Origin of the sequence: Sphingomonas phyllosphaerae (assembly GCF_036946485.1) — a bacterium.
In the GTDB taxonomy this organism is placed as follows: domain Bacteria; phylum Pseudomonadota; class Alphaproteobacteria; order Sphingomonadales; family Sphingomonadaceae; genus Sphingomonas; species Sphingomonas phyllosphaerae_E.
On the sequence record NZ_JAQIJA010000004.1, the window covers coordinates 55,783 to 113,453 of the forward strand.

Consider the following 57,671-nt stretch of genomic DNA (forward strand, 5'->3'; position numbering starts at 1 on the left):
CATTCCGGGCAGCTTCCAGGCGGTCTACAACGGCACCAAGGCGTTCGTGGATTCCTTCACGGACGCCCTGCGCGACGAGTTGAAGGATCACGAGGGAATCACGCTGACGACGCTGATGCCCGGCCCGGTCGACACCGAATTCTTCGACCGCGCCGACATGATGGACACCGACGTCGGCACCTCCGACAGCAAGTCCGATCCCGCCAAGGTCGCGCAGGACGGCTGGGACGCGCTGATGGCGGGCAAGCATTCGATCGTCTCGGGTTGGAAGAACAAACTGCAGGTCGCCGCCGCGCACATCCTGCCGCCCGAGGTGACCGCGCACCAGCACCGCAACATGGCCGAACCGGGCACCGCGAAGAAGTAGACGTCATTGCGAGCGGAGCGAAGCAATCCAGGGCGGTGCGCGGAACACTGGATTGCTTCGCTCCGCTCGCAATGACGACCTGATTATCATCGGCGGATCAATCCCCCGCGAACGTCCACCCAGAGATCGCCCGCTCGCGCTCGTTGAGCACCATCGCGCGCCCGGCAGGCGGTGCGGAGCGCTGCGGACACGCCATCCGGTGACACCCCCGGCACCCCAGCCCGACCGGCGTCGCCGCGCCGGTCAGGTCGAGCCCGCGCGCCGCCGCGAGCGTCCCGGCCACCTCGGCCGGCACCCCGAGCGCGATCGCGAACGTGCTCTCGACCCGGTTCGCTCCCGCCCCCACCGAAGCGCCGGTCACCGCCACCGACAGCGTGAACCAGCGCGCGCCATCCTCCAGTTCCAGCAATTGCGGGACAATGCTCCCCTGCCGATCGAACGCATGGTGCACGCGCCACAGCGGGCAGCGCGTCTCGCCCGCGAGCAACGGCGTGTTGCTCGCCCCCGCGAAGCGCTTCGACACCAGCCCGGCGCGATCGACGCGCAACAGGAAGAATGGCAGTCCCCGCGCCCCGACGCGTTGCAAGGTCGTCAGCCGGTGCGCGACCTGCTCCAGCCCCGCCTCGAAGCGCCGCGACAACACGTCCAGATCACAGCCGCTCGCCTCGCAGGCACGCAGGAACCGGGCGTACGGCATCATCACCGCCGCCGCGAAATAGGCCGACAGGTGCCGCCGGAACAATCGTTCCGCCACGCGGTCGAGCCCCGCGCCGCGCACCAGCGCGTCGATCTCCGCGCGCGCCTCGATCATCCCGCATTGCGTTGCCAGCGCGAAAGTCCGCGACCAGGGCGCGAGCCGCTCCGCGAGTTGCACCTGCCGCGCGTGCAGGTCGACGCGGACGAGGTGATCGGGCAGCGCCTCGACGGGCAGGACGCGAATCGCGAGCCCGTGTCGGACGCGCAGCCGCTCGACCAACGCGCCATACAGGTCCGCGCCGACCAGCCGCAGCTCGTCGGCGAGTGTCTCGGCCGCGACGTCGAGATCGGGAAAGTGGTTGCGCCAGCGCTCGATCTCGCGCCGCACCGTGCTCGCCGGGTCGTCGAGCATCGGGGCTGCCGCGCCACCCTGCCCGCGGTCGAAAGCGCGCGCGAACGCCTCCGCCCCGCCCGGCGCAGCGGCGAGCCACTCCTCGACCTCGCTGCGATCGACTTCCAGATCGGCGAACAGCGGGTCGGCCAGCCGCCGCCGGATCGCTTCCGCGCCCCCGCCCGGCTCGCCCGCGGCCAGCACGCGCGGATCGAAGTCGAACCGGTCGGCGAGCGTCACCAGCAACCCCGCCGGTACCGCGCGCTGGTTGCGCTCGATTAAATTGAGATAGCTGGGCGAGATGGCGAGCATCTCCGCCATCGCCGCCTGCGTCAGGCCGTGGCGCCGCCGCAGCCGCCGTACCGCATGACCCGCCAGCAGCTTGTCTCGGCTCACCCGCCTCTCCTGTAAATTCCTTTACAACCCGACGGAACGTAGCTCGTCCAGGCGGACGAAGCGACACGAATTTCCCGTCAATTGCTGACGGGTCGCACGAACCTCACGGTACGATGCTCCCATTCACCACAAGGGAGACGTCATCATGCCGCACACCGAACCGCAGCGCAGTCGCGCGGTCTTCTCGACCGAGGATTTCGGACTGATGAAGGAAGCGGTCGCGCATTACGTCCGCCAGATCGCCGACGATCCGCGCTCGTCGAAATTCTCCAACCTGTACCACCGCCTCGGGCGGCTCGGCTGAGAGGATCGCCATGACCTATCAGGACAGCGTCGCCGCCGCACAGCGCACGATCACGCAGGCCGGCCCGGGCTGGCACGGCATCCAGCCCGAGGCGGTGGCGCGGATGCAAATGCAGAACCGCTTCCGCACCGGGCTGGACATCGCGCGGCATACCGCCTCGGTGATGCGGCGCGACATGGCGGCCTATGATGCCGACCCGGGCGCCTATACCCAGTCGCTCGGCTGCTGGCACGGTTTCATCGCGCAGCAGAAGATCATCAGCATCCGCAAGCATTTCGGCACCACCAAGGGGCGCTATCTCTATCTGTCGGGCTGGATGGTCGCGGCGCTGCGCAGCGCGTTCGGCCCGCTCCCCGACCAATCGATGCACGAGAAGACCGCAGTGCCGGCGCTGATCGAGGAGATCTACACCTTTCTCAAACAGGCTGACGCGCGCGAACTCGGGCTGATGTTCCGCGACATCGACGCGGCGCGGGCGGACGGCAACGAAGTGGAGGCGCAACGGCTGATCCACGCGGTCGACCATTACGACAGTCATGTCGTCCCGATCATCGCTGACATCGACGCCGGCTTCGGCAATGCCGAGGCGACCTATCTGCTCGCGCGCAAGATGATCGAGGCCGGCGCCTGCGCGCTTCAGATCGAGAACCAGGTCTCCGACGAGAAACAATGCGGGCATCAGGACGGCAAGGTGACCGTGCCGCACGAGGACTTCCTCGCGAAAATCCGCGCCTGCCGCTACGCGTTCATGGAACTGGGCGTCGAAGACGGTATCGTCGTCGCACGCACGGACTCGCTCGGGGCGGGATTGACCAAGCAGATCGCCTATTCACGCGCTCCCGGCGACCTCGGCGATCGGTATAATGCGTTTCTCGACGCCGAGCCGATCGACAAGCCGGAACGCGGCGACGTCTTGATCGAACGAGACGGCAAATTGCTGCGCCCGAAACGCCTCCCCTCGAACCTGTTCCAGTTCCGTGCCGGCACTGGAGAGGATCGCTGCGTACTCGATTGCGTCACCGCACTACGTCACGGCGCTGACCTGTTGTGGATCGAAACCGAGCGGCCCGACATCGCGCAGATCGCCGGGATGGTCGACCGCATCCGCGCCGAAGTCCCCGACGCCAAGCTGGTCTACAACAATTCGCCCAGCTTCAACTGGACGCTCAACTTTCGCCAGCAAGTCTACGATCGGTGGCACGAGGAAGGCCGTGCCCTCGACGGCTACCAGCGCGCGCGCCTGATGGACCCGGGTTATGACGAATCCGCGCTGGCGATGGAGGCCGATGAGCACATCCGCACCTTCCAGCGTGATGCCTCGCAGCGCGCCGGCATCTTTCATCACCTCATTACCCTGCCGACCTATCATACCGCTGCGCTCGGCACCGATCTGCTGGCGCGCGACTATTTCGGCGCGGCGGGAATGCTCGGCTACGTCAAGCACGTGCAGCGTCGCGAGATTCGGGAGGGAATCGCCTGCGTCCGACACCAGAACATGTCGGGCAGCGATATAGGCGACGACCACAAGGACTATTTCGCCGGCGAGGCGGCGTTGAAGGCTGGCGGGGCACAAAACACCATGAACCAGTTTGCCGCCTGATCTTCCTCCAAACTCACAATGGCGACTTTTCGTCGCATTGTAATATTACTGCCGTTGCATGACGCGTTGCGGCATGACAGTAGCCGTTGGCCTCGAGGGAGATGGTAAAATGAAGAAGTTTCTGATGGCGGCTGCGGTCGCTTCGCTCGCCACCGTTCCGGCGGTTGCGGCTCCGGTCAACTCGGCTGCCAGCCTGTCGGTCGCCAAGGCCGCTCGTGCGTCGGCTCCGACCGCGAAGAAGAACGAACTGGCCGGTGGCGGTCTGATCGTTGCGGCCGTTGCGGCGGCGGCGGTGATCGCCGGCATCATCATCATCGCCGACGATGGTGACGATTCGGACAGCAACTAAGCTGTTCTGAGGCATTGAAGGGGGGAGCGGCGCCGGCGTCGCTCCCCCCTTTTTTGTGCGTATCTTTATCCGCCCTTTGCGGACGGCGCGTCACCCGACCGCAACTGCCGGCACCTGAGGGTGCCCCTCCCGTCCCGCATCGGTCACGAACACCCCGGCCCGCGCCGCGCGCGCGCCCCAGCGTTCGCTTGCGGTCCACTGCACGATCAGCGGCGACAGCAGCAGCCCGGCGGTGACCGGCGACAGCCACAGCGCCGCCGCCGGCATCAACGGTGACAGGGCGAGCAGCACCACGCCCATGCCCAAATGCCAGCGATAGCGCGGCAGGATCGCCGACATCGGCAATCCGTCGACGCGGCGGTTCTGCGGATGCCATTCCGCCTTGCGCTGCGTGGCGATCCCGATCAGGTCGATCGTCTGGGTCAGCGCGATCCCCGGCGCCGCGAGCGTGGAAAGCGGTACGTCGATCAGCACCGAACGCAGGATTCCGCCGGCACCACCGAGCGCCTGCCGCCGACGCCCGTCGGTCAGCGCGTGAAGGATACCGAGCAGCTTCGGCCCGAACAGCAGCGCCAGCGTCAATTCCAGCACCATCCCCGACGGATCGCCGGACATCAGCCCGGGCTCGCCGCGCACCGCCTGCACCACGCTGACCGCGATCAGCAGCAGCCACAGCGGCGAGGCGAGATAGCCCGCCGCGCCCAGCAGCAATTGCAACCGGTTGATCCAATGGAAGCCCGAAGCGCCGAGCAGCGCCATGTGCTGAAGGTTGCCCTGCGCCCACCGCCGATCGCGCACGCCAGCGTCGATCAGCGTCGGGGGATATTCCTCGAACGTCTCCTCGGTCATCACCATGTGCACGCGCCAGCCGCGCCGCCGCAGCAGCGCCGCCTCGACGACGTCGTGGCTCATGATCGTGCCCCCGAACGGCGGCGCGCCCGGCAGCACCGGCAATCCGCAACTGTCCGCGAAGGCTTGCACGCGGATCAGCGCATTATGCCCCCAGAAGGTCGCCTCCGCGCCCGACCACCACACCAGACCGGCGGTGGCGGCGGGGCCGTAGATGCGGCTGGAGAATTGCATCCAGCGCTGGAACAGCGTCGATGCGTTTATCACTTGCGGCACGGTCTGGAGCAAGGCGACGCCGGGCCGGCGGTCCATGATCTGCGTCATCCCGACGATCGTCTCGCCGCCCATCAGGCTGTCGGCATCGAGCATCAGCATATAGTCATAGGCCGCGCCGTGCGCGCGCAGCCAGTCGGCGATATTGCCCGGCTTGCGTCCGATATTTTCGACGCGGCGATGATAATAGATCGCACACTCTGACCGCTCGGCCAGCGCCTGCCACGCCGCCACCTCCGCCGCCTCGTTTTCGGCGGCGGAGTCGCTCAGGATGAAGAAGTCGAACGCGCCGCACGTGCCGCTACGCGCCAGCGCCTCGGCCATCTGCGCCAGCCGCCCGCACACTTCGTCGATGTCCTCGTTGTGGACCGGCATCAGGATCGCGGTGCGGCCCTTCAGCGGCTCCGACCAGCGCGGCATCGGGGTGAAGCCGGGGTGGAGCCCGGTCGTCAGGACGATATAGCCGACCACGGTGTTGATGAACCCGAAGGCGAGCAAAGCGAACAGCGGGAAGAAGACTGTCAGCAACAGCATGTCGCTGACCGTCAGCCCGTCGGTCAGTACCGATTCCTTAAGCGTGGTGGAGGCGGCGAGCGCCAGCACCAGCGTCAGCAGCACCAGCAGTGCGCGCCGCGCGAAAATGTCCGCGCTCGATCCGATCGCGCCGTCGAACGGGTCCGGCGCGCGCTCGGGCGGCGGTGGTCCGTCGAACCGCTGCTCGGGCATCTCGAGCGGCGCAGGCGCGGGCAAGCGGGGGCGCGGTGCGTTCATGGGCGGTAGAGCGGTACCAACAGCGTTTCGCTCAGCGTCGCCGTGCCGCGCTTCAGGAACAGCCGCACGTCGGCGGGGCCGTTGCCTTCCGGCGCGACATCGGCGGTCACGCGCCAGCGGTTGCGCTGACCGACGACCGGATAGGCAGCGCTTTCCAGCAGCTTGCCGCGCGCGATGCCGATCTCGGCGCTGACCCCGCTCTGCCGCGTCAGTCCGGCCAGCCCATCGCCGACGAAATCGGCGACCAGCTTGACCGCCCCTGCGATCGGCTCGGCACCGGGCCGCCCGGCGCTGCCGGTCCAGCTGTCGACGACATGCGCGACGCGGTCGAGCGTCGGATCGTCGCCGCCCCAGGTCAGCCGGTAATCATAAGCGAGCCGCTGCCCCGCGCGCACCGGCGCGCCCGGCGTCCAGAAGCACACGACATTGTCGGTCGTCTCGCCCGCGGTCGGGAAAGCGTACAGGATCACGCGCCCGCTGCCCCATTGCCCCTGCGGCTCGATCCACAGGTTCGGGCGACGATCGTAGAACGCGCCATCGTCCTGATAATGGTCGAAATTGCGGTCGCGCTGCAGCAGCCCGAACCCGCGAATGTCATCGGCGGCGAAGCTGTCGGTGGTCGGTTGCGCGGGGTTGCGCAGCGGCCGCCACACGCGCTCGCCCCCCGCCGTGCGCATCGCCAGCCCGTCAGAATCGTGGATCTCGGGCCGCCAGTCGGCGGCGGTCTTGTGGCTGCGGTCGTCGTACCAGAACATGCTGGTCGCCGGGGCAATCCCGAGCCGCGCGACCGGCTTGCGCAGGAACAGCACCGACGACACGTCCTGGACCACCGCCTTGGGATGGCGCGACACAAAGCGATACGCGCCGGTCAGGCTCTCGCCATCCAGCAGCGCATAGATCGTATAGCCGCCGTCGCCGAGCGGCTCGATCCAGAATTCGGTGAAGACCGGGAACTCTTCCTTCTCCAGCCCGGTATCGATCGCGATGCCGCGCGCCGACAGGCCATATTGGTCGAGCGCGCCGGCCGAGCGGAAATAGGACGCGCCCATATAGGCGAGCCAATCGCTGTCCTTGCCCCGCTCCATGACGCGAAAGCCCGCGAAGCCCGGTGCCGGGGTGACGCCCGGCTTGGTTTCGAACAGCGACGGTTCATAGTCGACGCGCGTCGCGCGGCCATTGGCGACGACATTGAGCGTGACGGGCACGGGCGCATATTTGCCCAGCGGAAACGGTCGGATACCACCCGCCAGCGTCCTGTCGGCGCGGTAGCGGATGCCACCGACCGCGTCATAATCGAGCGCAGCGGCAGCCGCGATCGGCGGCACCGCGCGATACGGCTGCTTCGCGAGAGCCTGCGCGCGTTGCTGAAGCACCGCCCACGAAAAGGGCGTCGAGCTGCCCGCGCGCCCCTGCGCTCGGGCCAGCGCCGGCCAGAGCGCCGCAGCGCCCGTCGCCAGCATCGCATCGCGTCGGCTGATAATCGTCATGGCTGCGAAACAAGCTACGCGGCCGATTGTTGCAACGCAAAACGCCCGCGACACACTGCCGCGTGCGCGCGACGATCAGACCGAAACCGCCGCCTTGATATGCGGTTGCGCCTCGTAACCGTTCAGCACGAAGTCCTCGGGCTCATAGGCATCGATCGACGCCGGTCGCCGCGCGAGGGTTAACGTCGGCAACGCGGTCGGGGTGCGTGCGAGCTGCGTTTCGGCCTGCTCGAGATGGTTGAGGTACAGATGGCAATCGCCTCCGGTCCAGATGAACTCGCCGACCTCCAGATCGCATTGCTGCGCGAGCATGTGCGTGAGCAGCGCGTAGCTGGCGATGTTGAACGGCACGCCGAGGAAGATGTCCGCCGACCGCTGGTATAATTGCAACGACAGCCGCCCGTTGGCGACATGCGTCTGGAACAGGCAATGGCACGGGCTGAGCGCCATGGCGTGCAGCTCACCCGGGTTCCACGCGGTAACGATCTGTCGCCGCGACGCTGGGCGCGTGCGGATCTCGTCGATCAGCGCGGCGATCTGGTCGATGTGCCGCCCGTCCGCCGCCGCCCAGTCGCGCCATTGCTTGCCATAGACCGGGCCGAGGTCGCCGTTCGCGTCGGCCCATTCGTCCCAGATGCTGACCTTGCGCTCCTGCAGCCAGCGGACGTTGGTGTCGCCGCGCAGGAACCACAGCAGCTCGATGATGATCGAGCGCAGATGGAGCTTCTTGGTGGTGAGGACCGGGAAGCCCTGCGCCAGATCGAAACGCATCTGATGCCCGAAGACGCTGAGCGTGCCGGTGCCGGTCCGGTCGTCCTGCCGCACGCCCGAATCGAGCACGCGGCGCATGAGGTCGAGATATTGCTGCACGGTGCGGGTGGTAGCGCGCGCGGGCGGGTCGCGCCACTGTGCGACCGGTGATAAGGATGAGGCCGAATTGACGAAGAGGAGGTTCGGATGCCGGTCAAGGATCTGAAAGGCCCACCGCCGCGCGATCCGCGTGAAGAAGCGCTGATGTTCGAGAGATTCGTTCGCCTGAACCCGGAGCTGAATTGGTGGCCCCGCTGGCGCAACGGTGGTAGCGATGCTGGTGCGGTCGAGCCGACACCGGCCCGGCCGCCATCACTGGATGGTGGCGCGAATGCTGCGATGCGCGAGAGATAAGACGTCATTGCGAGCGTAGCGAAGCAATCCAGGGCGTCCTGATCCGGCCCTGGATTGCTTCGCTACGCTCGCAATGACGGACATGGGGAGCGCCTCGCTCCACCATTCCAATCGTGTACAACGAGAAGGAAGCGGGGTCCCGGATCAAGTCCGGGACGACGCAGCGGCCTTCACTTCATCCGGCACGCGACGATCTCCGCCGGATCGGGCCGCCGCCCCGCCGCGCGGAACGTCGCCAGATACCCGCCCGCCGAGCGCAACTCCCTGAATCCTACCTGCGCATAACCAACCGCCGCGAACTCGCAGCGCAGCAGCCGCGGCGGCGTCCCGTGCTGCTCGGTCGGGCGGTCGGCGTCGACCACCACCACCAGCCCGTCACGGCGCAGCGATGGCCGCATCCGCCACAGGAATTCATACGGTTGTTCGATTTCATGGTACATGTGCACCATGAAGATCCGGTCGAAGCTGTTGTCGGGCAGCCGCGGATCAGCGGACTGCCCCAGCCGCACGCTGACATTGTCCAGCCGCTCGCGCGCGACCCGCTCGGCCAACGCCTCGTGCACCGCCGGCACGACGTCCTCGGCCAGCACACGCCCGTTCTCGCCGACCCGCGCCGCCAGCCGGATCGTGTAATAGCCCTCGCCCGCACCGAGATCGGCGACGGTCATCCCCTTGCGGATATCGGCGAGGTCCATCACCCGCCCCGCCTCGCCGAGCCGGTCGCGCGTTTCCTCGTTCGACCAACGCGGCGACACGATATTCGCGATCGGGCGATCGGCGGCGGGGAACGGCCCCGGCTCCTTGGTCTTGTGCTTGATCAGCGGCTGCGACCCGTCGCACGCCGCCAGCAGCAGCAACGCCACTGCCGCGATGCGGAGCACAGGCGTGCGCCTCGCCACTTAGTCGACGTCTTCCACGACCACCGCCTCGCCGGTCACGCGCTGCGATAGCGCCGCGGCCATGAACTCGTCGAGATCGCCGTCCAGCACGTCGCCCGGCGAGGTGCTGGTCGCGCCGGTGCGCAGGTCCTTCACCAACTGATAGGGCTGGAGCACGTAGCTGCGGATCTGGTGGCCCCAGCCGATGTCGGTCTTGGTGGCGTTCTCGGCGTTGGCGACCGCCTCGCGCTCCGCTAGCTCGCGCTCGTACAGGCGCGCGCGCAGCTGGTTATAGGCCTCCGCCTTGTTCTTGTGCTGCGAGCGCTGGTTCTGGCACTGCACCACGATCCCGGTCGGCAAGTGCGTGATACGCACCGCGGAGTCGGTCGTGTTGATGTGCTGCCCGCCCGCGCCCGACGCGCGATAGGTGTCGATGCGCAGGTCGCTCTCGTTGATCTCGACCTCGATATTGTCGTCGATCACCGGATAGACCCAGACGCTCGAAAAGCTCGTGTGGCGGCGCGCGGCGCTGTCGTACGGGCTGATCCGCACCAGCCGGTGCACGCCGGACTCGACCTTCGCATAGCCATAGGCGTTCTCGCCCTTGACCAGCAGCGTCGCGCTCTTGATCCCCGCCTGCTCGCCGGCGTGATAGTCGATCAACTCGACCTTCATCCCGCGCCGCTCGGCCCAGCGCGTGTACATGCGCTGGAGCATCCCGGCCCAGTCCTGACTCTCGGTGCCGCCCGCGCCGGCGTTGATTTCGATATAGCTGTCGTTGGCGTCGGCCTCGCCCGCCAGCAACGCCTTGACCTTGTCGGCCTGCGCGCGATCGGCGAGCGTCTTGAGCGCGGCGACGCCCTCGTCGGCCATCTCGGCATCACCCTCGGCCTCGGCCATCTCGATCAGCTCGGCGGTGTCGGACAGCTCGCGCTCGATGTCGCGCGTCGCGGTGATCGCCTCGTCGAGCCGGCGACGCTCGCGCATCACCGCCTGCGCTTCCTTGGGATTGTTCCACAGCGCCTGATCCTCGACGCGCGCGTTGAGCTCGTCGAGGCGACGCAACGCGCGGTCCCAGTCGAGGAAGCGGCGCAGCAGCGCCAGCGCCTCGTTGATGCTGTCGACATGGGCCTGCGCTTCGGCGCGCATAACTTTACTCCAAGGTCACGCCGCGCCGACCAGAAGGGGAATCCCCAATCGGCACGAGCGACGCTGCGTGACCGGGGAATCCCGGCGACTGGCTGGGACGACGAAAGAACGTTCTGGCGACGACTTAGTAGATGCCCCCCTGCCTCTGCAAGAAGTCGCTGTCGCTGGCGGTGGTGCCGGTCGCGCTGGCGGTCGGCCGGGTCGAGGGGGCGGCGGACGGCGCGGCCCGGCGGGCACGGCGCGCCTCGCTCTGCGGCTTGAACGCTTCCCAGATCACTGCCGGCTTGGGATCATTGTCGGTCGGGAAGGTGCCGAACACCGGCCGCCCGCTCGCGCGGTCGATCCGCACCATGCGGATGCCCGGCGGCGCGCGGAACGGGATCGCGGGCAGCCCCGCATAAGCCTTCTGCGCCCATTCCTTGAACACCGGCACCGCCACCGTGCCGCCCTGCGCATAGCCGCCCAGGCTGCGCGGGCTGTCGAAACCCATGTAGAGTCCGGCGATCATCTGCGGCGTGCCGCCGATGAACCACACATCCGTGGGGCCATTGTTGGTGCCGGTCTTGCCGAACATCGGACGGTTCAGATCGCGCAAGCCCGTGGCGGTGCCGCGCTGGATCACGCCCTCGGTGATATGCACCATCTGATAGGCGCTCATCGCGTCGAGCACCTGTCGCCCACCGGTCGCCGGTCGCGGCATCGCGCGGCCGTTCCAGTCGCGCGCGTTACAGCCGTCGCACGCGCGCCAGTTCTCGGGCCAGATCACCTGCCCGTGCCGGTCCTGCGCGACGTCGATCAGCGACGGATCGTGCCAGCGCCCCCAGTTGGCGAGCACCCCATAGGCGTTGACCATCTTCGTCACCGTCGTCTCGCCAGCACCGAGCGCATAGGAGAGATAGGGCGAGTAATCGCCGATCCCCATCGCCTTGATGAGCTTGACGACGCGCCCCATGCCGGTCTGCGCGGCGGTGCGCACCGTCATCAGGTTGCGCGACTGTTCGATGCCCCAGCGCATCGTGTGCGGCCCCGCCCCGCGCGAATTGCCGAAGTTGCGGAAGCATTTCTGCCCCAGTCGCGCACCCTGGTCGACGCAGAACGGCCCGTCGACGATGATCGACGCCGGGGTCATGCCGTTTTCCAGCGCCGCCGAATAGACGATCGGCTTGATCGTCGAGCCCGGCTGGCGGAACGCCTGCGTCGCGCGGTTGAACGACTGGACGCTCGACTCGAAGCCGCCCTGCATCGCGAGGATGCGCCCGGTCGCGGGCTCCTGCACCACGAACCCGCCCGAGATGCGCGGGACCGAGCGGAGCGCGAACCGCCCTGCTCCCGAGGGCGCAACCGCGATGATGTCGCCGGGCTTGATCGCGGCGAAGGCGGCGCCGCCCTGATTGCGCACCGGCATCTGCGCCGCGTCGCGCGCCATCGTCCCCGTCGACCCGTCCGCGAAGCCGAGCCGCCACGCGTCGCCGTCCCGCGCGATCGCAATCGCCGCGCGCCAGTTGTCGTGGTCGAGCATGATGTTGGTGCCGATCAGCGGCCCCTGCCACCGATCGCCCTCGATCTCGACATGCCGCAACGGCCCCGACCAGCCGCGCCCCGCGTCGAACCGCAGCAGCCCGTTGCGCAGCGCCTCGGCCGCATATTGCTGGATGGTCTTGTCGAGCGAGGTGCGCACCCACAGTCCGCCGGCATAGACGCTGTGCGGTCCGTCCTCGGATTGCTCGCCGAACTTGCCGATCAGCTCGCGGCGCACTTCCTCGACGAAATAGCCACCGACACGCTCGAACTTGGGCGTGCGATGCGTGATCGCACCGATCGGCTCGGCGGCCGCCGCCTCCGCTTGGCCCGCGGTAACGAAGCCGTTCTTGACCATCTCGCGCAGCACGTAGTTACGCCGCTCCAGCGCGCGATCGGTGTCGCGGAACGGATCGTAATTCGACGGCCCCTTGGGCAGGATCGCCAGATAGGCGAGCTGCCCCAGCGACAGCTCGTTCAGTTCCTTGTCGAAATAGGCGTGGCTCGCCGCCTCGACGCCATACGCGTTACGCCCGAGGAAGATCTGGTTGAGGTACAGCTCGATGATCTGCTGCTTGGTCAGCGTCTCCTCGATCTTATACGCCAGCAACGCCTCGCGGATCTTGCGAGTCGGGGAATATTCGTTGCCTATCAGAAGGTTCTTCGCGACCTGTTGCGTGATCGTCGACCCGCCGCGCGCGCGCTGCCCGGTGCCGAACTTGCGCGCATAATCGAAGACCGCGCCCGCCAGCCCGGGAAAGTCGACGCCATGATGCTCGAAGAAGGTCTTGTCCTCGGCGGCGAGGAACGCCTTCACCAGCAGCGGCGGATATTCGTTGTACGACAGCTCGACGCGGCGTTCGCGCGCATAGGAATAGATCGGTGCGCCGTCCGCGCCACGCACGTTGGTCGGCAGCGGCGGCTCATAGGCCTTCAGCTTGTCGACCGACGGCAGGTCGCGCGCGAACACCAGCCAGAAGACGCCGAGCGCCACCACCAGCAGCGCCAGCAGATAGGTGCCCCAACGCACCCACCAGCGGCGCCACAGCGCGCGGGGAGAGATACGCCGAACAGGCACGGCAGCGGTCGGATCGGAAGCCATGTCGGTTTCGGCGTGTACGGTCTCGCCCGCCAAACGGCAACTCGCTCAGGCCGGCGCAAACAGTTTCGTGCCGACCACCCCGACGATGATCAGCGCGATGAACCCGATCTGCGCGGGCGCGAGCTTCTCGCCGAACAGGAACACGCCGAAGATCGTCACCCCGACCGCGCCCAGCCCGGTCCACACCGCATAGGCGGTGCCCGCCGGCAGCCCGCGCATCGCCATCGCCAGCAGCCCCATGTTGACGAAGCTGAGCGTGATCGGAACGGCCGAGGCCAGCCACGATCCTTGCGTGGCGGCCCATTTCAGGCTGAGCGCCCAGACGATTTCGGTGACCACGGCGACGCCGAGGATGAGCCACGCCATTGCGGGGATCTCCTTGATTGCGGGCTCGATTGAGGAAGCGCAGCGGCCGGAAACCCGTAAGAGGCGCGCGCGGCGGGTCGGTTAGGCGGTGTTTGCAGGCAAGTCCAGCCCGTACCCTCCCACCCCTTCGTGCTGAGGAGGCATCGAGCGAAGTCGAAATGCCGTCTCGAAGCACCGCGCCGCGCGCGCCCTTCGAGACGAGGCTTCGACAAGCTCAGCCTCTCCTCAGGACGAACGGAGGTGGGTGCCCAAAAGAACCTCCCCTACCGCTCCGCCATCCGCCGCGCGAAATACACGTCCACCGCGCGCCGCACGCTCTCGGCGATCTTCTCGCGCCCCTCCTTGCTGTCGAGGAACGCCGCGTCCGAGGCGGTCGAGATATAGCCGGTCTCGAACAGGATCGATGGCATGTCGGGCGCCTTGAGCACCATCAGCGAGGCGGTGCGATGAAAGTTGCTCTTGACCGGGATCAGCGGCCGCGCCTCGCGCCCCAGCAGCCGCGCGAACCCCGCGGAGGCGTTCATCGTCTCGCGCTGCGTCAGGTCGATCAGGATCGAGGAGACGTCGGGATCGCGGTCGAGCGTCACCCCCGCGATCACGTCGGCACGGTTCTCGCGCGCCGCCAGCCGCGCCGCCTCGCGATCCGACGCGACGTCGGACAAGGTATAGGCGGTCGCGCCGGTCGGCGTGCCCGTGCCGACGCTGTCGCAATGGACCGAGATGAACAGGTCCGCCTTCAGCCGCCGCGCGATCCCGAACCGTTCGCGCAGCATGATGAAGCGGTCGTCGTCCCGCGTCAGCGCCACCCGCACCCGCCCGCTATCGACCAGCGCATCGCGGATCGCGCGCGCGATCTTGAGCGTCACGTCCTTCTCGCGCAGCCCGGCGGCCGGGTTGACCGCGCCGGGATCGTTGCCGCCATGCCCGGCGTCGATCACCACCAGCGGACGCCCCGCCGCGCCGGCGATGCGCGGCAGCCGCACCCCGCGCGCCGGCGGCGGCACGCGAACCGTCACCTTGCGCGGAGTCGCGTCGCGGTGCGACTTCCACGGCAGGAAGTCGAGCTGCGGCAACGGATCGCCGCCCGCCACCGGCGCGGCAAGCGCCAGCAGCGCCGCCGCGATCGTCGCTCCCGTCCTGCCCGTCATCGCCCCCTTCCGCTACGCTGCACCCTCGTGATCGGGGCGTTAATCCGCCAATCTTCCCGCATGATTAACGCGTTTGAATCATAAAAACGACCCGGTTGAAGCGGCGACGAAGCGATGCTACGTGTCGCGATGACCGAAAATGTTGCGCGAAGGTCGCGCGACGCAGCTTTCGGTGCCACCCCCCGCCCGGCGACGTGCCGGCCCCGGGGTCATCAGGTTGACGTTCGCAATGCCGCATTCCGCCCGATCGCTGTTCCGCCCGGCCCGTGCCGGCGGCGGCACGATCGCGGACGGCCTTTCCCGCTCGATGGAGCGGGCGGCAACGCGAACCGCAGCAGACATCATCATCATCCGCGCCGCCGACCCCATCGGGCGGTCGGCCGCGCCTTATCGTCGCGCCCCTTTCCCTTTGGCGGAGGGCGGCGCGTGGAGAGTTCTCAATGACCACGCGTATGCTGATCGACGCACGCCACCGGGAAGAAACCCGCGTGGCGGTCGTCAAGGGTAACCGGATCGAGGAATTCGATTTCGAGAGTGCCGAGCGCAAGCAGCTCAAGGGTAACATCTATCTCGCCAAGGTGACGCGCGTCGAGCCGTCGTTGCAGGCGGCGTTCGTCGATTACGGCGGCAATCGCCACGGCTTCCTCGCGTTCAGCGAGATTCACCCGGATTATTACCAGATCCCCAAGGAGGATCGCGAGGCGCTGCTGCGCGAGGAGGCCGAGCACGCCGCCGAGGAAGCCGCGCTGCGCGCCGAGCAGGATGCGCTCGACGACGGCGAGTTCGGCGACGAGGAAGGCGACGACCACGACGACGCCGACCATGAGCACGCCGATCATGACGAGGACGAGGGCGACGCCCCCGCCCCGCGCCGTCGCGGCCGTTCGGGCGGCAACGACGATCAGGTCGAGGCGCTGCGCCAGCGCCGCATGAACCTGCGCCGCCGCTACAAGATCCAGGACGTCATCCACCGCCGCCAGGTGCTGCTGGTGCAGGTCGTCAAGGAAGAGCGCGGCAACAAGGGCGCGGCGCTGACCACGTACCTGTCGCTCGCCGGTCGCTATTGCGTGCTGATGCCCAACACGTCGCACGGCGGCGGGATCAGCCGCAAAATCAGCAACGCCGCCGATCGCAAGCGGCTCAAGACGATCATGGCGGACCTGCAACTGCCGTCGTCGATGGGCTGCATCGTCCGCACCGCCGGGCTCCAGCGCACCAAGAACGAGATCAAGCGCGACTTCGACTATCTCGCCCGCCTCTGGGACGAGATCCGCGAGAAGACGCTGACGTCGAGCGCGCCGGCGTTGGTCTACGGCGACAGCGACCTGATGAAGCGCGCGATCCGCGACATCTACAACAAGGACATCGACGAGGTCATCGTCGAGGGCGACGACGGCTATCGTCAGGCGCGTGAGTTCATGCGGCTGCTGATGCCGAGCCACGCCAAGAAGGTGAAGCATTACAGCGACCCGGTGCCGCTCTATCAGCGCGCCGGTGTCGAGGATCAGCTCGCCGCGATGTACCATCCGGTCGTCCAGCTCAAGTCGGGCGGCTATCTGGTCATCAACCCGACCGAGGCGCTGGTGTCGATTGACATCAACTCCGGTCGCTCGACCCGCGAGCACAATATCGAGCAGACCGCCACTGCGACCAACCTCGAAGCCGCGCAGGAAATCGCGCGGCAGCTGCGGCTGCGCGACATGGCCGGGCTGATCGTCATCGACTTCATCGACATGGATAACGGATCGAACGTCCGTAAGGTCGAGAAGGCGATGAAGGAGGCGCTCAAGAACGATCGCGCGCGCATCCAGGTCGGCCGCATCTCGGGCTTCGGCCTGATGGAGATGAGCCGCCAGCGGCTGCGCACCGGCGTGCTCGAAGCATCGACCCGCCCCTGCCCGCATTGCGAAGGCACCGGCTTCGTCCGCACTGCCTCGTCGTCGGGCCTGTCGGCACTGCGCTTGCTCGAGGACGAGGCGGCGCGCGGCCGTGGCTCAGTCCTGACGCTGCGCTGCAGCCAGGAAGCTGCCTTCTACGTGCTCAACCGCAAGCGCGCCGACATCGCCGAGATCGAGGACCGCTACGGCGTCACCGTCGAGATCATCCCCGATGGCGAGGAGGAAGGCGCACGCATGTCGGTTGAGGCCAGCGGCCCACCGCCCGCGCACCCGCCGAAGTTCGATCGTCCGATCGTCGAGGAGCCCGAGGACGATCTGGTCGAGGACGAGATCGACGAGGAGGAAGAGGCCGAGGACGAGGACACCGTCGAGCAGGTCGCCGCGCCCGAGAGCGAAGGCGGTCGCAGCGGGCGTCGTCGCCGTCGTCGCCGTGGCCGTCGCGGTCGCGACCGGGTCGAGGGTGACGAGCGGACCGACGAAACCGGCGAGGAAGAGGCTGATGAAGCCGAACCCGCCGACGCCGAGCCGGAAGCCGCGGTCGATGCCGATGCCAGCGAGGAAGCCGAGCGCGAAGGCGGTCGCCGCCGTCGTCGCGGGCGTCGCGGTCGACGCCGTGACGGCGAGCGCGGTGGCGAGCAGGCCGCCGAGCCGGCAACCGAGGCCGAGGTCGAGGTCGTCGATGACGCTGTGATCGAGCCCGAGCCGGTCGTCGTCGACGCGGTCGCGGAAGAAGCACCGGCGGTCGAAGAGCCCGCCGCGCCGAAGACGCGCCGTCGTCCCCGCGCGCGGGTCGCGGCCGAGCCGACGCCGGCCCCCGCGCCGCGCCGCGGTCGCAAGACGGCAGCCGCCGCGGCTGAAGAACCGGCTCCCGAGCCGGTCGCCGCAGCGGAACCGGTCGCCGAGGAGGCACCCGCGAAGCCGAAGCGCACCCGCCGCAAGAAGGTCGCCGAGCCGGTGGTCGAGGCGGGCGATGCCGGTCCGGTCAACGACGGCCTGCCCGCGCCCGAGCCGGTCGCCGAGGAAGCACCCGCCAAGCCGAAGCGCACGCGTCGCAAGAAGGTCGCCGAGGAAGCCGCCCCCGAGCCGGTCGCCGCGGACGAGCCGGCGGCGGAGGAGGCACCCGCGGCCGAGGAGCCGGCCGCCGACGCCGAACAGACCGCCGCCCCGCGCCGCGGCTGGTGGCAGCGCACGTTCGGCGCGTGACGCGATCGGCCGGGCTTCAGCGGCGGTTCAGTCGAACCGCCGCACAGCCCGGCCGATGAGCTTATTCCGTCTGCACCTTCATCGTCATTGCGAGCGTAGCGAAGCAATCCAGGGCGTCCTGATCCGGCGCTGGATTGCGTCGCTACGCTCGCAATGACGGGTGGAGGATGCCGGCCGATGTCTTTGCACTGCAAGACCCGCCCCTTGCGTCGCCCGATTGCCGCTCCAATAGCCGTCGCTGTGGCAACGCCGCTCTCACCCCCGTTCGTGCTGAGCCTGTCGAAGCACGTGCCCCCGGCCGCAGACCGCCTCGATAGCCTTGCCGTGCCTCCCGTCGTCATCGCGAGCGCAGCGAAGCAATCCAGAGCCGGACCAGGACGCCCTGGATTGCTTCGCTTCGCTCGCAATGACAGACCCAGGGGTTCCGGCTCCTGTCTTCATGCCCTAAGACGCCTCCCATGCGTCGCCTGATCGCTGCCGTCGCCACCACCGTCCTGCTCCTCGCGCAACCCGCGCAGGCGCAGTCGCTGCTACGTGATGCCGAAACCGAGGCGCTGCTCAAGGACATGTCCGCGCCGCTCGTCACCGCGGCGGGCCTGCGCCCCACCGACGTGTCGTTCGCGCTGGTCAACGACGATTCGATCAACGCCTTCGTCGCCGGTGGGCAGACCGTCTACATCCACACCGGGCTGCTCCAGCAAGCCGACAGCGCCAATCAGGTGCAGGGCGTCATCGCCCACGAACTCGGCCATATCGCCGACGGTCACGTCATCACCAGCGCACAGGGCCAGAAGCCCGCGATGGGCGTCTATCTGCTCTCGATGGTGCTCGGCCTCGCCGCAATGGCCGCGGGCGGCGGCGAGGCCGGCGCGGGCATCCTCGCCGCCGGGCAACAGGTAGCGATGGGCAAGTATCTCGCCTTCAGTCGCGTGCAGGAAGCAACCGCCGACGCCTCCGCGGTCCGCTACCTCGACACCGCCGGGATCACCGGCAAGGGGATGCTCGAGTTCTTCAAGAAGCTGCAACAGCAGGAATATCGCTACGGCACGAAGAACATCGATCCCTTCATGCAGTCGCACCCGCTGTCGGGCACGCGCGTCCAGACGCTGACCGCCGACGTGCAGGCGTCCAAGGCATGGAGCAAGCCGCCCAACAGCGCGCTTCAGGAGCGTTTCCTGCGCGTCCGCGCCAAGCTCGACGGCTATCTAATGCCGCCGCCGCAGGCGCTCCAGAAATATCCCGACAGCGACCAGACCGTCTACGCGCATTACGCGCGGGCCTATGCCTATCACCGCGCCGGCTATCCCGAAAAGGCCGATGCCGAGGCCGAGGCGCTGGTCGCGAAAGAGCCCAACGATCCCTATTTCCAGGAGATCATGGGGCAGATCCTTCTGGAGGCCGGCAAGCCGAAGCTGGCGCTCGCCCCGCTCAAGCGCGCGACCGAGGGCTCGCGCGCCAATCCCCTGATCGCCACCACCTATGGCCATGCGCTGATCGCGACCGAGGACCCGGCGAATTACGACGAGGCGAAGCGCGTGCTGCGCACCGCGGTGGCGCGCGACGACGAAAATCCGTTCGCATGGTTCCAGCTCGGCACCGTCTACGAACTGACCGGCGACGAGGCGCGCGCCGCGCTCGCCAGCGCCGAGCGCGCCAGCATGATGGGCGACGACCGCACCGCCGCCGACCGCGCCCGCTATGCGATGGCGGGCATTCCCAAGAACACCCCCGACTGGATCCGTGCGCAGGACATCGCGATGACCGCGCAGAATGCCGTCGACAAGAACGGAAAGAAGAAGCGCCGTTGAACCGGTTGATGGTGTTGGGTCTGGTGGCGATCGGACTGTTGTTCGGCGCCGGCGGCATGTGGCTCGCGGATCGCGCGGCGCCGGTCGGCGCGGCGGACGAGGCGCGGATCGGTCGCGTCGTGCGCGAATATGTCCTCGCGCATCCCGAATTGATCCCGGAAGCGATCGAACGACTGCAACAGCGCGACGCGACCCGCGCGATCGCCGCCAATCGCGGCGCGATCGAAGCACCTTATGGCAACGCATGGATCGGAAACCCGAACGCGGATGTCACCGTGGTCGAATATTACGACTATAACTGCGGCTTCTGCCGCGCCAGCCTGCCCACGATCGAGAAGCTGGTGGCGGCCGACAAGAACCTGCGCGTCGTCTTCAAGGAACTGCCGGTCCTCGCCGAAAGCAGCCGCACCGCCGCGCGCGCCTCGCTCGCCGCCGCATCGCAAGGCAAATTCAAGGCCTTCCACGACGCGCTCTACGCCGCCGGCCAGGTCAGCGACGCGACGATCGCGCAGGCCGCGCGCGCCAGCGGGGTCGACCTCGCAAATATGCCCGCCGACGCCGAAGAAGCACTCCGCACCAACCTCGAACTCGCGCAAAAGCTTGGCATTTCCGGCACCCCGGCGTGGGTCGTCGGCGACCAGTTGCTCAGCGGCGCGCTCCCGCTGGATCGCCTGCAGGACGCCGTGGCAAAGGCACGCGCGTCCTAAATCGCCCCCTGCCCCAACCGCCAGCGCAGCATCCGCACGAACGCCTCGGGTTCATCGAGCCGGAACGCCACGCGCACGACCGGCGTCCTGCGACGCCATGAGCGGCCCGGCAGCGGCGTGCGAAGCCGCAGCACGACGTTCGGCCACGCCAGCAACGCGGCGTTGAGCGTCGCATCCTCGCGCATTTCCTCGCCCCGCACCTCCCCGTCGACGCCCGCGATCGCCTCCAGCGGCACGAAGCGGTCGATCAGGAAACCAGCGCGTACCCGCACACCGTCGCGGGTCAGCAGCACCGGGCGGAACCGGAACGACTTGATGAGCCCCAATAGATAGACGAACCCCACGTCGCTGAGCACGAACATCACCACCGCCCCCGCCCTGCTCCAATGCGCCAGCAGCAGGTGATAGACCGCCATCTCGATCGCCGACAGGATCAGCAACGCCGCACACATCGGCGTGAGGTGACGGTGATAGGCGAACCCACGCGCGTCGGCGGGGACATCGCCGGCCCCGCCCCAGCGGAACAGCGCCATGTGCAGCACCGTCAGTTCGGCCGCCGCGAGGCGCACCAGCAACGGCGGCAACAATGCCGACGCCACCCGCTCGCACCGGTCGCGCATCCCGGCGGCCGGAGCGCGCCACGCCTGCCCCGCCGATCGTCCCGCGACCACGACATGCCCGACGACGATCGCCGCCATGATCGTCACCAGCCACGGCATCGCCCACAGCGTCGCGCGTAGCGTCGGCGGCGCGCCCGCCACGACGGTCAGACAGGCGCCCGCAACTGTCCCCAGCACCGCGCGCGCGGGTGGATTGCGCTGCGTCCGTGCGAGCAGCGCCAGCGTCATCGTGTCGGCCACGATCCACAGGAACAGCAGCAGCGCGGGCAGCGGATAGGCGGTGGCGAGCGACGTGCGTGCCGCCAGCCCTGCGCCCGCCACGACGAGGATCGGCAACACGATCGTTGCCGCACGCCTCGTTATGCTGTCGGGCGTCACCACCGTCATCCGCCACCCCCATCAGGTCACGAAACCATCATCTCCCCATAGACTTCCCGGTCGCCGCGCACCATCTGCACGCGACCGATCCGGGTCGGAACGATGCCGACCGCGCCGCGTATCGATCGGCAGCAGCAAGGGGGCGAAATGCCGGAACCGATCCTCACCGTCGCGGGTGTGTCAAAGACGTATCGCAACGGCCCGACCGCGCTCGGCACGGTCGATCTGACCGTCAATCGCGGCGAGATCTTCGCACTGCTCGGCCCCAATGGCGCGGGCAAGACGACGCTCATCAGCATCATCTGCGGCATCGTGACGCCCAGCGCCGGGACCGTCACCGTCGCCGGCCATGACGTGACGCGCGATTACAAGGCCGCACGCCGCGCGATCGGGCTGGTGCCGCAGGAACTGGCGACCGACCAGTTCGAAAGCGTGCTGGCGACCGTCACCTTCTCGCGCCGCCTGTTCGGCCGCTCGGGCCATTCCGCCTATATCGAACAGGTGTTACGTGACCTGTCGCTTTGGGAAAAGCGCCACGCCAAAATCAAGGACCTGTCGGGCGGGATGAAGCGTCGCGTGCTGATCGCCAAGGCGCTGGCGCACGAGCCGCAGATCCTGTTCCTCGACGAGCCGACCGCCGGCGTGGACGTCGCGCTGCGCCGCGACATGTGGAAGCTGGTCCACCGGCTGCGCGAACAGGGCGCGACGATCATCCTGACCACGCATTACATCGAGGAAGCCGAGGAAATGGCCGACCGCGTCGGCGTCATCACCGGCGGCAAGTTGTTGCTGGTGGAGGAAAAGAACGCGCTGATGGCCAAGCTGGGCAAGCGCCAGATGGACCTGACCCTCGTCGATCCGCTGACGACCGTCCCGGCGGCGCTGTCCGATTGGCAATTGTCGCTGGAGGATGAGGGACACAAATTGCGCTACGTCTTCGATGCCAAGGCCGAGGATACCGGCATCCCGCGCCTGCTCGAACGACTCGCGCAGGAACAGATCGCGTTTCGCGACCTGGAGACACGCAAGTCGAGTCTCGAGGACATTTTCGTCGACCTGGTGGGAGAGCGCGCATGAACCTGCACGGGATCTGGGCGATCTATCGTTTCGAGATGGCGCGGTTCGGGCGGACGATCTGGACCAGCCTCGCCACGCCGGTCATCACCACCACGCTCTATTTCATCGTCTTCGGCGCGGCGATCGGCTCGCAGATGCGCGGCGTCGACGGTGTCAGCTATGGCGCGTTCATCGTGCCGGGGCTGATGCTGCTGACGATCTTTTCGGAGAGCATCTTCAACGCCAGCCTCGGCATCTACATGCCGAAGTTCACCGGCACGATCTATGAATTGCTGTCCGCGCCGCTATCCCCGGTGGAAACCGTGCTCGGCTATGTCGGTGCCGCCGCCACCAAGTCGATGGTGATCGCGATGGTGATCTTCGCCACCGCGCATCTCTTCGTCGACCTGCACGTCGCGCATCCCTTGCTGATGCTGCTCTACCTGCTGCTGGTCACCGCCAGCTTCGCCTTGTTCGGCTTCTGCCTCGGCATCTGGGCGAACGGGTTCGAGCAATTGCAGATCATCCCGCTGCTCGTCGTCACGCCACTGACCTTCCTTGGCGGTGCCTTCTACTCGCTCGACGTGCTGCCCGAACCGTGGCGGACGGTGACGCTGTTCAACCCGGTCGCCTATCTCATCAACGGCTTCCGCTGGACCTTCTTCGGGCAGAGCGACGTATCGTTCGCGCTATGCGTCACGGTGACGCTGGGGTTCGCGGCGCTGTGCCTCGCCGCGGTGATCACGATCTTCCGCACCGGCTGGCGCTTGAAAAGCTGATCTTACCCGCGGCTCGTCATCGCGAGCGTAGCGGAGCAATGACGGGCGAGCTTCTCCGTGAACCTTGCTCCTACTTGCTTACTGCCGCTGCAGGCACCGGCCGCTGGCACGGCGGGTTCGGCCCCGCAAACGCCGCAAAGTCACCGAAGTCGCTGCCTTTCGCCGCGACGTCCACCGTCGGCTTGCCGCGGCTTTCGAACACATAGGCCTTGTTGTTGTCGAACGTCGCAATCGCGTCGTTCAGCGCGCGCGCCTGCGTGGCGCTGATCTCGCGAACGTCGGTCCGGCGGGTTCTGGTGACGTGCACGACGTCATTCTCGAACGTTGCGATCCGCCAATAGGTCACCCCGCCCAGCGTGCGATCGACCGGCTTCGACGAAAAGCTCCAGCGAAAGCCCTTGTCCGCCGCCGGCACCTTCACCGTGGCCGAATGACAGGTGAAGCTCGGATAGTCGGTCGCCCAGGGCGCATCCTGTGGCTGATCCTTCGGCCGCTTCAGCTCACTGGGCGGCGTATAACCGCCGTAGTAAACGTAATGCGTGCGCCCTTGCTTGGCATCGCCGTCCCATTCGACCTTTCCGGTTCCGGTCATCGCCAGCACGAGCAGGCGATGATCGTCGTCGAATTTCCATGTCGTCGTCGTCGGCTCGACATCGGGAAGCTGCTGACGCCAATAGGCCGCAACCGCACGCTGCGCATCGGCATCGGCCATCCCGGCCAGTTGCGCGCGGATCGTGAAGATCTCGTCGCCGCGCAGAACATGCTGCGCGCGATAGAGGCCCGGCTTGTCGAAACCGGCGCTGGCGTCGATGTCGATCGCCTCGATCCGCTGCGGCAGGCGCGGCGGGACCGCCGGCAGTGCCTCGAGCGGTGCCCCCGTGTCACGCACCGGCAACCCCCAGCGCGACGCCGGCGGCGGCAAGTCCGCGAGCCGGCGGTCGCCCAGCCGTGTCGCATCCAGCCAATAGGAAGCGTCGCCCGCCGTCGCGCGGACGATGACGTGATCGAAGGCGCCCGGCGCCGGCAGCCGTTCGTCGATCCCGTCGCCACCATTGCTCGCCACCAGCACCGGCTCGGCCGCAATCCCCAGTTCGCGCAGCAGCGCGATCAGCAACACCGTCTTCGCCTTGCAATCGCCGAACCGCCGCTGCCACGTGTCGTCCGCCGCGGCGGGGCGGTAATTGCCCCCGTCCAGCCCGACATAGACGTAGCGGACACGATCCTCGACGATGCGCAGCGCCGCCTCGATCCGGCGCGCCGGATCGCTCGTCTCCGCCGCGATCCGTGCCGCTTCCTGTTTCACCGGCGATGCTGCGGCCAGCGTCGCGGCGCGCGCGAACAGCGGCGCGAACAGTCGCGAGACACTGCGCCAGTCGTCATAACCGCTATATTGCACCAGCCGCGTCGTCGCATAGCGCAGCGGCGCCTGCTCCGGCAGCACCGCGCTCGCCGGATCCGACAACAGGTAACGCCGGTCGATCAGCGCTCCATGCTCCTCGATGCTGGGTGCGGGCAGATCGCCGATCGACTTGATGTTCACGGTCTGCTGCTTCGGATAAAGCAGGCGGTACCGCCACGATCCGCGCATCCCCATCAACGGGAATTGAATGCCGCCCTGCGGTCGTTCGCCCCAAGCCGCATCGCGCGATGTGCGCGTGAAGGCGAAGTCGAGTTCGTCGCCCACTTGCAGCCCGTTGGCCTGCAGCGCCGCCGTCAACTGCCCGTCGAGCATCGATTGTTCGAGATTGCTCTCGCGTTGCAGAATGGAGAATTTCTGCGTCGCCAGCACGTCGATCGGCTTGCCATCGCGGATGATCTGCAAGCGGTGAACCGTCACCACGTCGCTGTCCGGCGACCAGGCGACCGTGACATTGCCCAGCGCCAGCGCCTCGGGCGCCAGCACCTTGATGCGATAGGCTTCGAACGATTCGCTACCGCCCGGCACGAACCGCACCTGCTGATCGACATAGACGACGCGCATCGGCGCGCCCGGCGGCACCGGCGCGGTGCTCGCGGGTGGCGAGGCGATCAGCCATTCCGGCGCCGGCGCGTATCGCACATCGCGTACCGCCTCCTTCGCCTGCCCCGCCGCTGCCGACGACACCACCAACGCGGCGCATACAGCGCCCCCCGCCAAGAACCGATTCACCAACGCCCCCTGCCCCTTTCGCGTCAGTGTAGAAGCTGTCCCCCGCCGCGCAACTCGCTTGATCGCTTGCGGGTCAGTCGACGCGCAGCGTGTCGTAAACCGTCACCTTGCGCCACAGCGGCTCGCAGTCCGCGACGAACTGGCGGTGAATCGGATGGTCCTGATACGCCTTCTGGTCGGGCACGCTGTCGAAGAACATCAGCTCCGAGACTTGATAACTGCCGTCGACCACGTCGCGCGCCTCGGTGTCGGCGGGCACGCCGATGTGGAGCGCGCGGATCACCGGGATCGCCGCCAGCGTGCGCAACCCGGCGATCAACCGGTCACGATCGGCGGTCGAAGTGGGATTCTTCAGCCAGAAGAACACATGGTGCACCACCTTGGCCGGCACCGGCGCGGCCGCTGCCTGTGCCTCGCTGCCCGACAAGGCACCCGCCATCCCTGCGCCGCCGATCGCCATCATCGCCATCATCTCCCTGCGTCCTGCATCCACGACCTGTCTCCCTCGCGTCGCGGGCGGATGTGCCTTGCGCGGCAAGGACTTGCCAGCCCCAAATAGTCGTACGGCGCGGCAGGATCGCTCCTGCCGCGCCGTTCGTCAGCCCAGATGAGGCAAGCCCGCGCTCAGGCGGTGCGGGTCCCCGACAGCGGGAAGCTGCCGAACGCGCCAGCCCCGACGCTGCCGCTGATCGTGTCGCCGTCGACCGTCGCGGTGATGTCGAGCGTCATCGGCATCGGCACGGTCATCTGCTGCTTCCACGCCAGCGTGTTGCCGTCGACGGTGCCGTTGACGTCCGACGCCCCCATCGCGCCCGAAGCCTGGCCGGTGAACGCGTCGCCCGACTGCGTGACGGTCAGCGTCAGCTTCTGGTCGCCGAGCGGCGACTTCACCGTGCAATCGTAGGTACCATCCACTCCGGCCATCATCTTACTCCTTACTTGGCGGCGGGCGCCGGAGGCGTTCCGGCCACCGCGGCAGCCGGGATGACCTCGACCGGCAGGCCCAGCGAGTCAAGCTGCGGCTTCACCTTCGCCGCCTCGCCGACCACCACCCACACGAACTTCGCCGGATCGATCGCCGCCTTCGTCGCGGCATTCACCTGCGGCAGCGTCAGCGCACGATATTTCTGCGTGATCGTCGCATAATAATCGTCGGGCCGCTTGTAGAGATCGTTGGCCTGCATCGCGGTCAGCACGTCGTCCGACGTCTCGAAATTGCCCGAAAGCGAGCGGGTGCCGGCGTTGATCGCGCGCGCGAACTCCTCCTGCGTCATCGGCTTGCTGGTCAGATATTGCGTCACGTCGGTGCGCAGCGCCGCAACCGACGGACCGGTCTGGTCGGCCTGCACCGGCGCATACAGCACATAGGGCGCGGCCTCGGCGTTGCGGCTGAAATTGCCGCGCACGCCATACGACCAATGCTTGTCCTCGCGCAGGTCCATGTTGAGCCGGCCGAGGAAGCTGCCGCCCAGCGCGTCATTGCCGACCTGCACCGGCAGCAGATCGTCGGTGCCCTTCAAGCCGGTCTGCACGCCCGCGGCGATCATCGACTGCGGGCTCGCCGGACGGTCGACCAGCACGATCCGCGGCGACACCGAAGCCACCGCCGGCGGGAACGCCTTGCTGCCCGCCGCGCCGGCCGGCTTCCAGTCGCCGAACCGCGCTTCCATCACCTGCCGGATCTCGGCGAGCGGACGGTCGGAGACGACGAAGATCTTCGCCTTGTCGGGGCGCAGCCACGCCTGCTGGAACGCGATCAGCTCGGCGCGGCTCAGCCCCTGCACCGCCGCCGCATCGCCCGCGCCCTGCGCCTTGGCGTAGGGCGAGCCCGGCCCGACCAGCTTCGGCAACACGCGCTGCACCAGCCCCTGCGGGCTGGTCAGCTCCTGCGCGATCTCGGCGAGTTGCTGCGACTTGACGCGCGCCAGCTCGCTCTCCGGGAAGGCCGGGGTGCGCGCGATGTCCGCCCACAGGTCCGCCCCCGCCGCGAGGTTGGCGCTCGGGACGCGCAGCGACAGCGTCGTGCGATCCGGGCTGCTCCCGCTGGAGATCGACGCGCCCAGCCGCTCGCGCGCCTCGGCGATCTGGATCGAGTTGAGCCGCTTCGTGCCCTCATCCATCATCGCCAGCGTCAGTTGCTGGGTGCCCAGCTTGTCCGCGACATCGGCGGCGACGCCGGCATCGAAGCTCAGCACCGCCTGCGTGATCGGCACCACCGCGCGGTTGGCGTAGACCAGCTCGATCCCGTTCGACAGCCGGGTGCGCTCGACCGTCGGGAACGACAGGCCAGCGACCTCGCCGACCGCCGGGATCGGGCCGCGCGTGCCCTTGGCCGGCTGCTCGGGTGCCTCGACCACCTTGGCCGGCGGCACCGCCTTCGATTCGGCGTAGGCGTCACGATCGCCGTTGACGATGTCGAGCTGATAGGACGGGCGCGTCAGCCATTTGGCAGCCGCCGCCTTCACGGTCGCCGGCGTCTGCGCCGCCAGCGCGGCGAGCTGCTTCTTGTAGAAGCCCGGATCGTTGGAATAAAGCGCGCCCTCCGCCAGCGCGACCGCCTTGCCGCCGAACCCGCCGACCGCTTCCAGCCCGTCGATGCGGCCGGACACGGTGCTGGTAACGTAGCGGTTGACCTCGTCGGCGGTCGGGCCGTTCTTGATGAAGTCGACGACCAATTGGTCGATCCGCGCCGAAACCGTCGCGGCGTCGACGCCGGGGCGAACCAGCGTGGTGATCTGGAACGTGCCGACCTGCGCGAACGATTCATATTCGGCCTGCGCCTGCACCGCGAGCTTCTCGCCCTTGACCAGCACGTTGCTCAGCCGCGAGCTGGCCAGCCCGCCGAGCACACCGGCGGCGACCTCCAGCGAGGCCGAGTCCTTGTCGTTCAGGCCCGGCACCGCCCATTCCTTCATGATCAGGGTCGCGGCGACGCGGTCCTTCATCACCTCCTTGGCCGGTCCGGGCAGCGACGCCGGGATCGGCGCAGGCGGCGCGACGCTCTTCGGTCCGGCGGCGATCGCACCGAAATACTTCTCGACCAGCGGCCGGGCAGTCGCGACATCGACGTCGCCGGCCAGCACCAGCACGGCATTGTTCGGGCCGTAATGGCTCTTGAACCAGTTCTTGACGTCGGCGAGGCTCGCCTGGTCCAGATCGGCCATCGACCCGATCGTGGTGTGGCCATAAGGGTGCGTCGCCGGGAACAGCCCCTCGGTCGCCTTGTAGCGGAGCAGGCCGTACGGCTGGTTGTCACCCTGCCGCTTCTCGTTCTGCACCACCCCGCGCTGCTCATCGAGCACGCCCTGCGTGATCGCGCCGGTCAGATAGCCCATGCGGTCCGATTCGAGGAACAGCGCGCGTTCCAGCGCCGCGGTCGGCACCGTCTCGAAGTAATTGGTGCGGTCGTAATAGGTCGTGCCGTTGAAGTCGGTCGCGCCGACCTGTTGCAGCGGCTCGAAGAAGTCGCCCGGCGCGTTCTCGCTGCCGTTGAACATCAAATGCTCGAACAGGTGCGCGAAGCCGGTCTTGCCCTTCGGCTCATGCTTAGACCCGACGTCGTACCAGACGCTGACCGCGACGATCGGCGCCTTCCGATCGGTGTGGACGATCACGCGCAGGCCGTTCTTGAGCGTGAACTGCTGGTACGGAATGTCGACCGCCTTCACGAGTTCGGACACGGGCGCAGGGGCGGTCTGCGCGAGTACGGGGGTCGTCAAAGCCGCCAGCGCCGAACCGGCGGCCAGGAATGCGCGATAAGCCAACGTTGATGCTCCCCCGGGAGATGAAGTGTCTGACGAAACCATAGCGACCGCCGCCTCCGCCGCAAGCGTGACGACTGACCCGGTTTCGACGTGACCCGGGTTTAGCAATGTTACGAAACAAAGTCGTTGACTGCCCCGGCAATGGTTGCCATGGCAACGTTCATGAGCTTCTACGATCCCGACACCTACACGCCGGAGCGATCGATCGGTTACCTCATCAAGACGTGTAACCAGACGATGACGGCGCTGCTCGACCGCATGTTGGCGGACGAGGAGCTGAACACCTCGCAATGGTCGGCGATGATGACGATCCACCATGGCGAGGCACCGACCTGCGCGGCGCTGGCGCGCGGGATGGCGCACGACAAAGGCGCGATGACCCGGCTGATCGACACGCTGGAGGAAAAGGGCTTCGTCGAGCGGACGCGCTCCGCCGACGATCGCCGTGTGCTGCATCTGTCGCTTACCCCGGCTGGACGCGCCGTGACCTTCCGCTGCCGCGACAAGGTGATCGACCACTGGAATCGCTGCTTCGCCGACTGGCCGGACGCCGAGATCGAGACGCTGATCGCGCAGATGCAGAAGCTGCGCTGCACGCTGGAGGACATTGCCACATGCCCCTGACCCCGCCCGCCCACCGCGCTGCCCCGCCGCCGCGCGCGCTGTGCAGCCTCGCGCGGGCACGCGCCGGGCTGGCCGCGGCGGTCGCGCTGCTGTTCGCCGGGTGCGCCGCCCCCGCCTCGCACACCGCAGTCGAGCAGAAGACCCCGGCCGCGCTGGCGCTCGCCGGCCCGACGGTGCAGCTCGCCCCCGACTGGTGGCATGCGATCGGCGACCCGCAGCTCGACCGGCTGGTCGCCGACGCGCTCGCCGGCAATCCCTCGCTCGACGTCGCCGCCGCGCGCGTCCGGCAGGCGCAGGCCGCGCTCGAACGGCAGGATGCCGAGCGCCGCCCGTCGGTCGATGCCGATGCGCAGCTGCAGGGCACGCGACTGTCGGGCAATTACACGATCCCGCCCCCCTATGCCGGCACCGTCCGCGCGCTCGGCACCGCACAGGCCGGGCTGTCGTGGAACCTCGACCTGTTCGGCCGCCAGAAGGCCGCGATCGAGGCCGCCGCAGCGCAGACCCGCGCCGCCGGCTATGACGTCGCCGCCGCGCGGCTGATGCTCGCCGGGGCGGTGGTGCAGAATTACGTCGAGGTCGCGCGCGCCGAGCGCCGCGCCGCGATCGCCGCGCGCACGATCAAGACTCGCGAGGGCTCACTGTCGCTGGTGCAGGCGCGCGAGCGCAGCCAGCTCGCCAGCAAGATCGACGTCACCGCCGCCGGGACATTGCTCGCCCAGGCGCGGCTCGCCCTGGTGCAGGCGCAGGCGGCGCGCGTGCTCGCCACCAACGCGCTGGCGGCGCTCGCCGGGCGCGGCAGCGACTATGCCGCGACGATCGGCGCGACGCATCTCGCGAGCGACACCGCCTTGCCGGTACCGGCCGCGATCCCCGCCGACCTGCTCGCGCGCCGTGCCGACATCGCCGCGGCGCAGGCGCGGATCGTGGCCGCCGGGGCCGAGCGACAGGTCGCGCGCCGCGCTTTCTATCCCAACATCAATCTGTCGGCGCTGGTCGGGCTGCAGGCGATCGGGTTCGGCAATTTCGTCGACCTCGACTCCGGCACCGCGGGCGGCGGCGCGGCCTTCCACCTGCCGCTGTTCGACAGCGGCCGCCGCCGCGCCGATCTGGCGGGCGCGACCGCCGCGCTCGACGTCGCGACCGCGCAGTATAATGAAGCGGTCGTCACCGCCGCGCGACAGGTCGCCGACGCGATCGCGCAGGTCCGCGCCACCGACACCGCGCGCGTCAGCCAGCGTCAGGTGACCGCCGGCTTCGCGGAGACCAACCGCCTCAACACGATCCGCGTCGCCAGCGGGCTCAACAGCCGGCTCGATCTGGTCGACAACGACGTCCGCCTGCTCGACGCCGAGCTGGCCGACGCCAGCCTCTCCATCGACGCGCTCGCCGCGCGCGCGCAACTGGCCACCGCGCTCGGCGGCGGCTTCGACCCTGTTCAGGACGCTGCCCGATGACCGACACCGCCACCCCCGCTCCCACGCCCGCCCCCGCCCCCGCCCCCGCTGGCAAGCCCGCCGCGCGCCGCCGCGCGCTGACCATCCTCGCGGTGGTCGTTGCGCTGGTCGCGATCGGCTGGGCGATCTTCCACTTCTTCTTCAGCCCGCCCGAACAGGAAACCGATGACGCCTATGTCGCGGGCGACGTGGTCGCGGTCACCGCGCGCGATCCGGGCACCGTCACCGCGCTGCGCGCCGACAACACGCAGGCGGTGCAGGCCGGGCAGCCGCTGATCGACCTCGATCCGACCACCGCCGACGTCAACGTCGCCGCCGCCGCCGCGGAGCTGGCGCGCGCGGTCCGCAGCACCCGCGCCGACTTCACGCGCGTCGGGCAGAGCGATGCCGGGATCGTCCAGGCGCAGGCCGAATTGTCGCGCACCCAGGCCGATTACGCGCGCCGCCGCTCGGCCGCCGCGCAGGGCGCAGTGTCGGGCGAGGAACTGTCGCACGCCGCCGACGCGGTGAAGGTCGCGCAGGCGAACCTGCGTCTCGCACGCGAACAGCGGCGGCAGGCGCAGGCCACCGTGCAGGGCACCGACGTCGACACCAACCCGGCGGTACTGAGCGCGATCGCCGCCTATCGCCGCGCCGCGATCACGCGCAGCCACATGCACATGACCGCACCGATCGCGGGCGTGGTTGCGCAGCGCACGGTGCAGGTCGGACAGCAGGTCAACGCCGGCACGCCGCTGATGGCGATCGTCCCGCTCGACCGCGTGTGGGTCGACGCCAATTTCCGCGAGACGCAGCTCAAGGATGTCCGCATCGGCCAGCCGGTCGAGCTGACTTCCGACATGTACGGCGGCGACGTGAAGTTCCACGGCCGGGTCGTCGGACTGTCGGCAGGCAGCGGCAACGCCTTCGCCTTGCTCCCCCCGCAGAACGCCAGCGGCAACTGGATCAAGATCGTCCAGCGCCTGCCGGTCCGCATCGCGCTCGACCCGCGCGAGCTGCGCGCGCATCCGCTGCGCGTCGGGCTGTCGGTGAAGGCGACGATCGACACCGCCGACACGCGCGGCCCGCAACTCGCGCAGGCCGCGACGACGCCCTATCAGGGCGACACCACCACCGGCACCGACCCGCAGGTCGAGACGGCGATCCGCCGGATCGTGGCGGCGAACCGGTAATGCCTCGCCTACCCTCCCCTCAGTCGGGCGCAGGCGGAACATCAGAACTCCTGCATAACCCTTCTTCTTGTACCCCGGCGAAGGCCGGGGCCCAGTTGGGTGACCCTGGTGACGAATGGCGACGCTTCCCCAACTGGACCCCGGCCTTCGCCGGGATACGACGTGAGGACGGCCTGTATCGCGATGTTCGCTATCGCCACCGCGGGACTGACTTCGGTGGGTGGCGGGAACGTGGGAGCATAACGCATGGCTAGCGCACCCCCGTCCGGCCCGCCGCCGCTCACCGGCGCGCGGCTCGGCGTCACCGCGCTGGCGCTGGCGCTCGGCACCTTCATGATGGTGCTCGACTCGACAATCGCCAACGTCTCGCTGCCGACGATCGCCGGCAACCTCGGCGTCTCCAGCGACAATTCGACGTGGGTGGTCACCGCCTTCGCGGTCGCCAACGGCGTCGCGGTGCCGCTCACCGGTTGGCTGATGCGCCGCTTCGGCGTGGTGCGCGTCTTTTGCACCTCGGTCGCGCTGTTCACGCTCGCCTCGTTCCTGTGCGGCATCGCGTGGGACCTGCCGTCGCTGATCCTGTTCCGCGTCATGCAGGGCGCGGTGTCGGGGCCGATGATGCCGGGCAGCCAGGCGCTGCTGATCGCGATCTTCCCGTCCGACAAGCGCTCGACCGCGCTCGGCATCTGGTCGATGACGACGCTGGTCGCGCCGATCATGGGGCCGATCCTCGGCGGCTACATTTCGGACAATTATCACTGGTCGTGGATCTTCCTGATCAACGTCCCCTTCGGCATCATCACCGCGTTCATCTGCTGGACGCGGCTGCGCGACCGCGAGACGCCGACCGCGCAACTGCCGATCGACACCGTCGGGCTCGGCTTGCTGGTGCTGTGGGTCGGGTCGTTGCAGGTGATGCTCGATCTCGGCAAGAACGCCGACTGGTTCAACGATCCGCTGATCATCGTGCTGTCGATCGTCGCCGTGATCGGCTTCGTCGCCTGGGTGATCTGGGAGCTGACCGACGCCAACCCGACCGTCGACCTGACCTTGTTCGCGCGCCGCAATTTCTGGATCGGCAATCTCGCTTTCTCTTTGGGTTACGCGGTGTTCTTCGCCAACATCCTGATCCTGCCGCTCTGGCTCCAGACGCAGATGGGCTATACCGCGACATGGGCCGGGCTGGTCGCGGCCCCCAGCGGGCTGGTCGCGGTGATCCTGACGCCGCTGATCGCGCGGCTGTCGGGCAAGATCGACGCGCGGATCCTCGCCACCGTCGCCTTTGCCGGCTTCGCGATCAGCTACTGGATGCGCTCGGGCTTCACGACGCAGGCGACCTTCTTCGACCTGATGCTGCCGCTCCTGGTGCAGGGCGTGTCGATGGCGACCTTCTTCCTCGCGATGCTCACGATCCTGCTCGACGGCATTCCCCCTGAGAAGATCCCCTCGGCGACCGGCATCTCGAACTTCGGCCGGATCGTCGCGGGCGGGTTCGCGGCGTCGCTGATCTCGACCGCATGGGACCGCCGCGAGGCGCTGCACCAGTCGCGGCTTGCGGAGGCGATCGGCAACGGCATCGGCTGGCAGATGGCGGCGGAGAATCTGGCGAAGCTCGGCATGACCACACAGCAAGCCGCCGCCGCGGTGACGCGCCAGATGGTCGGACAGGCGTATCTGCTGTCCTCGACCGACCTGTTCCGGCTGTCGGCATGGCTGGCGGCGGTGCTGATCGTCCCGATCTGGCTGTGTCGTCGTCCCAAGCCGCAGCACGGGCCGGTCGCGGCGGATTGAGGCACCTCTATTCCGTCGCCCCGGCCTTGAGCCGGGGCCCCGCTTCTTCTTGGCCACGCGAAGAAGCGGGATCCCGGATCAAGTCCGGGATGACGGCGGGGGTCTTTCGTATCAAACGAGACCGGCCTACCCTGCGCGCATGACCGATTTCGCCGCCACCCGCGCGCTGTTCCACTTGCCGGAAGGCGTGATCTACCTCGACGGCAATTCGCTCGGCCCCCTGCCCGTCGCCGCCGAGGCCCGCGCCGCCCATGTCCTCCGTGCCGAATGGGGCGACCGGCTGATCCGCGCGTGGAACGACGCCGACTGGACCACGCTCCCCGCGCGCGTCGGCGACCGGATCGCGCGGCTAATCGGCGCGCCGCCCGGCACCGTCACCACCGGCGACACGCTGTCGATCAAGGTCTTTCAGGCGCTCGCCGCCGCGCTCGCGCTTCGCCCGGACCGCCGCGTCGTGCTCTCCGACACCGGCAATTTCCCCACTGACCTCTATATCGCCGACGCACTGACGCAGGCACTGGGTCGCGGGCTCGAGGTAAAGGTCGTCACCCCCGAACAGGTCGCCGCCGCGATCGACGAAACCGTCGCGGTGGTGATGCTCACGCAGGTCGATTATCGCACCGGCCGCCTCCACGACATGGCCGCGCTCACCGCCCGCGCGCACGCGGCGGGCGCACTGACCGTCTGGGACCTCGCCCATTCCGCCGGCGCGCTGCCGATCGACCTCACCGCCGCGCGCGCCGATTTCGCGGTCGGCTGCACGTACAAATATCTGAACGGCGGCCCCGGCGCGCCCGCCTTCATCCATGTCGCACCCGAGCACGCCGACGTTGCGCAGCCGATCCTCGCCGGCTGGTTCGGGCACGACGCGCCGTTCGCGTTCGAGCGCGGCTACCGCCCCGCTCCCGGCGTCGCGCGGATGCGCGTCGGCACCCCGCCGATCGTCGCGCTGTCGATCCTCGACGCCGCGCTCGACGCCTGGGACGAGGTCGACATGACCGACCTGCGCGCCGCCGCGATCCGCCTGTCGGAACGCTTCATCCGCGACGTCGAGGCGCACTGCCCGCAACTCACCCTCGCCTCGCCGCGCGACCCGCACGCGCGCGGCAGTCAGGTCAGCTTCACCCACCCGCACGCCTATGCGGTGATGCAGGCGCTGATCGCGCGCGGTGTGATCGGCGACGTCCGCGCGCCGGACGTCCTCCGCTTCGGCTTCACCCCGCTCTACCTGACCGAAGACGAGGTCGCACAGGCCGCCGCGATCCTCGCCGACATCCTCGCGACCGGCGCATGGGACCAGCCGCACTTCCACCAGCGCGCCAACGTGACATGACCGACACCCATCACGACGCCGAACTCAACTTCGCCGACCGCATGGGCTACGGCGACTATCTCGCGCTCGACCGCGTGCTCGACGCACAGCATCCGCTGAGCGACGCGCATGACGAACTGCTGTTCATCATCCAGCACCAAACCAGCGAATTGTGGATGAAGCTGGCGGTCCACGAACTCGAAAGCGCGCGCGACGCGATCCTGTCGGGCGCGCTGCCGCAGGCGTTCAAGCTGCTGGCGCGCGTCTCGCGCATCCTCGAACAGCTCAACGGCGCGTGGGACGTGCTGCGCACGATGACGCCGAGCGATTACACCACCTTCCGCGACGCGCTCGGCCAGTCGTCGGGCTTCCAGTCGTGGCAATATCGCGCGATCGAATATCTGTGCGGCAACCGCACCGCCGCGACGCTCGGGCCGCACCGCCACCGCTCCGCGACGCTCGCGCGGCTGGAGGCGATCCTCGCCGCGCCGAGCATCTACGACGCCGCGCTGACCCGCCTCCACGCCGCCGGGCTGCTCGCCGACCCCGCGCGCGACTGGCGCACCCCGCACGCACCGGCCAACGCAGTCACCGCCGCCTGGGCGACCGTCTACCGCGATCCGCAGGCGCATTGGCCGCTCTACGAGCTCGCCGAGAAGCTGGTCGATCTCGAGGATTATTTCCGCCGCTGGCGCTTCAACCACGTTACCACCGTCGAGCGCGTGATCGGGCTCAAGCGTGGCACCGGCGGCACCGCCGGCGTGTCCTACCTGCGCCGGATGCTGGAGGTCGAGCTGTTCCCCGAATTGTGGGCGGTCCGCACGCACCTGTAGTCACCACCCACTCTTCTCGTCATCCCGGACTTGATCCGGGATCCCGCTTTTCGTTCGGCCGCCAGTAAAAAGCGGGGCCCCGGATCAAGTCCGGGGCGACGAACGAGGGAGGCGGTCGATCGATAAACAGCCGATCAGCCCTGGCATCCCGCTACCCTCCAGTCGTCGCCGCTGTTACGATCCCCACCCGAGAAGGGGATTGATCCGATGAAGACCTTGCTGCTCGCCTCCGCGGCGCTGCTGTTCACCGTGCCCGCCGCCGCCCAGACGCCCGAGGTGCCGCTCGGCCGCCTGACCGACGCCGCGCGCCCGACCGCCTACCGCCTCGCGCTGACCATCGATCCGACCCAGCCGCGCTTCACCGGCCATACCGAGATCGAGACGCAGGTCACCCGCCCCACCCGCGCGCTCTACCTGCACGGCAACGACCTCAAGGTCACCCGCATCACCGCCACCGCCGGCAAGCGCACCCTCACCGCGCGCTACACGCAGGTCGATGCCTCGGGCGTCGTGCGGCTCGACTTCGACGGCGAACTGCCCGCCGGCCGCGTCACGCTGACCTTCGATTACGACGCGCCGTTCATGACCGGCGGCGAGGGGCTGTACCGCGCCAAGGTCGGCGACGACTGGTACGCCTGGACGCAGTTCGAGCCGATCGATGCGCGCCGCATGTTCCCGTCCTTCGACGAGCCGGGCTTCAAGACCCCCTTCACGCTGACCATCACCGCGCCGACCACACAGAAGGTCTTCGCCAACACACCCGAGATCGCGCACGGCACCGCCGGCGGCGGCCTGACCGTCCACAAATTCGCGCCGTCCAAGCCGCTGCCCACCTATCTGGTCGCGCTCGCGGTCGGCGCGTTCGACGTCGTCCCCGGCACCGCCCCCGCCAATGCGGTGCGCAAGACCGCGCTCCCCTATAGCGCGATCGCCACCAAGGGGCAGGCATCGCGCCTGCAACTCGCCGCCAGCGAGGGGCCGAAGATCCTCGCGCTCCACGAAGACTATTTCGGCATCCCCTATCCGTTCGAGAAGCTCGACCAGATCGCCTCGCCGGTGATGAGCGGTGCGATGGAGAATGCCGGGCTCGTCACCTACAACGACACATTGCTGCTGCTGTCACCCGACGCCCCCGCCGCGCAGCGCCGCGACTTCGGCATGGTCGTCGCGCACGAGCTGGCGCACCAATGGTTCGGCGACCTCGTGACCCCGAAATGGTGGACCGACATCTGGCTGAACGAGAGCTTCGCCGAATGGGCCGGCAACCGCGTCGGCGAGCTGTGGCAGCCCGGCCTCGGTACCGAAGTCGGCCAGCTCGCCGAGGCGCTCGCGGCGATGGACACCGACAGCCAGTCGGTCGGCCGCCCGATCCGTCAGGAGATCAAGCGCAGCGACGAAATCTCCAGCGCCTTCGATTCGATCACCTATCAGAAGGGTGGTCAGGTGCTGACGATGGTCGAGCGCTATCTCGGCCCCGACCGTTTCCGCCGCGGCGTGCAATTTCACCTCAACCGCTTCCGCTATGGCAATGCCGACGCCAACGACTTCTTCGCGTCGATGGCCAAGGGCTCGGGCGACGCCGGGATCGTGCCCGTCTTCCGCAGCTTCGTCGAGCAGACCGGCGTGCCGGTCATCAGCATCCGGCAGGACGGTACTGGCTGGCGCGTCGCGCAGGCGCGCTACCGCCCGATCGGCGTCGCCGCGGTCGCGCCGCAGACGTGGAACGTGCCCGTCTGCGCACGGCAGGGCGAGGTGCGCAGCTGCACGTTGCTGACCGGCGCCACCGGCACGCTCGCGCTCAAGGGCAGCGGGCTGGCGATCCCCAATGCCGATGGCGCGGGCTATTGGCGCTACAGCCTCGACGATGCCGGGTGGCAGACGCTGATGGCCGGCGCCGCCGCACTCCCGGCGCGCGAGACGATGGCGGCGGCCGACAGCCTGTGGTCGGACTTCACCGCCGGCAACGCCGGCTTCGCACGCGTCGTGGCGAGCGCGCGCATCCTCGCCAACCATCGCGAGCGCTCGGCCACCTTGCTGCTCCCTTCGGCGATCGACGGCGTCGAACGCTTCGGGCTCACCCCCGCCGCCGACGCGGGGCTGCGTCGCCTTGCCGGCGAATTGTCGCTCCCGCGCCTGCGCAGCCTCGGCGCGCTCAAGCTCACCACCGGCGCCTACGCCGGCGAGGAAACCGGCCAGAGCCAGTTGCGCCAGTCGCTCGTCTCCTATGCCGCCTTCGTCGCCAAGGACGCCGAGGTGCGCCGCCAGCTGACCACCGCCGCGCAAGCGTCGCTCGGCGGCGACGCGCAGGCGCTCGACCCAAGCTATCGCGCGGTTGCGTTCGTCGCGGCGGTGCAGGATCTCGGCGTGCCGTTCATGGACCAGCTCCGCACCGCGTTGCTCGCGAGCAGCGATCCGCTGTTCCGCCAGCAGGCGGTGCGCGCGCTCGGCGCGGCCAACACGCCCGCCGCCGTCACACGCGCGCTGGCGTTGACCGAGGATCAGGCACTGCAATCAAGCGAGCGCGTCGCGATGCTGCGCACCCTGCCCACCCGCCCGACCGGACGCGATGCGGTGTTCGCGCGGCTACAGCGGAATTTCGACGCGGTCGCCGGCAGCATCCCTGCCTTCAGCCGCCCGCGGCTGCCGCTGTCGTTCGCGGGCTATTGCAGCGCCGACAAGGCCGCTGCGGTCGAGGCGCTGTTCCGGCCGAAGCTGGCGGTGCTCGGCGGCGGCGCGCTCGAACTCGGCCAGACGCTCGACGCGATCAACCAGTGCGTCGCGCTCAAGGCCGCCAAGGGCGCGGAAATCGAAGCGGTGCTGACGAAGGCGGAATAACACCTCCCGTCGCCCCGGACTTGATCCGGGGCCCCGCTTCTCCTCTCGGCGGGCAGCGACTGTTTCCGTCATTGCGAGCGTAGCGAAGCAATCCAGGGCGTCCTGGTCCGGCCCTGGATTGCTTCGCTACGCTCGCAATGACGAACCACAAGTCAGCCAAAGAAAAGAGGGCGGTCGCACCCGGCGACCGCCCCCCTCCTCACCACAGGAAGCGCACCCTCACCCCTGCATATCCTCCAGCTCGCGCCCGCGCGTCTCGTGCACCATCTTGCGCACGAAGAAGAACGAGATCGCCGCGAACAAAGCATAACCGGTATAAGTCACCGCCAGCCCCGGCGACACCGCCAGCGCCGGGAAGGTCACCGAAATCGCGGCATTGGCGATCCACTGCGCGAACCCGGCCACCGCCAGCCCCGACCCGCGGATCTGGTTGGGGAACATCTCGCCCAGCATCACCCACATCACCGGGCCCCAGCTGGCGTTGAAGAAGATCACGTACAGGTTCGCAGCGATCAGCGCGATCACGCCGTTGTTGCCCGGCAGGCTCACCGCGCCCGCCGCGTCGGTCACCGCGGTCGAGAACGCCCAGGCGACCACCGCCAGCGTGACCGCCATGCCCGCCGATCCGATCAGCAACAGCGGCTTGCGCCCGATCTTGTCGACCGTGAAGATCGTGAACACGCACGCCGCGATCGACAGCACCCCCGACAGGATGTTGGTCTGGAGCGCATAATCCTCGGAGAAGCCGACCGCTTCCCACAAGGTCGCGCCATAATAGAAGACGACGTTGATGCCGACGAGCTGCTGGAACACCGCCAGCCCGATCCCGGCCCAGACGATCGGGCGAATGCGCCCGGTCGCGCGGTCCTTGAGGTCCGACAGCTTGGGGCGGTGCTGATCGGCGGCGAGGCTGCCGCGGATCTCGCGTACCTTGCGATCGGCCTCGGCGGTGCCGAACAGCCGCGTCAGCACCTTGTGCGCCTCGTCCTCCCGGCCGCGTGCGACCAGATAGCGCGGGCTTTCCGGAATCACGAGCAGCGCGAGCAGATAGACCAGCGCCGGCACCGCCTGCAGCCAGAACATCCACCGCCACGCGGTGAAGCCGAACCAGAAGCTCGCCGTCGACCCGCCGGCGTAGCGCGCCAGCGCAAAGTTCGCGACGAACGCGCCGGTCAGCCCGGTGATGATCATCACCTGCTGCAGGCTGGACAGCCGCCCACGGATCGCCGCCGGGGTCACCTCGGAGATATAGACCGGCGAGATGACGCTCGCCGCGCCGACGCCGAGCCCGCCGACGATGCGGGCGAGGATGAAGATGAACGACGACGAGGCCGCCCCCGCGACCAGAGCGCTGACGAGGAACAGGAACGCCGAGCCCATCATCACGCCGCGCCGCCCGATCCGGTCGGCGAGCCGCCCGGCCCCGAACGCACCGATCGACGAGCCGATCAGGATCGCGCCGACGTTGACGCCGATCCCCAGCTTGCCGAGGTCGAAGGCGCTTTCCAGTCCCTTCTGCGTGCCGTTGATGACGCCCGAATCATAACCGAACATGAAGCCGCCGATCGTCGCCACCGCGACGATCGCGGCGATGAAGCCCATGTTCACCTGCCCCATCGCGGCGTCGCGATCCGCCGGTCCGCCCGGCTCCATCATCACCATCGCCATGCCCATCCCGCTCCTGTGTTATTTTGCTTTGCCGTGTCGTCGGCTGGATCAGCGCCAGCCCGCGTCGACGAAATATTCGTGCCCCGTGCACATCTGCGCGTCGTCGGAGGCGAGGAACAGCGCCAGCGCCGCGACATCGGCCGGCTGGATGCGCCCGTCGAGGCATTGCGCCGCGACGATCTCCGCCTCGCCCTCGGGCGTGTACCATTTCTCCTGCCGCGGGGTCTGGACATTGCCGGGCACGATCGTGGTAACGCGGATGTTGTCGCGCCCCAGATCGCGCGCCATGCTGCGCGTCATCCCCTCGATCGCGGCCTTGGCGGTCTGGTAGAGCACCAGCTCGGGCAGCCCGAGGTGCCAGCTGATCGACCCGAAATTGACGATCGCGCCGCCGCCGGCCGCCTTCAGGTGCGGCACCGCCGCCTGCGCGGCGAAGAACAGGTGGCGCAGGTTCACCGCCATCCGGTCGTCCCAGTAAGCGGGAGTCACCTCGGCGATCGTGTGACGATCGTCGTTAGCGGCATTGTTGACGAGCACGTCCAGCCCGCCGAGCGTCTCGACCAGCGCGCCGATCGTCCCCGGCAGCGCCGCGACATCGGTCAAGTCGCAACGCCGAAAATGCGTCTTCTCGCCCAGCCGCGCGGCGAGCGCCTGTCCGGCTTCCTCCGCCACATCGACGAACGCGACGTGCGAGCCCTGCGCGGCGAACGCCTCGACCAGCCCGGCGCCGATCCCGGTCGCGCCGCCGGTGATCAGGACGCGCTTGCCCGCGAGCGACGGATAATTCGCGCGACCGCTCACTTGGCACTCTCCAGCAGCCCGCGCTGCGCGAGGTTGCGGAACAGCGCGCCGATCCCGTCGGTCCATGGCGCGGCGTCCTTCGACGTCACGACCCGGTTGGTGAGCCGGCCCAGCTTCGCGCTCTCGATCGTGACGACGTCGCCGACCTTGTGCGTGAACCCGCGCCCCGGCTCATCGCGGTCCTGCACCGGCGCGAACAACGTGCCCAGAAACAGCACGAAGCCGTCCGGATACTGGTGTTCCGAGAGAGTCTGGCGCACCAGATCGAGCGGATCGCGGCTGATTTCGGCCATGTTGCTGACCCCATCGAGGTCATAACCGTCCTCGCCGTGGATATTCAGCCGCACTTCGGCGTGCCGAACGTCATCGATGGTGTAATTTTCGTCGAACAACCGCACCAGCGGCCCCAGCGAGCAGGACGCGTTGTTATCCTTCGCCTTGCCGAGCAGCAGTGCCGAGCGCCCCTCGAAATCGCGCAGATTGACGTCGTTGCCCAGCGTCGCACCGACCGCCTCGCCGCGGCTGTCGACCAGCAGCGCGACCTCCGGCTCCGGGTTGTTCCAGTGCGAATCGGACCGGATCCCGATCTCCGCCCCCGCCCCGACCGTTGCCAGAACGGGTGCCTTCGTGAAGACTTCGGCGTCAGGACCGATCGCAACCTCCAGATATTGCGACCAAAGTCCGTCCTCGATCAGCGCGCGCTTCAGCTCGGCGGCTTCGGGCGTACCCGGCACCACCGAGCGGATCGACCCACCCATCCGCGCTTCCAGCCGCCCGCGAATCTCGGCCGCCGCCGACCAGTCGCCGCGCGCGCGCTCCTCGATCACGCGTTCGATCGCCGACACCGCGAACGTAACACCGCACGCTTTGACGCACTGCAGGTCGACCGGGCTGAGCAGTTCCAGTCCCGCTTCGTCGAGCGCCCCGAGCGAGCGTCCGCCCGTGCCCGACAGATCGCCTGCTTCGACCAGCATCGACACCGTCGGCGCAATTGCCGACATGTCAAACGCTTCGCCTGCGATCACCAGCAGCGGGATCGGGCCGGCCGGCGTCATCGCACGTCCCAGGAACCGCCCCGAACGCCAATCCTGCGGCAAGCCCGACGCGATTGCGTCGTGAAGCTGCGCCATCATCCCCTCCACCTTCTCAGCCTGATAGCGCTAACAACACCGCATCGCGGCGCAAGTCAAGCGGCCGCCGCAACAGCACGGCGCGCGACGGCTATGCGTAACGCCGCGCCGGAGCGCGTCAACAGTTGCGATCGATCAAGGTCGATGCGTTCAGGAACGTGCCACCCATTGCGGCGCGATCGGACGCGCGGCCAGCTTGGCGGCGGGATCGGCGCAGTGGATCGCCTCGCGCGAGGGGCGACCGATCAGGAAACCCTGCACCTGTGGAATGTCCCACTCGCGCAACCGAGCGAGCTGCGCCGCCTCTTCCACCCCTTCGGCGACGATCGGAGTACCCAGGCTCGCGCCCAGCGCCGCGATGCTGCGCACGATGGAGCCCGACGGCGCATGTTCGAGCATCGTCGCCACGAAGCTGCGATCGATCTTCAGCTTGTCGAACCGGAAATCGCGCAGATTGCCGAGCGACGAATAACCGGTGCCGAAATCGTCCATCACGATCGCCGCACCGTGATGCTGCAAGGTCCGCAGCACGGTCAGCACCGGCTGGCGGCGCTTGTCGAGCAATGTGGCGCTTTCGGTGACCTCGAATTCCAGCCGTGTCGGCGCGACGCGATGCCGCCGCGCCAGCGCCAGCAGTTCATGGCCGAGCGCAGGCTGGCGGAACTGGATCGCGGACAGGTTCATCGCCAGCGTGATGTGATCGGGCCAGCGGCTGGCCGCCGCCATCGCCTGATCCGCCATCCACAGCCCAATCGTATCGATCCGGCCACTCGACTCGGCGAGCGGAACGAACTGGTCCGGCCGGATGTCGCCCAGCTCGGGATGCGCCCAGCGCAACAAGGCTTCCTGCCCGATCACCTGCAACGTATCGGCATCGGCGATCGGCTGAAACGCCAGATACAGCTCGCCGCGCTCCGCTGCGCCCTCCAGATCGCGCGACAGCCGCCAGCGCAGCCGCACCTCCTCCTTGAACTGATCGTCGAAGAAGCGCGCGGTATGCCGCCCCTCGGCCTTGGCGCGATACATCGCCATGTCGGCAAGGTTATAGAGTTCCTCGCCTTCCTGCTCGACACCGGACAGCGCGACGCCGATGCTCATCTGTACCGGCACCGGATCGCCCGCGGTCGCCTCGCACGCGTTCAGCACCCGCTGCACCAGCAGCTCGGCGCTTGCGGGCTGTTCGCCGGCGACCTGGACGATCGCGAACTCGTCCCCGCCCAGTCGCGCGACCATGTCGCTGGCGCGGACGCACGCGCTCAGCAGCCGCGCGGCCGCGCGCAACGCCTCGTCGCCGCCCGCATGACCGAAGCGGTCGTTGATCGATTTGAAGTCGTCCAAGTCGATCGCGAAGACCGCCACCCGCTCGCCGGTGCGCGGCACACGCAACAATTCCTGCGCCAGCCGTTCCTCGAACAGCACGCGATTGGGCAGCCCCGTCAGCATGTCGTGATGTGCAAGAAACTCGATGTGCCGTTCGGCACGGCGCCGCTCCTCCACGGCGCCGCGATAATCGGCGATCCCGCGCGCCAGATCGCCCAGCTCGTCGGCGCGGCGCGCGCCGGGCACGTCGGCGTCCACCGCCTCCCCCCGGCTCAATTGCCGCACCCGCTCGGCAATCGCGACGATCGGGCGGATCACGCGTCGTCGCAGCCAGGCCATGCATCCCAGCACCACCACCAGCACCGCGATCCCGCCGATCAGCGCACGTTCGAGGTTGGTGGCGAGCCCGCCGGTACTCCGCTTCAGTTCGGCATCGATCCGCTCGATCAGCATCCCGCGCAACTGCGACCGGGCGCTCTCCAACGTGCGCAGCGCCGCAAGGAACGCCGGCATCCGCCGGGGGATCGCCTCGGGCGTGGCGCGCGCATCCTGAAGCAGCCGCAGGCTGAGCATCGCGAACTCGGCCTCTGCCACCCGCCGCGCGGCGACCGCCGCGCGCAGATCGTCCGGCACGAACAGCCGCGGGGACAGATGCGCATTGCCGCGATGGAAATCACTGAGCGCCGTGCCGACCGACGACCATTTCGCCACCGGCACCGGCCGGCCCTGCTCGGCAAGACGCGTCACCTCGCCGACGTCCAGTCGCAACCGGCGTTGCAGCTGGTCTTGCCGGTCCTCCATTTGCAACAGCGCGGTCAGCCGCCCCAGCGTCGCATTCTCGGCATAGATCGCGCGCCCCAGCACCAACCCGCCGCCAAGCAACGCCAGCCCCAGCACCAGAACGGCACCGAAGGCAGCAGCGACTCGAGTCGATAGGGATGTCGGCAGCACACAACCTCCGCGGTCGTCCGACGTACACGACGAAGTCTTACCGGTTTATGAGCGATATCGCAGGGCACGCAAGTAACCTGCGTCAGGGAATTTGCGTCTTCTTGCACCTAATGTACGTGACATTAACGGGATTGTCACACTACTGTCCCTTCAATCGACTCAAGCTACCCGGAAAAAGGTAGGAATAACAAGGATCTGCATTGGAATGCTCATGGGAGGCTCGATGATCGTCGATGAAGCCGCGCGCCAGGCTGCGGTGGATCGGCTCGATCTTCCGGCGAAACGTTGGGATGAGCGGCTGCAGCAGATCGCGGAACGTGCCGCGGACATTGCGGATACGCCGATCGGCGCGATTTCTGTCGTCGACCGCAATCGCCAGTGGATGATCGCCAAGCGCGGACCGGTCGATGACGAAGTGCCCCGCGCCTTGTCGTTCTGCGCGCTGGCGATCCACCGTCCCGGCGAGGCGATGATCGTCCCCGACGCCGCACAGGACCCGCGCTTTGCCAAGAACCCCTTCGTGTCCGGCTCGCCCGCGGTCCGCTTCTACGTCGGCATCCCGCTGGTGGATCGCGGCGGCTATCCGCTCGGCGCCCTGTGCGTGATCGACCACAAGCCGCGCGATCGGATGCCCGACCTATACGAACTCGGCGCGCTGGCGCGCCAGGCGGAGCGGATCTTCACGCAGCCGAGCTGACGCAGCCGTCGCGGAATTGGTCGTTTTCTCGCTTGCGGTGCACGGAGGAGGCGGGCAGCTAGCGCGTGCGGCGGCGTGGACAGCGCCACGCACGACGATCGGAGGACGGGTGCCGCAACGAAAACGCATCATGTTGGTGGAGGACACGGCCAGTCACCGGAAATTATACGCTTCATGGCTGCGGATCGGCGGCTATGATCCGCACGTCCTTGCCGACGAGCGTATCGTCCAGCAGGCGGTGGAGGATGTTCGTCCCGCCGCGATCATCGTCGACATCCGCCTGCCCAACGTCAGCGGTCTGGACGTGATCGAGGGGCTGAAGAATGACGAACGCACGCGTGCGATCCCGGTTATGGCGCTGACGGTGCTCGACAGCGCGACTGACCGCCAGGCCTGTCTCGACGCCGGTGCCGACGTGTTCGTGACCAAGCCCGACCGGATCGCCACCTTCCTCGACCGGATCGCCGCGCTACTCGCCTGACCCGCGCCTTCTCCGATGCGATCGCGCCTTACCGCGAGGGGCGAGCGGCATGGCCGGTCACCGCCGCGTGCGTCGCAGACGCGGCTCGGTGAAGCCCGCCTCCATCAGATTTGCGACCAGCAAATCGCGCTCGGCGCTGGTCGGCGCGCCCATCACCACCACGATCATCCGCTTGCTCCCGCGCCGTGCCGATGCCGCCAGGTTGAAACCCGCCTCGACGGTATAGCCGGTCTTCAGGCCGTCCAGCCCTTCGACCTTGCCGAGCAACTTGTTGTGATTGGGCCGTTCCCGCCGCTCCCATGTGATAGAGCGCGTCTTGAACAATCCGTAGTGCTTTGCCTCGGCGCGGATCAGATGGCGGGCCAGCGTCGCCATGTCGCGGGCAGTGCTGCGCCCGGCGCTCGGTGCCAATCCCGTCGCATTGCCGAAGCGCGTGTGCGACATGCCGATCTCCGCCGCGCGCGCGTTCATCCGCGTCACGAACGCGCGCTCGCTGCCCGCCAGACGCTCGCCGATCGCCACCGCAATGTCGTTGGCGGAAATCACCGCGACCGCGCGCAGCGCCGCGTCGACGCGGATCGTCCGCCCGCGTCGCAGCCCCAGCTTGGACGGCTGCTGCCGCTCGGCGGCCGCGCTCATCGTCACCAGCGTGCCCGGCTTCAGCGTCCCGGCGTCGAGCGCCTCGAACGCGAGCAGCAGCGTCATCATCTTGGCGAGCGAGGCCGGCGGCCGCTCGCGATCGGCATTGTCCTCTTCCAGCACCTGCCCGCTGCCGGCATCGATCACGATCTCGGACACCGGAGCGCGGGGGGCAGCGGCCATCGGTGTGGCGGCGAACAGCGCCAGCCCCGACATCGCGATACGCAACACTTTCGACATGGCACCGACGCCTAACCGCTCGATCAGCCGACGACAACGCCGCCCGGCGGTTCACACGCCGTCGCGAGCCACCATATCGACCAAATGAACCGCGCCTTCTTCGCCCGCGATGTCGTGACGGTGGCGCGTGCGCTGATCGGCGTGACGCTGACGATCGACGGCGTCGGCGGGACGATCGTCGAAACCGAAGCCTATGACGCCAATGACCCGGCCTCGCACAGCTTCGCGGGGCCGGGGGTGCGCAACGCCGCGATGTTCGGCCCGGCGGGCGCGGCGTACGTCTATCGCATCTACGGGCTGCATCATTGCCTCAACGTCACCTGCGGCGACGGCGCGGCGGTGCTGATCCGCGCGCTCGCGCCGACCGATGGAGCCGCGGTGATGCGCGCGCGCCGCGCGACGACGCAACCCGACGCATTGCTGTGCGCCGGCCCCGGCCGGCTGTGCAAGGCGCTGGGCGTCGACCTCACGCTGAACAACGCACCGCTCGATGCGCCACCGTTCGCGTGGCGCGACCGCATCGCTGAGCCGCCGATCGTTGCGGGTCCACGGATCGGCATCACCCGCGCCGCCGACGTGCCGTGGCGCTTCACCCTCCCCGGCTCGCCATCGCTCAGCCGCGCGAGCCCGTCATCCCGGCCCCTTCGGCAAAGCTCAGGAGAGCCTTGATCCGGGATCCCGCTTGCTACTTCTGTCACGAAGAAGAAGCGAGGCCTTGGATCAAGTCCGGGGCGACACTTGAAAAATCAGTCTTTCAACTCGCGGACCCAGATATTGCGATAGCTGATCGGCTGGCTGGGATCGCCGTGATCCTGCAGCTTGATCGGGGCGCGGCCGTGGGCGACGTACTTCGGCTTGCCGATATAGACCGTCCCGCCGCGCACCTCGGTGTGATTCTGCGTCAGCACGCCGTTGATGTACGCCGTGACATAGGCCGGGCGCGTCACCGCGCCGTCCGCGCCGAATTGCGGCGCGGACCAGGTGACGTCGACCGTCTGCCACTCGCCCGGCTTGCGCGCAGGATTGGCGAGCGGCGGGGTCTGCTTGTAGATCGCGCCCAGTTGTCCGTTGACGTAGGTCGGGTTGTTGTAGCTGTCCATGATCTGCATCTCATACCCGTCGTCGCCCTTGCCGGTCGACGCCAGGAACAGCCCGCTGTTGCCGCGCGCCTGCCCCTCGCCGGTGATGTTGGCCGGGATGCGATATTCCAGATGCAACTGATAGCTGCCGAACGCCTGCTTCGTCTGGATATTGCCGGTGCCCTTCTTCACCGTGAACGCGCCGTCCGCGACCGTCCAGCCCGCCGCGCCGCCGGTGTTGACCGCCGACCATTGGTCGAGGTTCTTGCCGTCGAACAGCACCACCGCGTCGGCCGGCGCGTTCCAGCCGGCGAACGCGCCCGGCGTCACCACCGGCACCGCCGGTGACCATTGCTCGGTCGCCTTCGGATCGCCCTGCGGCGTCTGCGCGACTCCGGCGGAGGCCGCGAGCAACAGCCCGCCGCCCAGCACGATACCCTTCATAGCTCCCATCCCTTTCGATACTCCCGATCCAGATAGCGGTTCGCATCCGCGACGTTGGTAACGCGGGATGCGGCGCCGTCATAGTCGATTGGCTGCCCGGCCTTGAGCGCGACGACGCCCAGCAGCATCGTCTCGGTCAGCGGCACCGCGGTCGCGAACGGGCTGGAAATCGCCTCCTGCCCGCGGATCGCGCGGATCCAGTTCATCTCATGGCCGCCCATGCCGCCCTGGATGCGCGGCAAGCTCTGCGCCACCGCCTGCGCGCGCTCGGCGACGCCGTCACCGATCAGCGTCGGCTTCTCGCCATAGGTCTCGTGCATCAACATGCCCTGCTCGCCGATGTAGAGCACGCCCCCGCCCGGATCCATCCGCGCGCCCGCCGGCATCCCCGGCGGGGTCGGCGGCATCAGCCCGCCATCGTACCATGTCATGCGGATCGGTCCGCTCTTGGCGTTGCCGAAGTCGAAATAGGTCACGGTCGCCAGCGGATAGCTGCCGTCGCCGGGGTTCTTGGGATTGCCCCACACGCTGTGGCGCGTCTCGACCCGCGTCGGCAGCCCGAGTTCGAGCGCCCAGACCGGGAAGTCGACCAGATGCGCGCCCATGTCGCCCAGCGCACCGGTGCCGAACGGCGCCCAGCCGCGCCAGTTGAAATGCGCGTACATCGGGTTGTAGCCCCAGTCGACTGGCGCCGGCCCGCGCCATGCGTCCCAGTCCAGCGAGGTCGGTGCAGCCACCGCGTCGGGCCGCGCGACGCCCTGCGGCCAGATCGGACGGTTGGTCCACACCTGCACCTCGCGCACGCGCCCGATCGCGCCGCCGCGCAGGATCTCGACCGCGCGCCGCCCGTCGTCGCCCGAATGGCCCTGATTGCCCATTTGCGTGACCAGCTTGGCATTGTCGCGCGCCAGCCCGGCGAGCACGCGCCCCTCGCGCACCGTATAGGTCAACGGCTTCTGCACATAGACGTGCAGCCCGCGCTGCATCGCCCATTTCGCCGCCACCGCGTGGTGATGATCGGGCGCGGCGATCACCACCGCCTCCAGATCCTTGCGGGTGTCGAGCATCCGCCGATAGTCGCTATACTTCTCGGCCTTGTCGTAGGCGGCCTTGAGCGTGGCGCGCTTCGGATCGGACACCGACTTGGCGACATGCGCCAGGTCGACATCGCACATCGCGACGATGTTCTGCGAGGTGAGGTTCGCCATATTGGACGCGCCCATCCCGCCGGCGCCGATCACCGCCAAATTGACGCGGTCGTTCGCGCCACGCCGCCGCGTGCGTGCCGCGGCAGAGACGGGCGAAGCGCCCAGCCCCGCCGCCATCGCTGCCGCCCCGCCCAGCCAGCTCCGCCGGTCGATCGTCATTCGTGCCTCTCCCGCTATGTTGCCGGCACGATGATCGGAAAGGACAGTGAACACAACCCATTGACTCGCCGGTCCGTCATTGCGAGCGGAGCGAAGCAATCCAGGGCCGGACCAGGACGCCCTGGATTGCTTCGCTCCGCTCGCAATGACGGATCAGGTCAATTCACGGCAGCGGATACGGCCCCTTGCCCCCATCCTTGATGAAGCGATCCACGCGCTGGTCGATCATCGGCAACGGCACCGATCCGAGGCTGAGCATCGCGTCATGGAAGGCGCGGATGTCGAACTTCTCGCCCAGCGCCTTCTGCGCCTTCGCCTTGGCGTCGAGGAACGCCAGCTCGCCCATATAATAGCTCAGCGCCTGCCCCGGCCACGCGATATAGCGATCGACCTCGGTGGTGATCTCATGGTTCGACAGGGCCGTGTTGTCACGCAAATAGGCCTGCGCCTGTTCGCGCGTCCAGCCCTTGGCATGAACGCCGGTATCGACCACCAGCCGCGCCGCACGCCACATCTGATACGACAGCATCCCGAACGTCTCATAGGGCGTCTCGTACATCCCCATGTCCTCGCCCAGCGCCTCGCAATACAGCGCCCAGCCTTCACCGAACGCCGAGATATATTCGTCGCGGCGATAGGCCGGCAGGTCGGTCAGCTCCATCGCAAACGGCATCTGGAAGGCGTGCCCCGGCGCGCTCTCGTGCAGCGTCAGCGCCGGCAGCGAGTAGAGCCCGCGCGACGGCAGGTCATAGGTGTTGACCAGATAGATGCCCGGCCCGCCGCGCCCGCTGGTGTAGAAGGGCGCGATGTCGGGGGCGACCGGCTTGATCGCGAAGCGCATCCTCGGCAGCCGCCCGAAATAGGTGCCGGCCTTGCCGTCGAAGGTTTTGGCGATCCACGCCGCGCGGTTGAGCAGGTCCTGCGGCGTCTTGGCGTAGAATTGCGGATCGGTGCGCAGATAGTCGAGGAACGCCGGCAGGTCCTTTTGCCATTTCACCTCACGCATCACGTCCTGCATCCGCGCGCGGATCTTGGCGACCTCCGCCAGCCCGATCGCGTGGATTTGATCGGGGGTCAGGTCGCGGGTGACGAACTCGCGAATCTTCGACTGATAATAGGCCCGCCCGTCCGGCAGGTCATAGGCCGCCAGCGACACGCGCGCGTTCGGAATATATTCGTCGCGCAGGAACGCCTGCAGCTTCTGGTGCGCGGGTACCAACGCTGTGGCGATAACGCGCTTCGCCTCAGCCCGCAGCGCCGCCTGCTTGTCGGCCGGAAGTGTCGCAGGCAGCGTCTTGAACGGCGCAAAGAACGGCGAGTCCTCGCCCGCCCCCGCCGCGACGATCTCGGCCACGCCCTTGTCGCGCCCGTCGAGCGTCACCTTCGGCGGGGTGAAGCCGCGCTTCAGCCCGGCGCGCATATTGGCGATCTGCTGGTCGTAATAGCGCGGCAGGCTGGCGAGCTGCGACAGATAGCGGCGCAGCGCCGGCTCGTCGCGGTACGTCTCGCGCGCCATCCCGCCGACGCTCATCCAGAAACTGGTATCGGCGTTCAGCGGCTTCTCGAACTCGCGATATTGCTGCTCCGCGAGCAAGGCGCTGATCTGCCCGCGATAGACGGTATAATCGTCGCGTGCCTGCGGAGACAGTTTCGCCGGATCGATCCGGTCGAGCGCCGCCATCGTTTCGGTCCAACGCTTCGTCATCGCCGCCTGCGCCGCCGGGCCGACATCGGGCAGCGCCGCATTCTGGCTGGCGGGCGCATCCTCGTCGGGGCCGTTCAACGTCCGCCGCCACGTATATTCGTCCTCGGACAGCTTGCGGAACGCCGCGTCGCTCGCGCGCGCTGCGCTCGTCTTCGCAGCGGGCGGGTTGGCGGCCTGCACCGCGGCGGGCGCGGCCAGCAACAGCGTCAGCGCAAGCGTGATCGTCATGCCTTCTCCTTCGTCACTTCATCGATATCGTCGAGCAGCTTGCGCGAAACGAGCACGCCCTCGCGCGCGCTGACCGGGCGCAGCGCGTGCCGCCGTGCGCCCGGTATCCGTGCCCCCTGCCCGTCGATCGCCGCGAACACCGTTTCGGCGCGCGCGAGATGTTCGGCCGCCGCCGCGCCGAGGAACCCGGCCGGATCGAGCGCGAGGATCAGTTCACCGCCGAGCGGCGAGCCCTTGCGCCCCGCATCCCAGGCGATCGATTCCGCGCTGGTCAGATCCCCGATCAACGGCCCGGCGAGCAATTCGACCATCAGCGCCAGCGCCGAGCCCTTGTGCCCGCCGAAGGTCCGCATCGCGCCCGCCAGCACCGCGGCGGCGTCGGTCGTGTCGCTGCCGTCGGGCGCATGGCCCCAGTCGGCCGGAACCGGCTTGCCCGCGCGGCGATGGAGTTCGATCTCGCCGCGCGCCACCGCGCTGGTCGCGAAGTCGAACACGAACGGCGCCTTGTCCTTGCGCGGCCATCCGAACGCGATCGGATTGGTCCCGAACACCGGCTGCGTGCCCCCGGCCGGCGCGACCCAGGCGTGGTTGGGCGTCACCGCCAGCGCGACCAGCCCGTCCTCGACCAGCGCCTCGACCTCGGGCCACAGCGCCGCGAAATGCACGACATTGTTGATGGCGAGCGCGGCAATGCCATTGGCGCGCGCCGCCGCCGCCAACGCCGCCCGTCCGGTCTCGAACGCGAGCTGCGCGAAGCCGCCCTTGCCGTCGACCCGCACCACGCCGCTCGCGCGCTGTTCCAGCACCGGCACCGCGTCGGGAACCACCACCCCCGGTTGCCACCGAATGCGCCGCGACCAGCAGCCGGTACAGCCCATGCGCCCCGCACCCGTCACGCTCGCCGGCGACGATCGTCTCGGCGACCGCCGCGACATGCGCCGGTGCCAGCCCGACGCGCGTCAGCGTGGCGCGCGCATAGTCGCGCACCTCGTCCAGCGTCATGCGGACCTGTGCGTCGCTCATGCGCGCGTCGCCGGCTTGGCCGTGAACAGCCGCACGCCGAACACCGGCCCGGCGCTGTTCTTGTCATGCGGCACGAAGCGGACCTTCACCTTCGTCTTCCCCTTGGTCAGCGCCTCCGGCACCGGGTAATCGACGTCGAAGAACGACCCCGGCTTGTCCGCATCGAGCGTCTGCGTGGCGATGCGCTGGTTGTCGACCAGAATGTCGAAGGTCCGCTTGCGCTCGTCGCCCCAATAGGTCGCCTGCAACACCAACGGCCCCGGTTTCACCGCCATCGCGAACTCGAAGAACCCGCCGGTGCGCGCGTCGCGCCCGTTACGCCCGCGATAGGCGAGCGGATAGGAAATCTCCGAGGTGAGATTGTGATCGCGCTCCGGCTGCATCTCGCCGAGATGCATCACGTCGACCGAGCGCGCCGCCAGGTCCTTCTGCCGCGCCTGCTCGGCAAGGAAGGCGGCCTCCTCCACCTTCCATTGCGCATCGGTGAAGCGCTTGAAATAGACCGCGCTGCGCCGGTCGTACTGGCGATAAAAGGGCACGAACGTCAGGTCGCCCGGCCGGATCAGTCCGGTGGTCGCATATTGCGCGCTATCCTCCGCGACCGGATGGAACGCGGCGAGCAGGTCCTGCCCGACCATCGCCGGCTCGGGATGATCCCACTCGCCATCGGCGCGCCCGAGATCGGCGGCGAGCACCAGCGGCCCGCGCAGCACCGCGATCGTCTGCTCGTCCCCCGGCGTCGGCTCCAGCCGCAGCGCGAGCGGCAGCCGGATCGTCACGCTGTCTCCTGCCTTCCAGCGCCGCGTGACGATCGCATAGCCGCCCGCCTGCGTCGCAGCGGCGGGCTTGCCGTTGACCGACACCTCATGCCCCTTCGCCCAGCCCGGCACACGCAACGCAACCGGGAAGCGCCCGGGCTTGCCCAGCTTCGTGAAGGTCAGCGTCGCCGCGCCGTCGAATGGATAGATGGTGTCGAGCCCCAGCGTCGCGTTGCGCTCCTTCCACGTCGCGTCGGCGGGGATGTAGAGGTTGACGATCAACGTGTCGTCACCGGTCCAGAAGATGCTCTCGCCGTGCTTGGAATGGCTCTCCATCCCGGTGCCGACGCAGCACCAGAATTCCTCGCCCTCGCGCTCCGAATAGGCACGCTTCGCCCCCGACATCAGCGGCATCATGTACGTGAAGCCGCCGTTCACCGGCTCCTGGTGCGCCATGATGTGGTTGAGGTGCGCGCGCTCGTAGAAATCGAACAGCGCACCATCCGGCTGCCACGCGAACAGGTGCCGCGTCAGCTTGAGCATGTTGTAGGTGTTGCAGCTTTCGCAGGTCTGGTCGGTGATATGCTGCGCGATCGTGTCGGCGCCGCTGAAATATTCGCGGTCGGCATTGCCGCCGATGACGTAGCTGTGGTGCCGCGTCACCTGCTCCCAGAAGAAGCGCGCGGCGGTCGCCTGCTCGGGCTTGCCGGTGATCTCATGCAGCCGCGCCAGCCCGATCAGCTTGGGCACCTGCGTATTGGCGTGGAAATTGGCGAGCTGGTCGCGCTTCTGCGTCAACGGATCGAGGTTGCGCTTGTCGTAGATGCGCTCGGCGAGCCGCAGCCAGCGCGCATCGCCGGTGCGCGCGTGCAGCTCGGCGAAGCTCTCGTTGAGCCCGCCATATTCGCAGGCCAGCATCACCTGCAACTGCTCGTCGTTCAGGCTGGCGAACACGCGCTCGATATAGCCGCCCAGCGCGACCGCGATCGCCACCGCCTGTTCGTTCGGACCGATATGATCGACCACGTCGAACAGCCCGGTATAGAGCTTGTGCCAATTGTAATAGGGCACCCAGCAGCCGTTGAGATCGAACCCGGCCGAGCGGATCTCGCCGCGCATGATCTCGGGGAAGATCTCCTTGCCGTTGACGACCGTGCCGTCCTTGCGCTTGCGCGAGAAGCCCGCGACATAGCCGTCGCCGTGCGCCGCCTGACAGCGCGCCAATTCGCCAACGATGTACTGCGCGCGCTCGACACAGTCGGTGCACCCGGTCTGCGCATGCATCAACGCCAGTGCGGACAGATAATGGCCGAGCGTATGCCCCGCGATCGTGTCGCTCTCCCACCCGCCATAGACGGGAGCCTTCGGCGCAAGCCCCGCGAACTGATAGTAATTGTGCAACAGCCGATCGGGTGATAGCCGTAGCAGATAGTCGCGATTCACCTCGACCGCGCGCGCATAGTCCGACGGTCGCAGGCGCACCGCCGACAGCGGAAAGGCCTTTGCCGCTGCGGGCAACCCCGCCCCCGCCTGCGCCGCCGCAGGAACGGCGAGCATCGGCAGCGTCGCAGATGACATCAGGAACGCGCGACGACCAACAAGCATTTCCATCTCCCCGGAATATGGTATACGATACGGTACGTTGGTGCGAAGTCAATCGAACCGCGAAGAAAAAGGGGTGAGCGATGCGACGGTTGGCTTTCTATCTCGCGGGTGCCGCGCTGGCGAGCGGCGCGCTGCTCCATGCAGCACCGGCGAGGAAAAATCGTGACATTAGCGGCGCACTGACGCTTACGCTCGATCCCGCGAGCCAGACGCTGCGCACGCTGTCACCGCGTGCCGAGCCGGGCTTCGATTTCGTGCCGAGCGGGCGCGCTGCCAGCCGCAGCGGTGACGGCTTCAACCAGATCGGTGATCTCCACCTGCGCGTGCGCGGCACCGACGGCACGTGGCGCGACTTCTCCTCGGCGCAGCATCGTGTGCCGGTCCGCGCGCTAGCCGCGACCGGCAACGTCATTGCGCGCGCCGACATCACCGCGACGATGGGCAACGGCTTCCCGCTCACGGTCGAACGGACGTGGCTGCGCGACAAGGGCGCGCCGGTGCTGCGCTTCACGCTCATGAACCGCGGCAGCACGCCGGTCGAGGTCGGCGCGCTCGGGATGCCGATGGTGTTCGACAACATCATCACCGACCGCTCGCTCGAAAAGGCGCATGCGCAGGCGAGCTTCGTCGATCCCTATATCGGCAGCGACGCCGGCTATCTTCAGGTGACGCGCCTCAACGGCAAGGGACCGGCGCTGCTCGTCCTGCCCGACGGCCGCACCCCGCTCGAACAATATCGCATCCTCGACGACGCGCGCCGCAAGACCGCTACGCCGATCTTCACCGACCGCACCCCCCGCCAGCAGACGTTCGAGGGCTTCTACGACTGGATGGTCGCGAGCAGCGCGATGGCCGACAAGGGGCAGCCGTGGAACCCCGCCACCGGCTTCACGCTTGCGCCGGGCGAACAGCGCACCTTCGGCGTGCGGCTGGTCGCCGCGCCCTCGATCCGCGCGATCGAGGCGACCTTGCAGGCCGAGCGCCGCCCGGTCGCGGTCGGCATTCCCGGCTATGTCGTCCCCAACGACAGCCCCGCCGACCTGTTCGTCCGCGCGGCGCAGGCCGTCCGCGACGTCACGGTCACCCCCGCCGACGCGCTGACGCTGACGAAGGTGCCGGGGCCGCAGGGCTGGAATCGCTGGCGCGTCACCGGCACCGGCTGGGGCCGCGCGCGCGTCGCGATCACCTATGCCGACGGCAGCGTGCAGAGCGTTCATTATTACGTCACCAAGCCGCTGGCGCAGGTCGCCGCCGATCTCGGCCGCTTCAGCACCACGAAGCAGTGGTTTGACGACGCCAGCGACCCGTTCAAGCGCGCACCCTCGATCCTCACCTACGACCGCGAGGCGAACAAGATCGTCACGCAGGACCAGCGCGTGTGGATCGCGGGGATGAGCGACGAGGGCGGCGGCGGCGCATGGGTCGCGGCGACGATCAAGCAACTCGACAATCCCGATGCCGATGAGGTCGCCAAGCTGGAGCGGATGGTTGACGAGACCGTGCTGCCCAAGCTGCAGTCCCCGAACGGCGGCGTGAAGAAGAGCCTGTTCTACTACGACCCCAAAACGTTCGGCTCCTACTATGACAAGGGCATCGACTGGTCGACCTGGGCGTCGTGGGACAGGAAGCAGGCCGACGATCTCGGCCGCTCGTACAATTACCCGCACGTCGCGATCGGCCACTGGGTGCTGTACCGGCTCGCACGGCATCATACCGGTCTGGTCACGCGGCACGACTGGCGCTTCTATCTCGACCATGCGTACCGCACGACCGTCGCGATGATGCGCGACGCGCCGCATTACGCGCAATTCGGTCAGATGGAGGGCGAGATTTTCCTCGAGATCCTCGCCGACCTGAAGCGCGAGGGGCTGACCGCGCAGGCGAATGAGGTCGAGGGGCTGATGAAGGCGCGCGCCGATCACTGGCGCACGCTCGCCTTTCCGTTCGGCAGCGAGATGGCGTGGGATTCGACCGGCCAGCCCGAGGTCTATGCGTGGATGCGCTACTTCAACCATCCGAAGGAAGCGGCGGTCACGCGCGAGGTGATCCTCGGCTACGATCCGACGATCCCGCACTGGGGCTATAACGGCAATGCGCGCCGCTATTGGGACTTCCTGTACGGCGGCAAGGTGAAGCGGATCGAGCGGCAGATCCACCATTACGGCTCGGCACTCAACGCGGTGCCGCTGTTCGACGCCTACCGCCGCGATCCCGCCGACCTCCACCTGCTGCGCGTCGCGTACGGCGGGTTCATGGGCGGGATCACGAACGTCGACCGCGAGGGCTTCGCCTCGGCGGCTTTCCATTCCGAACCGGACATGATGCGCTGGGACGCATATAC

General features: G+C 68.2%; 44 protein-coding genes and 1 pseudogene (2 of these 45 only partly in view). 21 read left to right on the forward strand and 24 right to left on the reverse strand.

All coding sequences use genetic code 11. The annotated features are described in order from the left end of the window. Positions 1-367, forward strand: the 3' end of a protein-coding gene (locus tag PGN16_RS08145) for an SDR family NAD(P)-dependent oxidoreductase (protein ID WP_335308915.1). 419 nt of this gene lie to the left of the window's left edge; 367 of the gene's 786 nt are visible here — the last part of the coding sequence; its start codon lies beyond the left edge, outside the window; the stop codon is at positions 365-367. A 97-nt stretch (positions 368-464) separates the two neighbouring features. Here PGN16_RS08145 and PGN16_RS08150 read toward each other — a convergent pair whose 3' ends face one another. Then, positions 465-1,850 (reverse strand): helix-turn-helix domain-containing protein, encoded by a 1,386-nt coding sequence (locus PGN16_RS08150; RefSeq protein ID WP_335308916.1) that lies wholly within the window; start codon positions 1,848-1,850, stop codon positions 465-467. Positions 1,851-1,995: 145 nt separating this feature from the next. Between PGN16_RS08150 and PGN16_RS08155 the strand changes: the two genes are divergently transcribed. From PGN16_RS08155 to PGN16_RS08165, 3 genes are all read left to right on the forward strand, one after another. Then, positions 1,996-2,154, forward strand: coding sequence for a hypothetical protein (locus tag PGN16_RS08155; protein WP_202900634.1), 159 nt, complete (start codon positions 1,996-1,998; stop codon positions 2,152-2,154). 10 nt (positions 2,155-2,164) lie between these two features. Continuing rightward, a complete protein-coding gene (locus PGN16_RS08160) occupies positions 2,165-3,754 on the forward strand; it encodes an isocitrate lyase (protein ID WP_335308917.1) in 1,590 nt (529 codons plus the stop codon). A gap of 109 nt (positions 3,755-3,863) precedes the next feature. After that, positions 3,864-4,103 (forward strand): hypothetical protein, encoded by a 240-nt coding sequence (locus PGN16_RS08165; protein ID WP_246346374.1) that lies wholly within the window; start codon positions 3,864-3,866, stop codon positions 4,101-4,103. 90 nt (positions 4,104-4,193) lie between these two features. On the opposite strand, the gene mdoH is transcribed toward PGN16_RS08165, so the two are convergent. The 3 genes from mdoH to PGN16_RS08180 all read right to left on the reverse strand — a co-directional run bounded on the left by mdoH (position 4,194) and on the right by PGN16_RS08180 (position 8,353). Beyond that, the gene (gene mdoH / locus PGN16_RS08170; protein ID WP_335308918.1) at positions 4,194-5,996 is read right to left on the reverse strand and encodes a glucans biosynthesis glucosyltransferase MdoH; all 1,803 of its coding nucleotides are present in this window, start codon (positions 5,994-5,996) and stop codon (positions 4,194-4,196) included. Continuing rightward, positions 5,993-7,483 (reverse strand): glucan biosynthesis protein, encoded by a 1,491-nt coding sequence (locus tag PGN16_RS08175; protein ID WP_335308919.1) that lies wholly within the window; start codon positions 7,481-7,483, stop codon positions 5,993-5,995. The genes mdoH and PGN16_RS08175 overlap by 4 nt, the downstream gene beginning before the upstream one ends. Before the next feature lie 75 nt (positions 7,484-7,558). After that, positions 7,559-8,353 carry a thymidylate synthase gene (locus PGN16_RS08180; protein WP_335308920.1) on the reverse strand — a complete coding sequence of 265 codons (795 nt, stop codon included), beginning with the start codon at positions 8,351-8,353 and terminating at the stop codon, positions 7,559-7,561. An 87-nt stretch (positions 8,354-8,440) separates the two neighbouring features. Between PGN16_RS08180 and PGN16_RS08185 the strand changes: the two genes are divergently transcribed. Further along, positions 8,441-8,647 (forward strand): hypothetical protein, encoded by a 207-nt coding sequence (locus PGN16_RS08185; RefSeq protein ID WP_335308921.1) that lies wholly within the window; start codon positions 8,441-8,443, stop codon positions 8,645-8,647. A gap of 170 nt (positions 8,648-8,817) precedes the next feature. Here PGN16_RS08185 and PGN16_RS08190 read toward each other — a convergent pair whose 3' ends face one another. The 5 genes and pseudogenes from PGN16_RS08190 to PGN16_RS08210 form a co-directional block, all read right to left on the reverse strand. Further along, positions 8,818-9,528, reverse strand: a complete 711-nt coding sequence (locus tag PGN16_RS08190) for a class I SAM-dependent methyltransferase (RefSeq protein ID WP_335308922.1) — start codon at positions 9,526-9,528, stop codon at positions 8,818-8,820. Between the two features lie 18 nt (positions 9,529-9,546). Then, positions 9,547-10,674, reverse strand: a complete 1,128-nt coding sequence (prfB, locus tag PGN16_RS08195) for a peptide chain release factor 2 (RefSeq protein ID WP_335308923.1) — start codon at positions 10,672-10,674, stop codon at positions 9,547-9,549. A gap of 124 nt (positions 10,675-10,798) precedes the next feature. Further along, positions 10,799-13,294, reverse strand: coding sequence for a penicillin-binding protein 1A (locus PGN16_RS08200; RefSeq protein WP_335308924.1), 2,496 nt, complete (start codon positions 13,292-13,294; stop codon positions 10,799-10,801). 45 nt (positions 13,295-13,339) lie between these two features. After that, positions 13,340-13,660, reverse strand: a complete 321-nt coding sequence (locus PGN16_RS08205; protein ID WP_028965514.1) for a DMT family transporter — start codon at positions 13,658-13,660, stop codon at positions 13,340-13,342. Between the two features lie 263 nt (positions 13,661-13,923). Then, positions 13,924-14,679 (reverse strand): annotated as a pseudogene (locus PGN16_RS08210) (N-acetylmuramoyl-L-alanine amidase family protein); the annotation flags it as partial. A 581-nt stretch (positions 14,680-15,260) separates the two neighbouring features. Between PGN16_RS08210 and PGN16_RS08215 the strand changes: the two are divergent. From PGN16_RS08215 to PGN16_RS08225, 3 genes are all read left to right on the forward strand, one after another. Next, a complete protein-coding gene (locus PGN16_RS08215; protein ID WP_335308959.1) occupies positions 15,261-17,909 on the forward strand; it encodes an Rne/Rng family ribonuclease in 2,649 nt (882 codons plus the stop codon). A 458-nt stretch (positions 17,910-18,367) separates the two neighbouring features. Then, entirely contained in the window at positions 18,368-19,717 is a 1,350-nt protein-coding gene (locus PGN16_RS08220; protein WP_335308925.1) for a M48 family metalloprotease, read from the forward strand. Further along, a complete protein-coding gene (locus tag PGN16_RS08225) occupies positions 19,714-20,424 on the forward strand; it encodes a DsbA family protein (protein ID WP_335308926.1) in 711 nt (236 codons plus the stop codon). The genes PGN16_RS08220 and PGN16_RS08225 overlap by 4 nt, the downstream gene beginning before the upstream one ends. On the opposite strand, the gene PGN16_RS08230 is transcribed toward PGN16_RS08225, so the two are convergent. After that, positions 20,421-21,431 carry a hypothetical protein gene (locus PGN16_RS08230; protein ID WP_335308927.1) on the reverse strand — a complete coding sequence of 337 codons (1,011 nt, stop codon included), beginning with the start codon at positions 21,429-21,431 and terminating at the stop codon, positions 20,421-20,423. The genes PGN16_RS08225 and PGN16_RS08230 overlap by 4 nt on opposite strands. A gap of 138 nt (positions 21,432-21,569) precedes the next feature. Here PGN16_RS08230 and PGN16_RS08235 point away from each other — a divergent pair, with 138 nt between their 5' ends. Together PGN16_RS08235 and PGN16_RS08240 are read left to right on the forward strand one after the other, a co-directional pair. Beyond that, positions 21,570-22,499 (forward strand): ABC transporter ATP-binding protein, encoded by a 930-nt coding sequence (locus tag PGN16_RS08235; RefSeq protein WP_335308928.1) that lies wholly within the window; start codon positions 21,570-21,572, stop codon positions 22,497-22,499. Then, complete coding sequence (locus PGN16_RS08240) at positions 22,496-23,257, forward strand: ABC transporter permease (protein ID WP_335308929.1); 762 nt, start codon at positions 22,496-22,498, stop codon at positions 23,255-23,257. Before PGN16_RS08235 ends, PGN16_RS08240 begins: the two co-directional genes overlap by 4 nt. A gap of 70 nt (positions 23,258-23,327) precedes the next feature. On the opposite strand, the gene PGN16_RS08245 is transcribed toward PGN16_RS08240, so the two are convergent. From PGN16_RS08245 to PGN16_RS08260, 4 genes are all read right to left on the reverse strand, one after another. Next, positions 23,328-25,406: a DUF3857 domain-containing transglutaminase family protein gene (locus PGN16_RS08245; protein WP_335308930.1), complete on the reverse strand. Its 2,079-nt coding sequence runs from the start codon at positions 25,404-25,406 to the stop codon at positions 23,328-23,330. Positions 25,407-25,479: 73 nt separating this feature from the next. Then, positions 25,480-25,899 (reverse strand): Dabb family protein, encoded by a 420-nt coding sequence (locus PGN16_RS08250; protein WP_335308931.1) that lies wholly within the window; start codon positions 25,897-25,899, stop codon positions 25,480-25,482. A gap of 131 nt (positions 25,900-26,030) precedes the next feature. Continuing rightward, positions 26,031-26,330, reverse strand: coding sequence for a hypothetical protein (locus PGN16_RS08255; protein ID WP_335308932.1), 300 nt, complete (start codon positions 26,328-26,330; stop codon positions 26,031-26,033). A gap of 11 nt (positions 26,331-26,341) precedes the next feature. Further along, positions 26,342-29,212, reverse strand: a complete 2,871-nt coding sequence (locus PGN16_RS08260; protein WP_335308933.1) for a M16 family metallopeptidase — start codon at positions 29,210-29,212, stop codon at positions 26,342-26,344. Between the two features lie 108 nt (positions 29,213-29,320). On the opposite strand from PGN16_RS08260, the gene PGN16_RS08265 reads away from it, so the two are divergent. From PGN16_RS08265 to PGN16_RS08295, 7 genes are all read left to right on the forward strand, one after another. Further along, entirely contained in the window at positions 29,321-29,794 is a 474-nt protein-coding gene (locus PGN16_RS08265) for a MarR family winged helix-turn-helix transcriptional regulator (protein WP_335308934.1), read from the forward strand. Further along, positions 29,785-31,251 (forward strand): efflux transporter outer membrane subunit, encoded by a 1,467-nt coding sequence (locus PGN16_RS08270; protein ID WP_335308935.1) that lies wholly within the window; start codon positions 29,785-29,787, stop codon positions 31,249-31,251. Before PGN16_RS08265 ends, PGN16_RS08270 begins: the two co-directional genes overlap by 10 nt. Then, entirely contained in the window at positions 31,248-32,423 is a 1,176-nt protein-coding gene (locus PGN16_RS08275; RefSeq protein WP_335308936.1) for an efflux RND transporter periplasmic adaptor subunit, read from the forward strand. The genes PGN16_RS08270 and PGN16_RS08275 overlap by 4 nt, the downstream gene beginning before the upstream one ends. Positions 32,424-32,669: 246 nt before the next feature. Further along, positions 32,670-34,214 carry a DHA2 family efflux MFS transporter permease subunit gene (locus PGN16_RS08280; RefSeq protein ID WP_335308937.1) on the forward strand — a complete coding sequence of 515 codons (1,545 nt, stop codon included), beginning with the start codon at positions 32,670-32,672 and terminating at the stop codon, positions 34,212-34,214. A 139-nt stretch (positions 34,215-34,353) separates the two neighbouring features. Continuing rightward, complete coding sequence (gene kynU, locus PGN16_RS08285) at positions 34,354-35,547, forward strand: kynureninase (RefSeq protein ID WP_335308938.1); 1,194 nt, start codon at positions 34,354-34,356, stop codon at positions 35,545-35,547. Beyond that, the gene (kynA, locus tag PGN16_RS08290) at positions 35,544-36,359 is read left to right on the forward strand and encodes a tryptophan 2,3-dioxygenase (protein ID WP_335308939.1); all 816 of its coding nucleotides are present in this window, start codon (positions 35,544-35,546) and stop codon (positions 36,357-36,359) included. The genes kynU and kynA overlap by 4 nt, the downstream gene beginning before the upstream one ends. A gap of 207 nt (positions 36,360-36,566) precedes the next feature. Continuing rightward, positions 36,567-39,194 (forward strand): M1 family metallopeptidase, encoded by a 2,628-nt coding sequence (locus tag PGN16_RS08295; RefSeq protein ID WP_335308940.1) that lies wholly within the window; start codon positions 36,567-36,569, stop codon positions 39,192-39,194. A 219-nt stretch (positions 39,195-39,413) separates the two neighbouring features. Here the strand turns inward: PGN16_RS08295 and PGN16_RS08300 are convergent, their stop codons facing one another. From PGN16_RS08300 to PGN16_RS08315, 4 genes are all read right to left on the reverse strand, one after another. Beyond that, on the reverse strand, positions 39,414-40,811 hold the full coding sequence (locus PGN16_RS08300) for a sugar porter family MFS transporter (protein ID WP_335308960.1): 1,398 nt from the start codon (positions 40,809-40,811) through the stop codon (positions 39,414-39,416). Between the two features lie 99 nt (positions 40,812-40,910). Then, positions 40,911-41,663 carry an SDR family NAD(P)-dependent oxidoreductase gene (locus PGN16_RS08305; RefSeq protein ID WP_335308941.1) on the reverse strand — a complete coding sequence of 251 codons (753 nt, stop codon included), beginning with the start codon at positions 41,661-41,663 and terminating at the stop codon, positions 40,911-40,913. Further along, positions 41,660-42,793: a fumarylacetoacetate hydrolase family protein gene (locus tag PGN16_RS08310; protein WP_335308942.1), complete on the reverse strand. Its 1,134-nt coding sequence runs from the start codon at positions 42,791-42,793 to the stop codon at positions 41,660-41,662. Before PGN16_RS08310 ends, PGN16_RS08305 begins: the two co-directional genes overlap by 4 nt. Positions 42,794-42,943: 150 nt before the next feature. Continuing rightward, positions 42,944-45,010: a putative bifunctional diguanylate cyclase/phosphodiesterase gene (locus PGN16_RS08315; protein WP_335308943.1), complete on the reverse strand. Its 2,067-nt coding sequence runs from the start codon at positions 45,008-45,010 to the stop codon at positions 42,944-42,946. Between the two features lie 277 nt (positions 45,011-45,287). On the opposite strand from PGN16_RS08315, the gene PGN16_RS08320 reads away from it, so the two are divergent. Both PGN16_RS08320 and PGN16_RS08325 read left to right on the forward strand, forming a co-directional pair. Continuing rightward, positions 45,288-45,761, forward strand: coding sequence for a GAF domain-containing protein (locus PGN16_RS08320; protein ID WP_335308944.1), 474 nt, complete (start codon positions 45,288-45,290; stop codon positions 45,759-45,761). A gap of 130 nt (positions 45,762-45,891) precedes the next feature. Further along, the gene (locus PGN16_RS08325) at positions 45,892-46,242 is read left to right on the forward strand and encodes a response regulator transcription factor (protein WP_335308945.1); all 351 of its coding nucleotides are present in this window, start codon (positions 45,892-45,894) and stop codon (positions 46,240-46,242) included. A gap of 57 nt (positions 46,243-46,299) precedes the next feature. Here the strand turns inward: PGN16_RS08325 and PGN16_RS08330 are convergent, their stop codons facing one another. Further along, positions 46,300-47,121 carry a D-alanyl-D-alanine carboxypeptidase family protein gene (locus PGN16_RS08330; protein WP_335308946.1) on the reverse strand — a complete coding sequence of 274 codons (822 nt, stop codon included), beginning with the start codon at positions 47,119-47,121 and terminating at the stop codon, positions 46,300-46,302. Positions 47,122-47,205: 84 nt separating this feature from the next. On the opposite strand from PGN16_RS08330, the gene PGN16_RS08335 reads away from it, so the two are divergent. After that, complete coding sequence (locus tag PGN16_RS08335) at positions 47,206-47,790, forward strand: DNA-3-methyladenine glycosylase (protein WP_335308947.1); 585 nt, start codon at positions 47,206-47,208, stop codon at positions 47,788-47,790. A 77-nt stretch (positions 47,791-47,867) separates the two neighbouring features. Here PGN16_RS08335 and PGN16_RS08340 read toward each other — a convergent pair whose 3' ends face one another. From PGN16_RS08340 to PGN16_RS08360, 5 genes are all read right to left on the reverse strand, one after another. After that, the gene (locus PGN16_RS08340; RefSeq protein ID WP_335308948.1) at positions 47,868-48,644 is read right to left on the reverse strand and encodes a 3-keto-disaccharide hydrolase; all 777 of its coding nucleotides are present in this window, start codon (positions 48,642-48,644) and stop codon (positions 47,868-47,870) included. Then, positions 48,641-50,011 carry a Gfo/Idh/MocA family protein gene (locus PGN16_RS08345; protein WP_335308949.1) on the reverse strand — a complete coding sequence of 457 codons (1,371 nt, stop codon included), beginning with the start codon at positions 50,009-50,011 and terminating at the stop codon, positions 48,641-48,643. Before PGN16_RS08345 ends, PGN16_RS08340 begins: the two co-directional genes overlap by 4 nt. A gap of 163 nt (positions 50,012-50,174) precedes the next feature. Then, positions 50,175-51,944 (reverse strand): DUF885 domain-containing protein, encoded by a 1,770-nt coding sequence (locus PGN16_RS08350; protein WP_335308950.1) that lies wholly within the window; start codon positions 51,942-51,944, stop codon positions 50,175-50,177. Continuing rightward, the gene (locus PGN16_RS08355; protein ID WP_335308951.1) at positions 51,941-52,822 is read right to left on the reverse strand and encodes an Ldh family oxidoreductase; all 882 of its coding nucleotides are present in this window, start codon (positions 52,820-52,822) and stop codon (positions 51,941-51,943) included. The genes PGN16_RS08350 and PGN16_RS08355 overlap by 4 nt, the downstream gene beginning before the upstream one ends. Positions 52,823-52,963: 141 nt before the next feature. Then, complete coding sequence (locus PGN16_RS08360; protein ID WP_335308952.1) at positions 52,964-55,303, reverse strand: beta-L-arabinofuranosidase domain-containing protein; 2,340 nt, start codon at positions 55,301-55,303, stop codon at positions 52,964-52,966. Positions 55,304-55,410: 107 nt separating this feature from the next. Here PGN16_RS08360 and PGN16_RS08365 point away from each other — a divergent pair, with 107 nt between their 5' ends. Then, positions 55,411-57,671, forward strand: the 5' portion of a protein-coding gene (locus PGN16_RS08365; protein ID WP_335308953.1) for a DUF5695 domain-containing protein. It continues 409 nt past the right edge of the window; the window shows 2,261 of its 2,670 coding nt (coding positions 1-2,261); it begins with the start codon at positions 55,411-55,413; the stop codon falls past the right edge of the window.

Coding starts and splice junctions, on each gene's coding strand:
- PGN16_RS08155 (WP_202900634.1), top strand. CDS start 1,996: ATGCCGCACACCGAACCGCAGCGCAGTCGCGCGGTCTTCTCGACCGAG.
- PGN16_RS08160 (WP_335308917.1), top strand. CDS start 2,165: ATGACCTATCAGGACAGCGTCGCCGCCGCACAGCGCACGATCACGCAG.
- PGN16_RS08165 (WP_246346374.1), top strand. CDS start 3,864: ATGAAGAAGTTTCTGATGGCGGCTGCGGTCGCTTCGCTCGCCACCGTT.
- mdoH (WP_335308918.1), bottom strand. CDS start 5,996: ATGAACGCACCGCGCCCCCGCTTGCCCGCGCCTGCGCCGCTCGAGATG.
- PGN16_RS08175 (WP_335308919.1), bottom strand. CDS start 7,483: ATGACGATTATCAGCCGACGCGATGCGATGCTGGCGACGGGCGCTGCG.
- PGN16_RS08185 (WP_335308921.1), top strand. CDS start 8,441: ATGCCGGTCAAGGATCTGAAAGGCCCACCGCCGCGCGATCCGCGTGAA.
- prfB (WP_335308923.1), bottom strand. CDS start 10,674: ATGCGCGCCGAAGCGCAGGCCCATGTCGACAGCATCAACGAGGCGCTG.
- PGN16_RS08200 (WP_335308924.1), bottom strand. CDS start 13,294: ATGGCTTCCGATCCGACCGCTGCCGTGCCTGTTCGGCGTATCTCTCCC.
- PGN16_RS08205 (WP_028965514.1), bottom strand. CDS start 13,660: ATGGCGTGGCTCATCCTCGGCGTCGCCGTGGTCACCGAAATCGTCTGG.
- PGN16_RS08215 (WP_335308959.1), top strand. CDS start 15,261: ATGCTGATCGACGCACGCCACCGGGAAGAAACCCGCGTGGCGGTCGTC.
- PGN16_RS08220 (WP_335308925.1), top strand. CDS start 18,368: ATGCGTCGCCTGATCGCTGCCGTCGCCACCACCGTCCTGCTCCTCGCG.
- PGN16_RS08230 (WP_335308927.1), bottom strand. CDS start 21,431: ATGACGGTGGTGACGCCCGACAGCATAACGAGGCGTGCGGCAACGATC.
- PGN16_RS08235 (WP_335308928.1), top strand. CDS start 21,570: ATGCCGGAACCGATCCTCACCGTCGCGGGTGTGTCAAAGACGTATCGC.
- PGN16_RS08240 (WP_335308929.1), top strand. CDS start 22,496: ATGAACCTGCACGGGATCTGGGCGATCTATCGTTTCGAGATGGCGCGG.
- PGN16_RS08255 (WP_335308932.1), bottom strand. CDS start 26,330: ATGGCCGGAGTGGATGGTACCTACGATTGCACGGTGAAGTCGCCGCTC.
- PGN16_RS08260 (WP_335308933.1), bottom strand. CDS start 29,212: ATGGTTTCGTCAGACACTTCATCTCCCGGGGGAGCATCAACGTTGGCT.
- PGN16_RS08265 (WP_335308934.1), top strand. CDS start 29,321: ATGGCAACGTTCATGAGCTTCTACGATCCCGACACCTACACGCCGGAG.
- PGN16_RS08270 (WP_335308935.1), top strand. CDS start 29,785: ATGCCCCTGACCCCGCCCGCCCACCGCGCTGCCCCGCCGCCGCGCGCG.
- PGN16_RS08275 (WP_335308936.1), top strand. CDS start 31,248: ATGACCGACACCGCCACCCCCGCTCCCACGCCCGCCCCCGCCCCCGCC.
- PGN16_RS08280 (WP_335308937.1), top strand. CDS start 32,670: ATGGCTAGCGCACCCCCGTCCGGCCCGCCGCCGCTCACCGGCGCGCGG.
- kynU (WP_335308938.1), top strand. CDS start 34,354: ATGACCGATTTCGCCGCCACCCGCGCGCTGTTCCACTTGCCGGAAGGC.
- kynA (WP_335308939.1), top strand. CDS start 35,544: ATGACCGACACCCATCACGACGCCGAACTCAACTTCGCCGACCGCATG.
- PGN16_RS08295 (WP_335308940.1), top strand. CDS start 36,567: ATGAAGACCTTGCTGCTCGCCTCCGCGGCGCTGCTGTTCACCGTGCCC.
- PGN16_RS08300 (WP_335308960.1), bottom strand. CDS start 40,811: ATGGGGCAGGTGAACATGGGCTTCATCGCCGCGATCGTCGCGGTGGCG.
- PGN16_RS08310 (WP_335308942.1), bottom strand. CDS start 42,793: ATGGCGCAGCTTCACGACGCAATCGCGTCGGGCTTGCCGCAGGATTGG.
- PGN16_RS08320 (WP_335308944.1), top strand. CDS start 45,288: ATGATCGTCGATGAAGCCGCGCGCCAGGCTGCGGTGGATCGGCTCGAT.
- PGN16_RS08325 (WP_335308945.1), top strand. CDS start 45,892: ATGTTGGTGGAGGACACGGCCAGTCACCGGAAATTATACGCTTCATGG.
- PGN16_RS08330 (WP_335308946.1), bottom strand. CDS start 47,121: ATGTCGAAAGTGTTGCGTATCGCGATGTCGGGGCTGGCGCTGTTCGCC.
- PGN16_RS08335 (WP_335308947.1), top strand. CDS start 47,206: ATGAACCGCGCCTTCTTCGCCCGCGATGTCGTGACGGTGGCGCGTGCG.
- PGN16_RS08340 (WP_335308948.1), bottom strand. CDS start 48,644: ATGAAGGGTATCGTGCTGGGCGGCGGGCTGTTGCTCGCGGCCTCCGCC.
- PGN16_RS08345 (WP_335308949.1), bottom strand. CDS start 50,011: ATGACGATCGACCGGCGGAGCTGGCTGGGCGGGGCGGCAGCGATGGCG.
- PGN16_RS08350 (WP_335308950.1), bottom strand. CDS start 51,944: ATGACGATCACGCTTGCGCTGACGCTGTTGCTGGCCGCGCCCGCCGCG.
- PGN16_RS08355 (WP_335308951.1), bottom strand. CDS start 52,822: ATGGGCTGTACCGGCTGCTGGTCGCGGCGCATTCGGTGGCAACCGGGG.
- PGN16_RS08360 (WP_335308952.1), bottom strand. CDS start 55,303: ATGTCATCTGCGACGCTGCCGATGCTCGCCGTTCCTGCGGCGGCGCAG.